This is a genomic window from Shewanella chilikensis, from assembly GCF_002836945.1.
Classification (GTDB): domain Bacteria; phylum Pseudomonadota; class Gammaproteobacteria; order Enterobacterales; family Shewanellaceae; genus Shewanella; species Shewanella chilikensis.
In genome coordinates this window covers 1-57,671 of record NZ_NIJM01000021.1, presented here as the reverse complement: position 1 = coordinate 57,671, position 57,671 = coordinate 1, and the positions used below count along the sequence as shown (strand labels likewise).

Below are 57,671 nucleotides of genomic sequence, written 5' to 3'. Positions count from 1 at the left end.
AGACAGCTGGCCATCGGCGGTATTCTCCATGATATCGGCAAGATTAAGGTGGATAACAAGATACTGCACAAGCCGGGCAAGCTGACGCCGGAAGAGTTTGAGCACATGAAGTTGCACCAGACCTATGCCATCGAGATCATGGAACAGGCCAAGGGCTTGCCTCAAGTGAGCAAGGATGTGTGTCTGATGCACCATGAAAAACTCGATGGCCGTGGTTACCCAAGGGGCCTGAAAGGGGATGAGTTGACGCTGCATGGGCGTATGAGCTGTATCGTAGATATTTATGATGCCCTTACTGCCACCCGCTGCTATAAAGAGGCGATGAGCCCGGCAGCCGCCTTTAAAATTCTGCTCAGTCTGACGCCCTTTCATCTGGATGAGAGCCTGGTGTACGAATTCATTCGCTGTATCGGTGTCTATCCGGTCGGTTCTTTGGTGCAACTGTCCGATGGCCGAGTGGGCATAGTCTGGGAATCCAAAGACAGAGATGTGTTGCACCCCATAGTCAAATGCTTCTATTCCTTGAAGTTTAAGCGATATACCGATGTAACCATGGTGGACTTGCTAAAGTCGGATCTCAATATAGACAGAGGTGTGTCGCCCAGCTCATTGGATGTCGACCCCAAGCCCTTCTATTGATCTGGAGGTAAACTGGGTAAACTGATGGGCCCGCCGAGTGGTGGGCCTTTTTGTTGAGTTTGTGGAGTGACCCCGATGCGTCGAATTTTACCTATCATGACCCTGTTATTGTCGCTGGCCTTGCTGATCCCCGGGGTGACTCAACCTATTTTGAGTGTCAGTGGCACAGTGGAAAAGGCCGAACTGACCGAAGCCGGGTTGGACATGATTGCCGAAGCCGTCAGTGATGACTCGGGGCGCGACAGTGCCAGGGGAATGCTGGCGATGATTAGCGGTATGCTGGGGCTGAACAACCTTCAAGGTGAAATGGAGGTGTTCAACAAGACCCGTAGTATCTGGGGCACAGTGACCGAGCTGCATCAACACGGCAATACCCTGGTGGCGGCGCTGGTGATGCTGTTTTCCGTGATAGTGCCGGCCTGCAAGCTGGGGCTGATGCTGCTGGCTCAGGCACCGCTGTCCAGTAAGGTGCGGCAGATCATCGACAGTATTACCGCGGCCATTGCCAAATGGTCCATGGCCGATGTATTTGTGGTGGCGCTTATCATCACCTATATGGCCGGCAACGCCTCGGCCGGCATGGGGGATTTGGTTCACACCCACGCCAGCCTGGAGTCGGGCTTCTGGTTTTTCCTCGGCTATTGCCTGTTGGCCATCGCCGGCCAGTATTGGCTTAAACCCCGTCAGTCCTGACCCAGCACGCCGTCTGTCGCTATCGGTACTATCCAATAGCGGCAGGGGTTGTGACGGCAGACCTCCGCCAGGGTTTGCAGTAGCGCCTGCTGTGACTCTTGCGGATGCATCACCTCGAACTTGTAGAATTCCCGATACCCTTCCACCTGCTCCTTGAGATTGAAGTGGCTGTGCTCGCGGCTGAAGCCACAGATATTGATCAGGCTGAAGCCGGAGAGGTAGTCCAGCGACATCAGGGTGTCGACCACATCGTCTTTTAGATTGTGCTGCACTATCAGCACCAAGAGTTGTTTCATTGGCGTTTCTCCAGGGTTTGATACAGCAGTGGCAACAGATAAAGGGTGGTGATAGTGGAGGTGATCAGCCCGCCTATGACCACGATTGCCAGCGGCCTTTGAATTTCGGCGCCGGGCCCGGTGGCAAAGGCCAGCGGGATCAGGCCGAACATGGCGGTGGTGGCCGTCATCAAAATCGGCCGCAGTCGGCGGGCGGCACCTTGTTCGACCCGCTCACTGAGGCTGGCAAACAGATGCCGCGACTGTTCATAGTAACTGACCATCACCACGCCGTTGAGCACGGCTACCCCCAGCAGGGCGATAAAGCCCACTGAGGCCGGCACCGACAGGTATTCGCCCGAGATAAACAGGCTGAAGATACCGCCCATCATGGCAAAGGGGACGTTGGCCAGGATCAGCAAGGCTTTGGAGATATTGCCGAAGGTGGTGAACAGGATCAGGTTGATCAGCATCAGCGCCACGGGCACCACCAACAGCAGGTTACGGGTCGCCCGTTGCTGGTTCTCGAATTCGCCGCCGAAATTCAGGCTGTAACCGCTGGGCAGAGACAGCTCAGCGGCCAGCTTGCCCTGTAGTTCTTCGACAAAGCCGACGATATCGCGGCCGCTGACATTGGTGGTGACCACGGCAAAACGGTTGCCCTGCTCGCGTTCAATCAGTATCGGCCCTTCGCGATAGCTTATTTGCGCCAGTTCACCAAGGGGCCTGAGGCTGGCATCCGGCATTACCAATAGCCTTTGCTCCAGTTGCGGCAGGCTGTTGATACCATCTGCTGCCTGGGCGATCAGCACGGGAGTTCGCTTCTTGCCCTGGATTATCTCGGTTATGGCCAGGCCTTCCAGTTGGCTCTTGAGATATCGGCCAAACTCATCGGCACTCATGTTGTAACTGCGGGCCAAACCCTCCTTGAGGCGGAGGTTGATAAAGGGGCTGCCTTCGGTCATGGCGGTTTTGACATCCTGGCTGCCGCGAGTGGCGCTGGTCAGGTGTGCCGTCTCGCTGGCCAATCTTGAAAGTGTCTCAAGATCTTCACCGAAAATTTTAATCGCCACATCGCCTATGCTGCCGGTAAGCATCTCGGAGACCCGCATCTGGATAGGTTGGGTGAAGTTGAAATTGATCCCCGGAAACTTGAGCACTTCGGTGCGTATGGCATCGATAAGCTCCTCTTTGCTGGCAAAGCGCCACTCCTCCACGGGTTTAAGTTCCATGAAGACATCGGTTTCATTCAGCCCCATGGGATCCAGCCCCAGTTCATCGGCGCCGGTGCGGGCCACCAACTGGCGTATCTCGGGGACAGTGGCCAGCAGGTGCTGCTCTATCTGAGTATCCAGTGCCAGCGAGGCCTGCAGCGAAATCGATGGGGACTTTTCCAACTGCAGAATAATGTCACCCTCATCCAGGGTCGGCATAAAGGTTTTTCCCACCTGAGTAAACAGCCCCAGGCTCAGTACCAGTGCCACCAGTGCCGTGGCGCAAAAAGCCTTACCGTGCTGTAACACCCACTGCAGACTGAGCAGGTAGCGCACCTTGAGCCAGCCAATGGCCTTGGGTTCGTTGGCCGCTTTTTCATTGACCAGATAGGAGGCCAGCACGGGGATCACTGTCAGCGACAGTGCCAGTGCCGACAGCATGGCAAACACTATGGTGATAGCCACTGGGGTGAACAGTTTGCCTTCGAGGCCGCTGAGAGTCAGTAGCGGTGAGAAGACTATGATCACTATCAGGGTGCCGGATACTACAGGCACGGCCACATCTTTGGTGGCGCGGTAGATGAGGTGCAGCCTGGGCAGGCGTTTGCCGCCGGCAATCTGGTTGACCATGTTCTCCACCACCACCACGGAGGAGTCCACCAACATGCCGATGGCGATCACCAAGCCGCCGAGGCTCATCAGGTTGGCCGACAGATTGAAGTAGCGCATCAGCATAAAGGTGGCCAGCGCCGCCAGCGGCAGCGACAGTGATACTACCAATGCCGCCCGCAAGTTGCCGAGAAACAGCGCCAGCAACAGAATAACCAACACCACGGCCTCAAACAGGGCATCTGAAATGGTGCCTATGGCAGTGTCTATCAGGTTGGCCCTGTCGTAGAACACATTCAGCTGGCTGCCGGGAGGCAGGGTCTTTTCTATTTGGGCCAGCTTTTCCCGTACCAGTTTAATGACCTGATCGGTATTGGCATCCTTGAGGCCGACGATCAAGGCCTCTGTGGTTTCTTCACCATTACGGGTCACGGCGCCGTAGCGGCTGAGATGACCTATTTCGACTTTTGCAAGGTCTTGCAGGCGATAGCTGCCGCCCTGATTGGTGGCAATCACCAGTTGTTGCAGGGCCTCCAGCGAGTCGATGCGCCCTTCGGTGCGAACCGTCAGGTTATCTGTCCCTAGCGTGATGCGTCCGGCACCCGTGTTGCTGTTGTTGCTCTCGATACGGGCTATCAGTTCTTCCTGGCTGATACCGGCCTGAGCCAGAGCGACGGGATCCGGGGTGATCTGCAGTGTCTTGGCAAAACCGCCGAGAATGTTGACATCGGCGACTCCGGGCACGGTACGCAGCAGCGGCCTGACTTCCCATTCCAGCAACTGACGGCGTTCCAGCAGCGACAGCGAGGGATTCTCCAGCGAGAACATAAAGATTTCACTGAGCGGGGTGCTCATGGGGGCAACGCCGCCTTCCAGATCGGCGGGCAGCTTGTCCCATACCGCCGCCAAGCGTTCACTCACCTGTTGTCTGGCCCAGTAAATATCTGTGCCTTCGTTGAAGTCCAGGGTGATGTCGGTAATTGCATACTTGCTGGTGGAACGCAGTATCGCCTGCTTGGGGATCCCCAGTAGCTCAGTCTCAACCGGTACTGTCACCTGGGCCTCTATCTCTTCGGCTGTCATGCCGGGAGCCTTGAGGATGATTTTCACCTGGGTCGGCGAGATATCCGGGAAGGCGTCCAGCGGTAGCCCCAGCCAGGAATAGGCGCCGGCACCACAGAGCAGCAGCGCTGTTATCAGGGTAAACAGTCTTTGAGTCAGGGAGAAACGGATAATGGCACTGAGCATGCTATTCGCCCCCCAAACCCAGGAGTATGCCTTTGACGGCCGCCACTGAGTCGCTCAACACCTCGGCACCGACCAGAGTCTCATTGGGTGCCAGGAAGTAGCTGTCGGCGCTGGCGCCTAGCACTTGTACGTCGATTGGCCGCAGCTTGTTTTGGCTGTGACTCAGCACCTGGCTGCCAGTGCCCCAGGAATAGAGACTCTGCTTGGGCACCACCAAGGCATTGATGGCCTGCAGCGGAATAACCTGCAACTGCTGCCCGGGTTGCAGGCCGCAGCTTGGGGGAACGGCCTGGCTCCAGGCATCGACAAAGCCCTGTTTGGCCAGCTGGTCCTTGCGGCTAATCTGCAGTTGGCACTCTCCGGCCATCACGGCATTGACACTGTCTTTCTGGGCCAGGGGTAAACGCAGCTTAAGCCTGAGTTCGTCGGCGGGCAGTATCCCCAGCAGTGGGGCGCCGCTCATCAGCGGTTCACTGCTATCGCCGTATTGCAGCAGTCCGGCCATGGGCGCGTGCAATATCAGAGTCTCGGGATTGTCCCCCGGTTTAAGCAATTCACTGAAATGCTGCAGGTGTTCATATTGCAACAAGGTGTCGAAATACTGCCGGCTTATCTGCGACCAGGTTTCGGCACCTATGGCACCGTTGGCTCGCAGCTTTTGGTTGCGATCATAGCGTTGCTTGGCGAGCTTGAATGCCGCTTCGGCGGCGGCAAATTGCAGCTGAAAGTGGGCAATTTCGGCGCCCTTAAGTTGTACCAGTGCTTGGCCTTCATCGACCCATTCTCCTTCGGCCACCAACCAGCGTCGCTGTTGGATGGTTTCCGGGGCCGTGAGATAGAAGCTGCTGCCGGGCTGAGCCGCCAATATTGCCGGTACAGGGGCGGCCTCTATCTGTTGCACTTGGTTCACTGAGGTGAAGCTGAGTGTCAGCTTACCTAGGTCAGCAACCGAAATTTCCTGCGCCCACAGCGGGGAGAAGAACAGTGTCGACACCAGTGTGCCAACCAGGGTTTTAGGGGTCATAGGGTAACTCCGAGCGCTTGCAGTTGTTGGGAATGCAGCTGGGCTTGTGCCAGATGGTTGAGCGACAGCCTGGCTTGGGTATCCAGGGCCTCAAGATGGCGCCGCAGCCAGGACTCATACTGGGCTGGGCCTTGTTCGGCCGTGGTCAGCAGGGTTTCGCTGAGCTGTTTGCTCAGCTGCACGGCTTGTTCCAGCCCTTGCTGTTCTTGTTGTAGCTGGGCTTGACGACGTTTGAGTTGTTGTAACTGCAGTTGGCTCTGCAGTAGCTGCTGTTGTTGCTGTTGCTCCAGTTGCAGCCTTTGTTGCTGCAGTTCGCCAAGCTGTTGTTGGCTCAGGCCGTTGCCAACAGGTAAGGGGATTTCCAGTGCCAGACCCAGAGACTGTTCATCCTGTCCCAGAGTTGCAGTGTTTTTGGCCGTGACAGACATCAGCCAAGGAGTGTCATCTCCTTCGAGTTGGGCGTTTGTGGTGAGCTGCTGACGTTGCTGCTGCAGCGCCAGCAATTGCCACATGGGATGCCCGGCACCGGCATCATCCGGCAGTGGGGTGTCACTTTCATCCAGTGACGGCAGCTGTTGCAGCCCGGTCAGGCGCTTGAGTGCCTCATTGGCTTCTTGTTGTTGTTGCTCCAGTGGGAGTTTAGTGAGCGACAACTCCAGCAATTCACGTTTTAACAGCAGTACCGAAGTTGCCGGCATTTCACCACTTTGGCTCAGGGCCTGTTGCCGTTGCAGCAGTTGCTGCAGTACCTGTTGCTTGTGGCGTAGTTGCGCCAGCTCCTGCTTGGCTTGTGCCTGTTGCCACCAATACTGACGCAACAGACCTGAGAGATAGAGGCGCTGCAGCTGGCTTTGCAAGGCCAGCATGCGTTCGTTAATGGGCTTGAGCTTGGCATTCTGGCGCTGCATGGCCGGCGACTGAAAAGGCAGGTTGAGCGAGAGCTCCTGCTCATAGCTGTTGTGGCTTTCCAGGCTGCCCAGGTGGCTCAAACTGATGCTTGGCAAGCCTGTCAGCCAGTCCGAGCTGTGATATATTGGAGTCAGTTGTGCCGAAGAGGTGTGCAGCCTGTTTTGACTCAGGGACAAAAGGGCATCTCTGTCTGTTTCCGGGGCCGCTCTCAGCTGAAACACCATTAACAGTAGGCTACAACCCAGGTAGAGGGGGCGGATTTTCATGGGAGTGTCTCTTGGGGAAATACCAGCCGCCAGCCTGGCATTGATTTGGTTGGTTGTCTTTGGCAACCTGTATCATATTTGGGCTTATGGGACATATGTACCATAAGTTAACTACATGTTTTTGAAGATTATTAATCGGGAGTTGCGTCAATGAAGGATCTGGTGATGATAGGGCTGCTCAGCGTGATCATGACGCTGAACTTGCTGGATGTGTTGTCAGATATGCAACTTGGCGTGCCGACTTATCACATAGTGCAGGAGAGTATTTTGGTGGCGCTTTCCGCCTGTGGCGCCCTGTATATCAGTTTTGATCTGCTCCGCCGCAGCCGCGAGATGCAGCTACTCAAGTCAAAGTTAGCCAATGCCGATGCCAGGATCTGCAATATCTCCAGCCGAATGCAAGCTGCTCGCCAGGAATACACCCAGGCGGTACAGCAACAATTTGAACTCTGGTCGCTGACCCGCAGTGAGCAGGAAGTGGCTTTATTACTGTTGAAAGGCTTGAGTTTCAAAGAGATTGCCAGTGTTCGCAGCACCAAGGAGAAGACGGTGCGGCAGCAGGCATCGGCAATTTACGCCAAGGCGGATGTTGATGGCCGCCATACCTTCTGTGCCTGGTTTATGGAAGACTTTATTCAACCCGTTGCTAGCGCCGATACTTCACAGGCGGCCTAAGACGCGGGTGGCATCTGTCGTTTTGAAAGCGACTTGACACGCGTTTCTTGAAGCCAATCCTGCGGCGGCTGAGTGGGTAGGATTAGGCATTTGCTCCGGCAATTTTCCTCCTTGCTACTAGGCTGTCGCCTTCATAGAGAGTGGTTTTCCTGCCAGTTAATGCATATAAAAAGGTATAAAAAATTTTTTCTTAGTGCTTTGGGTTCTTTATTATCGAGAATCGATATTGGCACCCAGGCTCCACAGACACCAATAATAGCGGCATTATTTAACTGTGGAGGTGGCGGTGAAGCCTGGCTATATCTTGCTGTTTCTCTTACTGGTGGTACTGGCATCGACCCAGACCCAAGGCTTGTTGCGGGCTTTGATTGAACTCAGCGCCTTCGTAGGCTTTTGTTACCTGTTTTCAACCCTGCCAGAGAATATAGCCAAGAGACGAGCTGCCGATAAACAGCCAGAGGATCACCCCGAGAAGTAAGGGCTTACTACCACTCTGTTTTAATTTCCTGAGGGTGATACCGCAGCCAATCAGGAACAAACACACCACCAGGGTACGCTTCGCCAGTTCAAATAGCTCCTGATAGATAAATTGACCCTGAGGCAACACACTGGTGATGGCGATAGCCAGGCAGTAAAACAGAATAAACCCGGGAATATTGAGTTTCCCCTTGCCACCAAACAACAAGGCGCTGATTGCCGCCAGAGGCACTATCCACAAGGCGCGTGCCAGTTTGATAGTGGTAGCTGTCTTAAGAGCTTCTTCACCGTAGGCAGACGCGGCGCCCACCACGGACGAGGTGTCATGAATGGCGATGGCGCTCCAAACCCCGAAGTCATGTTGGCTCAACTGCAGCAGATGACCTATCACGGGAAAAACAAACAGGGCAACCGAGTTGAGTACAAAGACGCAGGCCAGTGCAATGGCGGTTTGTTCGTTGCGGGCATTGATAGCCGGTGCCACCGCGGCGATGGCGCTGCCACCACAGATGGCCGTGCCACTGGCAATCAAGTGACCGACTCGTCTATCCAATCCCAAAACCCGAGTCAACGCCGTGCCCGCCAGCAGAGTCAGCAATATTGATCCCAGGATTAACGGTAAGTTGCCCACAGAGGCGTCGATCGCCTGTTGCAGCGGAATGCCAAAACCCAGACCGACAATGGAGATGGCCAGCAGTTTTTTGGTTAGTTTCCCAAGATCCCAGTCCGATGGCAGCCAGCCGAGATTAGCCAGCACAAATCCCACCAAAAGTGCCAGAGGTGAGGAGATGGCGGGGTGTAGGCAGGCGATGGCAAGCAGGCAAAACAGCCACTTTTTCTGCAGTTGGCTCATGGGCAAGAGATAGCAAGATTCCGGGGACGTTAGTATAAGTGAGGCAAAATGCTAGGAAAACTAAAATTAACTTAATGTTCAGCGTAAGTTTTGCTGAATCTCTGGCTAAGGCAACAGGATCAGGGAAGCCAGTTCCCCGATCCTGAGTCGATGTCACTTCTGGCAGAAGTTTGCTGTGTCTAATAAGGCCAAGTGTCTATGACGCTTTTGCGATTAGACTCGTGAAGACAACTGATATTCATGGCCATCTTTGGTGGTAAAGCGTTTGCAACTCTTGTTGCTGCGTGGCTGACCGCCATCATTGTGCAACAGGCTAATCCACTCACGCTTGAGTCTGTTGTCCTGGCAGCGACCATCGATGAGACAGCGTTCCAGCTGAATGTCTTCAATGGCGGCGCAGTCACGACTGCCGATACAGCCTTGGCGGTCAAAACTCAGCTCCAGGTGACAGTCGCGATCATCCTTGAGCAATATGGCTTCGGGCTCGCTGCGGTGGCCGCTCAGGGCGACAAACTGTTGTGGCTGTTTGAGGCCACATTGGCTGCCATCGGCAAAGCAGGCCAAGAGATGCTGATAGTAAACCACATAACAAACCACCTCGGCATGTGAGCCGTTTGCCAGTGGGAACAGCCGGTCAAGCAGTTGCTTGGCATTGGCCATCTTGTCGGCGATATGGCGTTCACCGAGTGCTTCCACGGCAAAGACGGCTTCGGCGATGAAAGGGTTGTGCTCTTGATTGATTTTTTGCTGCATAGTGGAGATGTTCATCGTCTCGCCCTCGTGTTTGCTTTCCTTGACCTGATGGCACTGTCGCCTCATGGCCGGACAATTCCTGTGAATTGCTTAATTTGTAGGCTAGCGTTTTTTTGATTACAATTTCACAATAAAAATTTTACAGTGTGAATTTTACAAAATGCGCCAAGACCAAAGCCTGATCCGTAAGTCACATTTTCTGGGAACTAAAATAAGAAACCTCAGAAAACGCAATCACTTAACTATGGAAGATTTGTCGGCACGCTGTGTCAGGGTCGATCCTGAGTCGGCACCGTCCGTGTCATACCTGTCGATGATCGAAAGGGGCAAGCGTGTTCCCAGCGCTGGTATGCTGGCGGTCATAGCCGCAGTTTTTCAGAAAGAAGTGAGTTGGTTTCTGGACGATGCGCCGGAGGAGCAGGCTATCACCCCGGACAAAGGACGACGCGGCGGGGTGAGTGGTATGCCGCTGGAGCCAGGTTTCCTGTTCTCCAATGATATTTTGCAGATAGCTATTCCCGAGATGCTGTCACAAACGGGGATCAGCGGCCGCCAGTTTGCCCACCTGTTGATCCGCGCCCATCAGGAACACCATCAAAACCATTTCCCCGATCTGGAACGGGCCGCCGAAGAGGTGGGTAAGAAGCGTCTGCCCTTGTCGGTAGAAGAGATGCTGGATCTCGCCGCGGCGCAGGGACTGAAGATCCAATGGTTCGCCCGGCCGGCAAAACAGCTGACGGATGCCCAGGGGTTATGTACCGGAGAGTTGGTGACTTCCTACATGGAGCCGCCGGGAACGCTATTTCTCAACGAGATCCTCAAGTCTCAACCAACCAGGCTCAAGTACGACCTGGCAGTGCATATAGGTCACTGTGTGCTGCATAACCGTGATGGGCTGAGTAATGTGTTGACCGTGGGCCGCAGTGGCTTCAGTGAAACCGATCCCCAGATCCAGAGTTCTTCTCTTAATGCCCAGGATATACTCCAGGCCTGGCGTGGCTTTGAGGCCAGTTTCTTTGCCGGAGCCTTGCTCTGCCCCAAGGTGGCATTCAGGCAGTTGCTGGACAGATACGGCTACGAGATAGATGCTCACCGATTGGCGGGGGTTTCTCCTTCGGTAGCGATGCGGCGTATGACCGGGGTTTCACCTTACCCTCACTGGCACTACTTCGACGCCTATGCTCCGGGCAAGCTAAAAGCTGTGTATCGCGGTAACGGTATACCTCTGCCTTGGGGCAATATGCGGGCGGTGGCCGATCCTTGTCAGCACTGGGCGGTATTTCGGATGATCACCGAACCCAAGGAAGGCAGTTCGGCGCAGATTTCCATCCTGGATGTGGAGCAACAACCCAGGATCTATTGCTGTGAATCGGTTAAGGTCAAAGACTTGGCCGGCAACCACCATGTGCTCTGTGCTGGAATAGATCTCAATCCTGCCATTGAGGCTCAAGGGGAAGATGCCTTGTCATTGGCGCAGGATCTTAAGCAGGCTTGTGTCGAGCAGGGCGGAGAAGGTGCCATTCCCAGAAAGATAAAACAGCAACTGCTGACAGTGGCACGGATACTCAATATCAATTGGGTCGAGCGCGGTATTGCCGGTGATGCCAGATTGATCTGCTCCAGAGGTGCGGTTTGCCCGAGACGGCCAACCTGTTATGGCGAGCAGCCTGAGGTGAGCTTTCCCTGGCCCAAACAATAACCTTGGAACGCTAGCACAACCTTGGGTTGGTAAATACAGACAATAGATAACTTATATTCACCTATTGTCTGTTTTGAGTGGCGCAGTTATTACTGGGTTTTAGTTCACTCCAATATGGCCATTACAAAGCCAATAGTGAGTAAAATAGCCATAATAAGCCTAAGGCTGCTTTGTTGTTTTTGATAACGAATAATCACAGGATCCTGGCTGTTGGCCAGAGTGCCAGATTCCAGCGATTGTTTGACTCTTATCGCTATGTTTGATGATTTTTTTTCATCTGTTTGAGCCAGTTCAGGATACTGAATCCGTATATATTTCAGTAGCTGCTGCCAACGCCAAAGCTGCAAAACAAAGAAGAGTCCTGCCAGAATAAACATCAGCCAGGCGATATGTGACAGCGCCCATTCTATCTGTGGTTCCATGAATACTCTTTTATTAGCCGAAAGATAGTTGCGGCTATGTTATACCAATCAGAAGTAAGATTCAGAAGTTGTATGTGTACTCAAGGCTTTGCGGGAATGAGGTTCAGTATTCCCAACGGCAGTGACAAGGCTGCCGTTGGGGAACCTGAGGTTAAACCTTGAAGCGGGCGACTAAGGTATCCAACCTGTGGGCCAGATTATTGAGTGCGTCACTGGCCGCCGCAGCCGCTTCGGCGGTCTCGGCAGTGCGCTGGGTTATCTCATTGATCTCACTGACGTTACGATTAATATCTTCCACGACTGTGGATTGCTCCTCAGTGGCTGCCGCCACTTGAATATTCATATCGCTTATCTGGGCAATTTGTCCCGAGATACCGCTGAGTGCCTGGCTGGCCTCATCGACGGCCTGAACGCCTTCATGGGAGCGATTGCGACTCAGCTCCATGGCACTGACGGCTCGGGCGGCTTCGGCCTGCAGCTTATCTATCATCACCTGCACTTCATCGGTTGAGGTGGCGGTGCGGGAAGCCAAGTTGCGAACTTCATCGGCCACAACCGCAAAGCCACGGCCGGCCTCACCGGCTCGAGCCGCCTCAATGGCGGCATTTAATGCCAGCAGGTTAGTTTGCTCCGAGATGGCACGGATCACATCCAGAATGCCGCCGATGGACTTGGTGTGGGTCGCCAGCGACTCGATCACCTCGCCGACCTGAGCCACATCCTGTGACAATTGGTTAATGGTATTGCGGGCACGGGTCACCACCTGTTGGCCAGTGGCCGATTCGCTGTCGGCATCTTTGGCTGTTACCGCCGCCTGGGCCGCATTGGCGGCAATTTCATTAACGGTTGCCCCCATTTCGTTGATGGCGGTTACCACCATCATGGTGCGGTCTTTCTGATCCTGGCTGTCGCTCATGGTCTGCTGGGCCTGCGCCGAGACTTCCTTGGCGGATAGCCCCAACTGTTCGCTGGTGGCGGCCACTTCGACCACAGAGTCTTGGATCTTGGAGATAAAGCTGTTGAAGCCCTTGGCCAGTTGGGCGATTTCATCTTCACCCTCGACCGGCAGACGTTGGCGCAAGTCGCCTTCGCCTTCGCCTATGTCGCGGAACATTTCCGCCACCTTGCTGATGGGACGGCTAACAGAGCCGGCCACTATCACAGCCAGGAAGATAAAAGCGGCGGCAATCAATACTGTCCATAATAGAATTTGATAGGCCGCCTCTTGCAACAGGGCAAAGATCTCCCCTTGAGGAACCTGGGCTACCAGATACCAATCCATTGACGGAATATAGCTGCTGGCAACCAGCATATCGATACCATCGACTTTGGTTTCAAGCAACTGGAAGTCGCTTTTATCAAGCAGCTTGCTAAGATTGCCTGGGTAGAGATCCTGCAGGCTGCGCTTGCCTGTCAGGTTCTTGTCCGGATGCAGTTGGATCTTGCCCTGATTGTCGGTGAGGAACACATAGCCGCTTTGCTCTATCTTGAAGGAGTTGAGCAGGCGCACCATATCGTCGAGTGACTTGGCCAGCCCCACCAGGCCGCGACCGTTGGGCTGTTGATAGTTAATGAAGAGTTTGACCTCGCCGTTGGCTTCGGTAAACACATTCAACATGCGTTCCTGGCGACTGTCTCTGTAGTTGAAAAACCAGCCATCCTGCTGTTGGTTGAGGATCCGCAGAAAGCCGTCCTGGGTGTAATAGGCCGCTGTTTCCCGATCGGCATAGGAGGCTTGTGCCAAGTGATACTGACGAGTCATATCCTTGAGCTGAGAAATGACCAAAGGGACTTCGGCTTCCGGGCGTCCCTGTTCCAACCAGTGTCTGAGCATTTGACTGTGGGCCAGTTGTTCGGCGCCATTCATCAGCGTGCTGATTTCCAGATCCAACTTATTGCGGATCTGCAGCATTAAGCTTGGCAGTTCGGAACCGAGCATACGTTGTTCAACGACCTCACGGGCACTGCGCTGACTGAGAACACCGACTAAAATCGTCGACATCAGTACCGCCAGCGTCACTGTCAGTAGAATCTTTTGTTTAATGGTGAGTTTGAGTTTCATAGCGACCGCCTATCCATATCCTTATAGTGTGGACAACAGCATTAACTGATTTAACGTTAATTACACTTGAGCATAGTAATTAACGCATTGGCAGGGACTTCCCCGTAAGTCTTTGTAGAGTATAGGCAGGCCAGCTGTTTTATGGGGCTGGATCTTATTGTAGAACCGCGATTATGACTAAAAAACTCTCGTGCATCAATAGGTGCTAATATTGCTTTTGCGTAAATAAAAAACGCGTCTTAAAAGACGCGTTTTTGTGGTTTACAGTCATCAATTACATATTGGGATAGTTAGGGCCACCACCACCTTCGGGTGTCACCCAGGTGATGTTCTGGCTGGGGTCCTTGATGTCACAGGTCTTGCAGTGAATGCAGTTCTGGCTGTTGATCACAAACTTGGGTTGTCCCTCGTCTTCAACAACCTCATAGACCCCCGCAGGGCAATAGCGTTGCGCCGGTTCATCGTATTTCACCAGGTTGACCGCAATAGGAATAGTGGCGTCTTTCAAACGCAGATGGCAGGGCTGGTCTTCTTCGTGGAAGGTATTGGATAGATACACGGAAGAGAGCTTATCAAAGCTAAGCTTGCCATCCGGCTTGGGGTAATCAATCTTGCTGTAGGCGCTGGCCTCACTCATCTGGGCATAGTCGGGATGCTCATCCCTCAGGGTCACAGGGAACTTGCCGCCAAACCAGTTTTGATCGATATAGTTAAAGGCCCCCCCCAGGAAGGTGCCGAATTTGTGCATGGCCGGGCCGAAGTTACGCGAGCGGTAAAGTTCATCAAAGAGCCAGCTCTGTTCCAGCCGCTCCTGGAAGCAGTCGAGATCTTTTCCGCCTTCAACCCCGGCGATAAGGCCTTCGGCCAGAGTCTCGGCCGCCAGCATACCGCTCTTGATGGCGGTGTGGGTGCCCTTGATCTTGGCAAAGTTGAGTGTCCCGGCATCACAACCTATTACCAGACCGCCGGGGAAGCTCATCTTGGGCAGAGAGTTTAGACCCCCCTTGGTAATGGCCCGGGCACCATAGCTCAAACGCTCGCCGCCGCTTAAGGTCTTGGCGATGACAGGGTGGGTTTTGTAACGCTGAAATTCATCGAAAGGGCTCAGATGCGGGTTCTTGTAGTTGAGGTCGATGATCAGTCCCACGGCAACCTGGTTGTCTTCCATATGGTAAAGGAAACCGCCACCGCTGGCGCCTTCCAACAGCGGCCAGCCGCCACTGTGAACCACTTTACCCTGTTGGTGTTGTTCGGCCGGGATCTTCCAAATCTCTTTGAAGCCTATGCCATAGTGTTGTGGTGTTTTACCGTTATCCAGGTGGAATTTTTCTATCAGCTGCTTGCCCAGATGGCCACGGCAGCCTTCGGCAAACACTGTATATTTGGCGTGTAGTTCCATGCCCGGCATATAGCTGTCTTTGGGCTGGCCATCGGCGCCTATGCCCATGTCGCCGATCAGTATTCCCTTGACGCTGCCATCTTCATGGAACAACAGCTCGCTGGCGGCGAAACCGGGGAATATCTCTACTCCCAGGCCTTCGGCTTGCTCGGCCATCCAGCGGCAGAGATTACCGACGCTGATAATATAGTTGCCATGGTTGTGCATGGTCTTGGGTACCAGGCTGTTGGGCAGATGTTTGCCATCTTCCGCCGACTTGAGCAGATAGATTTCATCTTCTGTAACCTGGGTATGCAGGGGCGCTCCCAGCTCTTTCCAGTCACCGAAGAGTTCTTCCAATACGCTGGGTTCAAAGACGGCGCCGGAGAGAATATGCGCGCCAACTTCAGAGCCTTTTTCGACCACACAGACACTGATCTCTTTGCCGCTGTCTTTGGAGATCTGCATCAAACGGCAAGCCGCAGCCAGTCCGGCTGGGCCTGCACCAACGATAACAACATCGAATTCCATTGATTCGCGTTCCATCATGTCACCTCTATCCTTCAAAGTCCCCCGATGTAAACGGGTGTTTTATTTTTATCCAGCTCCAACCTTACCTGAAAATCTATTCAGGGCACAGTATTTGATCGGAAAGCCGCGGTTAGTTTTGATGAAATTTCTGAGTGAAGCTTGTCACAAAAAGTCCACGCAGATTTGAACCAGATCGGGAAATACATTTTTAGGGGTATGGTTCACCCCCCTTTTCGTCCTATAATTGGCGCAGACGGTTCTCCGAGCTTTTGGTCCTACGTCAGTGAAGATATGGTCCTTTAGCCGTGGCAATTTTGCCACCGGGGTGAGCAAAGAAATGCCCTCACCTCCCTGACTTGGAAAGGTGATCATGTCCCAGTTACAAGACAATTTTGGTCGAAGATTTCACTATTTGCGGATGTCAGTTACTGACGTCTGTAACTTCAAATGCAGTTACTGCCTGCCGGATGGTTATCGCCCGGAGGGCAAGCCCTCTTTTCTGACGCTCAGCGAGATTGAGAATCTGGTTGCCGCCTTCGCCAAAGTAGGTACCCGCAAGGTACGGATCACAGGTGGCGAGCCTACGCTGCGCAAAGATTTTACCGATATCATCCGCGCAGTTGCCGACAACAGCGAAATTCACACTATCGCCACTACCACCAATGGTTATAGGCTCGAGAAGCACGCCAAAGAGTGGTATGACGCCGGGCTGAGGCGGATCAACGTGTCTGTGGACAGCCTGGACCCCAGGATGTTTTATCAGATCACCGGCGAGAACAAGTTCGATGAGGTCATGCGCGGTATAGATGCGGCGCTGGAAGCCGGCTTTGAGCGGGTCAAGATCAACGCTGTGCTGCTCAAGGATCTCAACGATAAGGACCTGCCGCGTTTCCTGCATTGGATCAAACATACCCCCATAGATCTGCGTTTCATCGAGCTGATGGAAACCGGTTTGGGTCACGACTACTTCAAGGCGCATCACCTGGCCGGAGCCGATATCAAGGCCAGACTCGAGGCCGAAGGTTGGCAGTATGATCAGCCCGCGGCCGAAGATGGTCCGGCGCAAAACTTCAGCCATCCTGATTATCGTGGCCGTATCGGGCTCATCATGCCTTATGCCAAAAACTTCTGCGCCAGCTGTAATAGGTTGCGGGTTTCTGCCAAGGGTAAGTTGCACCTGTGTCTGTTCACCGAACATGGTGTCGATCTTCGGGATCTGCTTCAGAGTCCTGAACAGCAGGATGAGTTGATTGCCCGTTTGCATCAGCAGTTGCAGCAGAAGAAAGAGACTCACTATCTGCATCAAGGCATTACCGGTGTGACCCAACACCTGGCCTCTATCGGCGGTTGAGGGTGGCGCTCGTCTGGGCGCCAGATACTTATCATCGCCATCTCGGTAGCATTCAGCAGCAGGAACTGACATGGGACATTGCATTCATACCCATTTTGAGCCCTTGAATATCGCCATTCTTACCCTTTCAGACAGTCGGGATCTGCAGACAGATACCTCAGGGCGTTTTCTGGTACAGGCACTGCAGGAGGCTGGGCATAACCTGGTCGAGCGTAAGCTCTGCCCGGATGATAAATACCAGATGCGCGCCATCGTCAGTCAATGGATAGCCGCGGCCAATGTTCAGGTGATTATCACCACAGGCGGCACCGGCTTTAGCGGCAGAGACAACACCCCTGAGGCGCTGCGGCCGCTGTTTGACGCTGAAATAGAAGGCTTTGGTGAACTCTTTCGCCACATCACTTACACTGAGCTGGGCACTTCTACCGTGCAGTCGCGGGCACTGGCCGGTATCGCCAATCAAACGGCGCTGTTTTGTCTGCCCGGTTCCACCGGCGCATGTCGTACGGCCTGGAACAAGATCCTCAAAGAGCAGCTGGATGCCCGGCACCGGCCTTGTAACTTCGTATCCCATTTGAAAAAGGTTGCTATAGATGACTAATGCCTTTACCCATATCAATGCCGACGGCAACGCCCATATGGTGGATGTGACCGAAAAGTCGATCACCGAGCGCGAAGCCCGTGCCGAGGCCTATATTGAGATGTCTGCCGAGACGCTGCAGATGATCATGAGTGGCAGCCACCACAAGGGCGATGTGTTCGCCACCGCCAGAATCGCCGGCATTATGGCCGCGAAGAAAACTTCAGAGCTGATCCCTCTTTGTCACCCCTTGATGCTGACCAAGGTCGAGGTGGATCTGCAGGCTGAGCCGGAGCAAAACCGGGTCAGGATCACCAGCCTGTGTAAGCTGGCTGGTAAAACCGGGGTTGAAATGGAAGCCCTGACGGCGGCCTCGGTTGCGGCGCTGACTATTTACGATATGTGTAAAGCGGTGCAGAAAGATATGGTGATTACCCAGGTAAGACTGCTGGAGAAACGCGGCGGTAAATCCGGTCATTTTAAGGTGTAACGATATGATTAAAGTGCTGTTTTTTGCTCAAGTGCGCGAATTATTGGGAACGGCTGCCATTGAAGTCGAGAGCCAGCCGGGTTTGACGGCCGAGGCGCTGCGTGCCCAATTGGCGTCCACAGACGACAAGTGGGCCAGAGTGATGGCGTCCGACAAGCTGTTGGTGGCCATCAACCAAACCCTCAGCCCTTGGCATACAGAGATCAAAGCGGGTGACGAGGTGGCCTTCTTCCCACCGGTAACCGGAGGTTGAGATGCAAAGCGATCGTATTTTGGTACAAACCGCCGACTTCGATGTCCCGGCCGAATATGCCCGCATCGCCGCCGACAACAGCGACGGCGCCGTGGTAACCTTTGTCGGCAAGGTGCGTGACTTCAACGATGGCAGCGCGGTTACCGACCTGACGCTGGAACACTATCCCGGGATGACAGAAGCCGTTTTAGGGCAAATTGCCACTCAAGCCCGTGAGCGTTGGCCGCTGAATCAGCTGACCATAATTCACCGGGTTGGTACTATGCATTTGGGCGAACAGATAGTGTTTATCGGTGTCAGCAGTGCCCACCGCAAGGCGGCGTTTGCGGCTTGTGAGTTTCTCATCGATTTCCTCAAGACCAAGGCGCCATTCTGGAAACTGGAAGCCGGTGAAAGTGGTCAACACTGGGTTGAGGCTCGCGATGCCGACGAGCAGGCCGCCAAGGCCTGGGAAAAGTAACCGGAGCGTGTGATGGTGCTATTGGAGCGATTGCTGAATTCGACGACCAGGGCCGTGCTGACCGCGCTGGCGCTGCTCAGTCTGTGTCTGCCGGCTTCGGCGGCGCAAAGCGTTCATGTGGCTGCGGCGGCCAATATCAAGTTTGCCCTGGATGATATTGCCGAGCGTTATCAGCAACAGACAGGACGCCAACTCAAGATCTCCTACGGTTCTTCCGGTAACTTTGTGGCGCAGATAAAACATGGTGCGCCGTTTGAGCTGTTTCTCTCGGCCGATGAGCGTTATGTCGAGGCGCTGGCTGACGCAGGCATCACTCGCGACAAGGGGTTGGTCTACGCCTATGGACGCTTGGCTCTGGTGGCTCCAAAAAATTCGCCGCTGAAACTGGATCAAGAGCTACAGGGGCTGCAACAAGCACTGGCCGCCGGGCAGATCAAGCGCTTTGCTATCGCCAACCCGGATCATGCTCCCTATGGCGAGCGCGCCCGCGCACTGCTCAAGCAAAAAGGTTTGTGGCAGGAGTTGCAGGCCAACCTCATCTATGGTGAAAACGTTTCCCAGGCGGCGCAGTTTGCCTTGAGTGGTTCGACTCAGGGCGGCATAGTTGCCCTGTCGCTGGCGGTGGCGCCACAGTTTCAGGCGAGAGGTCGTTATCTGGCGTTGCCGGTAGACTCCCATGCCCCGCTGACCCAGCGCATGGTACTGCTTGATAAAGCCGGTGACGATGCCAAAGCTTTTTATGATTATCTGCAAGGGCAGGAAGCGCGACAGGTGTTCAGCGCCTATGGCTTTGCCTTGCCCGAGGGAAGTTGAATGGATTGGCAGTCGCTGTGGCTCTCGGTCAAACTGGCTGCCATCAGTGTCTTGGTACTCTTGCCGCTTGCCATCTTGCTGAGCCGCTTGCTGGCCTATCGAGAGTTTCGCGGTAAGTCATGGATAGAGGCGCTGATCATGGTGCCTCTGGTGTTGCCGCCCACGGTGATAGGTTATTACCTTTTGGTAGGGCTTGGCAGTGAAAGCTGGCTGGGCCAATGGCTGCAGCAAACCTTGGGCGTGCAGCTGGTATTTCATTTCTCCGGCCTGGTGGTCGCCTCGGTACTGGTCAATATTCCCTTTGCAGTGCAGCCTATTCAAAGAGCCTTTGAAGCCATTCCTCAGGATGTGCGCGATGCCTGCGCCTGTTGCGGCATGAGTCGCACCAAACAGCTATTTAAGGTGGAGTTGCCCTTGGTGTGGCCGGGGATTTTGACGGCCCTGGTGCTGTGTTTCTCCCATGTGCTCGGCGAGTTTGGTGTCGTCCTGATGATGGGGGGCTCCATCGCGGGAGAGACCAAGACGATTTCCATCGCCATCTACGACAGTGTCCAGGCGTTTGACTTCGCCTCGGCCGGTACTATGTCGCTGGTACTCTTGTTGTTTGCCATCACCACATTGGCATTGACCACAGGGTTGTCGCGGCGGCTCGGGAGATTGAGATGACTCCGACAGATCTGCATGTCAGCGTTCATCAAACCAAGGGGATCCCACTGCAGGCCGACTTTGTTTGCCGTGCCGGTGAAGTCCTGGCCGTGGTAGGGCCCTCCGGTGGTGGCAAGACTACGCTGCTGAGGATGATTGCCGGTCTCAATAAGCCGCAATCCGGCAGCATCCGCTATGGTGATAAACCCTGGTTTTCCGAGACAGTGAACCTGAGCCCGCAGCAACGCCATCTGGGGTTTGTGCCGCAACATTTTGGCCTGTTTCCCAATCTGAGTGCGGTCGACAATGTTATCGCCGGGCTGGATCATCTGCCTAAGGGCGAACGCCGTGCCAGAGCGCTTGATTGGCTGGAGCGGGTCAATCTCCACGGTTTGCCGGATCGTTTGCCTGAGCAGTTGTCCGGCGGCCAGAGACAGCGAGTGGCGCTGGCCAGAGCGTTGGCGCGTGAGCCTTCGGTATTGCTGCTGGATGAACCTTTTTCTGCCGTCGATCGCGAGACCCGTGAGCGCCTGTATCTGGAGCTGGCACGGCTCAAGTCACAGCTGCATATTCCGGTGATCATGGTGACCCATGATCTCAACGAAGCCTTATTGCTGGCCGACCGCATGGTGCTTATCAGCCAAGGGCAGTTACTGCAACAGGGTGTGCCCCATGACGTATTGGCCAAACCCCGCAATGAGGCGGTTGCCCGGCAGATGGGCCTGAGAAACCTGTTTGACTCTGAAGTGGTGGCCCTGGAGCAGGAGCGACAACTCACCTGGCTTAAGTTTGGCGAGCAACTGATTGCCTGTGACTATGATGCGCGCCTGAATCCGGGAGATAAGGTGCGCTGGGTGGTGCCCAATCAAGGCGTCAGATTCAACTCCATCAGCCGTGGCCGCCTGTGCCGCAGCTTCAATAAACTCAATGTCAGGCTCGAATCCCTACTGGTGATGGGCGAGTCTGTGCGCCTGCTGGCGGCAATCGAAGGCGTGGATCAGACCCTTAGCGCCGAAGTGCCGTTACATCTGGCTCGCAAGCTGGAGTTGGTTGCCGGTATGCAGACAGAAGTTGCTCTCAAATCTGAACAAATTCATATTCTCGAACACTGATAAGACAGTCTTTATGCCGGTTGTCGATTAGATGATCAAAACTTAATTTAGCTTCCATCCTGAGTTCAAGCGCTGAAATCTATACTGCAGCCATTGAAACAACCTCAGGAGAGAAACAAGATGCAAAAGTTGGCATATTTACTGGTATTATCCTCATTCTGCAGTGCCGCTGCTCTTGCAGCCTATACCGGGCCAGGAGTCGAAAATCGGGTCATTACAGCGTCTCAGGTCGAGCAGGCCAGTGACGATACTCAAGTTGAGCTGACAGGTTACCTGGTGAAGAGCCTGGGCGACGAAACTTACCTGTTCCGTGATGATTCCGGCGAGGTTAAAGTCGAAATCGATCATAAGCTGTGGCGCAATATCAATGCCGATGTGAAAGAAAGCACTCTGGTGAAACTGACCGGCGAGGTTGACAAAGAGTGGAACGGCAATGAAGTTGAAATTGAAAGTATCACCTTGATTGGTGACACTGCGAAATGAATCTTGGCTTGTATGAGTAGTTGGCCTTTGATGCCAGCGCTCGGATGGAGGCAAAATGAGACGTTTATTGGCGGGGCTGGTGCTGTTTTCTTCGGTAGCAGTCGCGGCTCCCTCGCTGCTGGAATTGTTGAATGATAGTGACCGTATTCAACCGATAGAGCTGATGCAGCGTATTGAGTCCCAGTTTCCCGGGGTGATCGTCGAGTTTGAAACCGATGTGGATAATGGGGTTTTGGTCTATGAAATTGACTTAATAAACCCGGATGATCACACTACCACTGAGCTGGATATACTTGCCGGCAGCGGTGAGATCCTCAAACGCAAAGTCGATCGTTTGGAGGCTGACGATATGGCTGAGTTGGCTGCGGTCAAACTCTTGGTGCAGAAAAAGCTCAGTTTTTCCCAACTGGTGGAAATGGCGATGCAAAACAGTAAGGCTCATCTGCTGGAAGCTCAGTTGGACAAAGATCTGGGGATTGCCTACCTGGAGCTGAAAGTAATGGATGAACGAGGCAAGCATAAGCTGGCGTTTGATATCGAAAAACAGCGGCCATTGCCTCTACTGAAATGGGACTGACAATGAAGATATTACTGGTCGAAGATGACGTAACCACTCAGGATTATATCGTCAAGGGCTTCCTGGAGCAGGGACATAACATTGAAACTGCGGCCGATGGTCATCAGGGTTTGCTGTTGGCGACCAGTAGTCAATACGACTTGGTAATACTGGATCGCATGTTACCCGGGCTCGATGGCCTCAAGGTTTTGGCGGCGCTTCGGGCCACCGGCAATCAAACCCCGGTGTTGATCCTCTCGGCACTCAGTCACGTCGACGAGAGGGTCAAGGGGCTGCGCGCCGGTGGTGATGACTATATGACCAAGCCGTTTGCCTTCTCCGAACTGCTGGTGCGGGCTGAGAAACTGATGTTGCGTGGCCAGTCACTGCCGGCCAAGACAGATCTCAAGGTGGGTTTATTGGAGATGGAGTTACTGACCCGTAAAGTGACTCTGGACGGTACTGAACTGATGTTGCAACCCAAGGAATTCCAACTGCTCAAGTACCTGATGGAACACGCCAATCAGGTGATCAGTCGCACCCTGCTGTTTGAAGCCGTATGGGACTACCACTTTGACCCCAGAACCAATGTTATCGATGTGCATATCGCCAAGCTGAGACGTAAGTTCGAAGAGTTGGGGCATGGCGAGCTGATTGAAACCATAAGAGGGGCTGGTTATCGTCTCCGCCAAAGCCATTAAGCCGTATCAGAGCAGCGTATGGCGTATTACCATCTTCTTCTCTGTGCTGGTGACTCTGATCATCGGCGCGTTACTGTTTGCACTCTATCAACAGCTGGTGACAGAGCAGCAGTCTCAGGTTGAGAAACACTTAGCCTCGGAGGCGCAGCGTTACCAGCAACTAGCCCTGAGCGTAGATAAGCGCAGCTTTGCGGCGCAAATCCATGCTGCTGATCCGCAAACTGCACTGATTGCCTGGCAGGGTAGCCCGGATATGGTCGGGGCGTTGACCTTTATGCCCGACAATATGCCACTGCTGCCGAAAACCCGTGATTTCCCCATCCTTACCGGCGGCCCGGATAAACTGCATATTCTCACCGGCGGCGTGGTAATGACCCGCTATGGCCCTGTGCTGATCGCCACCCGTACCGACCACTTGGCGACCTTGATCGAAAAGTTTCTCAGCGCGGCGGCCACCGCTGTGATGCTGACAGTGGTATTGACGCTGGCCATGGGGTATCTGTTTTCCAAGGCGCTGCTCCGGCGTTTGGTGCAATATAACCGCCTGAGTGAACGCATAGAGCGAGGTTACTACAACACCCGCTTGCCTGTGAGTCGCAACAGTGATGAATTCGATATGTTGGCGCGCCAGTTCAATCGGGTGCTGGATACCCTGGAACGCAACCTTGCCGCCGTGCGCGGGGTGACTGACAATATCGCCCATGACCTGCGCACGCCTTTGTCGCACCTGAGGATCGGATTGGAGCAGCTGCCGCAGTATCCAGCGGAAGAGCTACCCGAGCGCAGCGCGATTCTTATTGAAAAGCTGGATCACTGCCTGGCGACCTTCAACGCCATGTTGTCGCTGACCCGCATTGAAGAGGGGCAACAACAACTGGAGCTGGAGAGCTTCAGCTTACAGCAGATGTGTCATGATCTGCTGGATATGGCCGATGTATTGGCCGAGGCACAAGAGCAACAACTCAAGCTGGAAACCAGTGAGGATTGCCATATCACAGGCGATAAACATCTCTTGTTCCAGGCGCTGTTCAATCTGGTCGACAACGCCATTCGCTATGCAGGCGAGGGAGCTTGTATCACCATTTCGCAGCAAGCCAACCAGGTCATCATCAGCGACAATGGCCCCGGGATCCCGGAAGCGGAGCGTGAGCGGGTCTTCGAACGCCTGGTGCGGCTGGATCCCAGCCGTCATAAGCAAGGCACCGGCTTGGGGCTTTCTATGGTCAAGGCGATTCTTTCGCGGCACAACGCCAGTATTTCACTGCAGGATAACCACCCCGGCCTTAGGGTCATAGTCACATTTCAGGTTTAACCCATGTATTCAGTGATAGCTACAGAACCCGACTTTATCCTGCTGGACAAGCGGCCCGGAGTTCACTTCCACAGTCAACACGGTGAGGCCGGGCTGGTGGCCAGTGCCGAGCGAGAATTGGGTTATAAGCTCTATCCCGTACATAGGCTGGATACCTTGACCTCCGGCCTGTTGCTTCTGGCCCGTTCATCCGAGGCGGCGGCCGAATTTACCCGTATGTTCAGTGAACACAAGGTGCAGAAATATTATTTGGCGTTGGCCAAGGGTAAACCGGGTAAGAAACAGGGTTGGATCATAGGTGATATGGCCAAGTCCCGCCGTAGCCAGTATAAGCTGCTGCGTTCCACCGATAACCCGGCGGTTACCCAGTTCTTTTCCTGGTCGGTCGCCGAAGGGTTGCGCCTGTATCTGCTCAAGCCTCACAGCGGCAAGACCCATCAGCTGAGGGTGGCGCTTTCCAGCCTGGGAGTGCCGATTCTGGGGGACACTCTCTATGGCGGCAGTGCTGTTGATGCCGACCGTGGCTACCTGCACGCCTATGCTTTGGAGTTTGAATGGCGCGGGCAAGCGCTTAGATACCTGAGCTTGCCATCGCAAGGCGAAGTTTTTATGCAGTCGGGAGTTCTCGATCAGTTGCAAACGCTTAAGCAACCCTGGGAGTTGGACTGGCCCAAGCGCAAATAAATACTGGTAGCTGACATTTCGATTTACTCAGGGAAAGGGAAAAGGTTGCAAGCCGGGCATCATGCTGCCAAGTTAAATGGGTTGTCCCTTTAATTCCTTGCCAGGAGTCATACCATGGATACCAATAAACTCTTGCTCGTCATCATCGCCATTTTGTTGCCACCGGTGGCGGTATTTCTCAAAGCCGGTGCCGGTAAAGACCTGCTGATCAATATCATTCTCTGTCTGTTCTTTTGGTTTCCGGGGTTGCTGCATGCGCTCTGGGTGGTGACCAAGAACTGAGCACAAGCGCTGAGACAGTGGCATTGGCCGGTCTTTGTTAGCGGCCAATCTGGGCTTTGGTTTCTCAAACGCAGTGGTTTGATTGCTAAATTTTTTGGGCCAGTTCCCTCAGTGAGGCGCTGGCCGCTTCGATGGAAACCCGATGGCGCTCGTCGGCAAACTCCTGAAATTCACTGCGCACCTCATAAAACTGTTCTACCCCAAGATAGTGGCTCAGGGTCTTGATATGGGGACCCAGGTGATTCATTCCGGCGCGAATGCCCTCGTCGCCAAAGCCAAACTCGCCGCAGGAGTAAACCAACACCAGTTTCTTGCCGCTGAATATCGGTCGCAGCGGAAAATCGCCGCGCTTTAAGTCGAAGCTGAATGTGCGATTGATGCGTATGACCTGATCAAACCAGGCCTTGAGTGCCGCCGGCATGCCATAGTTGTACATGGGCGTTGAGATCAGAATGATATCGGCCCGCTGCAACTCGTCGATAAGGCAGTCCGACAGTGCCAGCAGCCGTTGCTGCTCTGTACTTTGGAGTTCCTCCGGGGTGAATACAGCGGCAATCCAATCTTGGGTGATGGCCGGTGGTGCTTGGTCACCCAGATCACGATAGATGAATTTTGATAGGTTATTTTGGGTTTGCCAGTGATCGCAGAATAGCTGCGCCAACGACTTGGAAATCGAATTGTAGCTGGACTTGTCATTGTCGGTTCTTCTCGCACTGGCATCTATTCTTAAAAGGGTTTTCATCACTTTCTCCGTTTGTTTGCTCAGGGCATAACTATCTGGAATACCGCTCGAGTTGACAAAGGGTCATTTCTCACTTATAGATGAGCAAAATTCACTTATTTGATCGCAATGTTTGCCCATTTACCCACACTGAATAACTTGAGAGTGTTCGAAGCCGCCGCCAGGCATCTGAGCTTCAAGCTGGCTGCGGAGGAGTTGAGCCTGACTCCGACCGCGGTTTCCCATCAGATAAGAAATCTTGAGACTCAGCTGGACACCCGCCTGTTTATCCGCCAGACCCGGGCGGTATCACTGACACCGGCTGGAGCCGAGTTGGCAGAATCCTGTCGCCAGGCCTTGCTCGGCATAGCCCAGGGGATTGAACGTTTGGGAGTGACACCAAACCAGCTGAGAGTTTCCACCACCCATGGTTTTGCCGCCCTATGGCTGGCGCAGCGATTGCCGGACTTTCAGCAGCGTTTCCCCGATATTCGGGTGTCGGTCAGCAGCGATGAGGGGCTGCAGCCTAGCGACCCTCTGGGTGAGACAGATCTCTGCATACGCTACGGCAAAGCGGCAGAAGGCGAAGAGGTGCTGTTCAGTGAGACGTTCGGCATTTACGCCAGTCCCGGTTATCTCAAGAGCAAACAACCTCAGGTGACGCTGTTGCAGACCCGCTGGCAGAACCCGGCTCTCGACGGACTCGATTGGCAGCAATGGCAACAGACCTATCACGAGTTCAAAGGTGCCAGATTGCTGGAGTTTACCCAGGAGGATCACCTGGTGCAGGCCGCTCTGGCCGGTGAAGGCCTGGCACTTGCCAGTTCTGTGCTGGTGGCCTCTTTGGTGGAGCGGGGTTGGTTGAAACCTTGCTTGCCGGGCAAGGTGTTGCCTGGACTCAGTTATCGGCTGCTGCCGGCTCCCGGCCGCGAGCAGAGCCACAGAGTCAGGGTGTTTCTCGAATGGCTCAGGCAGCAGGCACTCAGCGGGGCGCCAGATAGGTCACAGGATTGAGATAAAACGCCTTCTTGTATCCCTGGGGCGCATCATCCATCAACCAAGGCATGGGCATGAGGCTGACTATGCTGTAGTGCAGATGGGGCGGCTTGCCTTTGGCATTGCCCGAGTCGCCGACCGTGCCCAGTTTGCTGCCCTGAGGTAGATAAAAACCGTTCGGCTCCAGGCTGTCCAGATGGGCGAAATAATGCAACTTCCAGCCTGGCCCCAAGGCCAGCACCACCTTGCCGCCGAGACGCCACTCCCCTTGATAGAGGCGCAGCATGGGCGTCGGGGCCTGCACTTGAGTGCCGCGGGCGGCGAAGATGTCTATGCCCTTGTGTACCCCGGAGGTGCCCCAGGGGTAATACCAGAAACTGTCTTTATGCCAGTCTTTGGCGCTGGCCTGGTGAACCGGCACCTGTGGGTTTTCCGGGATCAGGGCACCGGCAAAGATCAGCAGTAGCAGCAGGATAAAGCCATAACGTTTCTTCATTGCCGACACCTTCCTTAGCTTCAAAATTAACAGCAGATCGCTATTCGCGTTATCGGGTCTTGTTTTATCCCGAGCCTATCAAGATAGTACTTGGATGCCAAACCTATCCTGGTTCTGGGGTTTTGCTCTTGGCTTGCGTCCTGGAGTGCTATCACAGCTCAGTGCCAGAAAGATTTTCCGATGACACCCGCAGTGACATAAAGGTATTGAGACCTCGGGATATTCAGCAGCATTTCTGTAATCGAACATCCCATAATGCTTCAGTGGATTGGGACAAACAGTTCGTCTGTGATGGTCAGTTTATCTTGCTGCAAGCGGTAGACAGAGTCGAGCATAAAAGCCGCACTGCCTTGCCAGCAGAATCCGCCACTTCCCGAAATGCGTAATTGCTTATTGTGGCCCAGAGTCAGAGTAGAGAAGCCGCAAAAATCGCCACTGCCAAGCTTGCCGTCGGCAAAGGCCAGTTTGTGGTGTTCAGTGGCGGTTATCAGTTCGATATGGGGCGGGATCTGATCGCCTGCGTCAAACTCGGTTTCTGCTTGCCCCGGAAACAGTCGCAAGCAGGCCTGGCCCATCTGCCAGCTTGAGGGAATAGCCAGCGCATCCGCAGCACCTGCGATTGGACAAGTTGGTTGACTGAAACTGCCGAGCTTTTGCTCTCTGTTGCTCTTGCAGTTGGCGGCGTTGTATTGCAGGGCCGCCAGCACGGATTCACCCCCGAGGCGATAAAAGTGGCTACCCCAATTGAGCTCTTCATACTCGGCCAGGGCTATGCATTCGTTGAGCTGTCCACTGCGGGACAGGCCCAACAAGAGATCGCTTATCAGCCAGTAATAGCGGCGAACATCTTTGATGGCCGGCTCGGTCGCACCTTTGATTTTGGGGAACAACTCATAGCCACATTCTTGATGAAAGGCGGCGAGCGCCGCCGTTGCCTGTTGATACTCGCCTTTGGCATAACCTTGTTGGAAATCTCTCCTGGCCTTGGCCAGAGCCTGAGTGCTGCACTCGGCAGCGCTCAGAGAGGAAAAAGCCATGGGGAGCAGCAACAGCAAGAGTAAACGCAAGGCGTTAATTCCTTCTTCCCAGAATGCTCAAAATGCGTAGGAATAGGTTGATGATATCCATATAAAGCGCGGCGGCGCTGTCGATGGCGTTGTCGACTGTCTTTTCCTTGGCATTGGCTCGGCCCCAGTCATAGCCAATGTAGCCACAGAAGATCAATACCACTATCCAGTCGGTAATGCCGTGATGGGTCTTGAAGATAAATAGCTCTACCAGTTCGACAATGATCACCAACAGTAGGGCTATTGTCAGGGCGCCGGCTATGCGGGCAAAGAAGGCGGGAAATAGGGTGCCCAATATCATCATTGCCAGAGTCACGATAGTCGTTATCCGCAGTGCCTCCAACACCAGAGTCGGGTCATAGCTGCTGACCACCAGGTTAATTATCAGACCGAAGGGAACAACGACCAGGTTGTAGCCGAGAAAGCTTATCGCGGGCTGGGCTGAGCTTTCAAATAGATAGATGCCCGCCATACAGCAGACGAAGTAGCCGATAAAGAACAGCCAGATTGGAATGGTGATGATGATTTCAGGATCGATATTCAACACCATCAGATAGTTGACCACAAACCCCCAGATCAGGGTCAGACCAACGACCAGGTTATATTTGCCGGCACTGATCTGGCCCTTATTTGTGCCATAGTTGCGTCGCAGGCTATTGTCCATAGTGGGAAATTTCCTTGTTTGTGGAAGTCAGGCGAGATGAAAGCGCCACACAATATAGAAAAATATCAGGCTCAACAAGGCGCTATCACCCAAAATCCTGTAGGACATCTTCCAACCCTCAAGCGCTTGCTGCAACAGTGACTTTTGTTGCTAGTATGTACATTTTGATGCTTTGTTGTAACTTAATGATTTTGAAATAAAAGTATTTATTTTGCTTCATCTGTCCTTGTTTAAATTCAGACTTTCTTACTAGCCTGAACTGGAGAGATTTAATGCGACACTCAATTGGAGCACTGGTTCTGGGCGCCGTGCTTGGCCTGACCGGGTGTAACTCAGATAGCGACAGTGGCACTCAAGCCGCAGCCGAGAGTTACACTCTGGTGGTCATGCCCGATACCCAGAAGTACTCCCGTTATAATCCCGAGCGCTACAATGCTCAAACTCAATGGATTGCCGATAACTACCAGCAACAAAATATCGTTTTTACGGCGCATCTGGGGGATGTGGTTGACCTGCCTGACTCAGAGCAGGAATGGCTCAATGCCCGTGCGGCCATGAGCATTCTGGAGGCCAATCCAGCCACCCCATACAGCATATTGGCGGGTAACCATGATGTGCTGGCTTACCGTCAGTCCGGGGTTGATATCAACAGCAACCTCGACAGCGACAGAACCCTGGCGGCAGAGCCTTTCCTCAAGCATTTCCCGGCGTCTTTGCAGCAAAATAACTTTGCCAGTTTCCAGGGGGCAGATGCCACCGGCTTCAACAGTTATCACCTCTTCAAGGGCGGTGAGCGCGAGTATCTGTTGCTGGCGCTCGACTGGCGTACCTCGGCGGCCAGCATAGCCTGGGCACAGTCAGTATTGGATGCTCACCCGGAAACACCAACCATACTTACTACCCATCAGTTATTAAATGTGGCCGATGATGGCAACAGCGCCATATTTACCGACAATGGCGCCATGCTGTGGGACAAGTTGATCAAAGACAATGACCAGATTTTTCTCACCTTCAACGGCCATCACCATGGTGAGGCCAAGATGGTGGCCAAGAACCGCTATGGTCGCGATGTGGTCATGATCTTGGTGGACTACCAATCGGGATTCTGGGGTGGCAACGCTATGTTGCAACTGGTGAGTTTCGATGAAGCCAACAAGCGGTTGCAGTTCCGTTCATTTTCACCTTGGGTAGCGGCCATCCCTGAGGCAGAGAGGCAGCCTCAGGATGTGCTGCAACGCTGGGAGTTTGAACAGCCACTGGACTTTGAAAAACGTTTTGCCAAGCTGAATCAGGAAGTGGAAACCGAAGGCCCGGGTAAGCTTGAAGGAACACTTGCCTACTGGATATTCGATGCCGAGCATAAGTTAACCAGCACAGATCCAACCAAGGTGCAGTTTATGGATCTTTCCGGGCGCGGCAATACCTTGAGCCTCAAGGCCAAGGCAGGCAGCAGTGGCACTCAGGAGCAATTGTTTGAACTGCTCGGTGAAGCTCCTGGCTTCGGCCACGCCACTGGGGCGGCTCGTTTCAAGGGCGGCAACACCCAGGGCGGCTATTACCTCTCCAGCCAGGCACCGACGCTGGTTTCTGCCGATGGCCAGGCGGGTGTTCTGCCGCAGTACACCATAGAGATGATAGTGCGTCTGGCACCAGAGTGGCAGGCATCGGAAAATGCCTGGGGCGCCGTCTTTGCCCATAAACCCAGCCAGAGCCAGGTGTGTGAACACCATAAGCTGGATTGTGGCGGCGGCGATCCTTCGCTGGCGTTGACCGCCTCCAGTCTCAAGGAGTTCCAGTGGATCTCCACCTCCAGCAATGGCGTGGGGCCCAGCAACTGGTCTTGGGAAGTGGACAGGGATTATTGGTATCACGTGGCCATAGTCAACGACGGCCAATACGCCACCATGTATGTGGACAACTCCAGGGTAATGCGTACCGCCGAAGCCGAGCAGCATGGGCTGGTGAGTATTCCCGGCGGCGAATGGATGGTAGGCGCCTCCAGTTGGGACGGTGAGGTGGCCGATCTGTTCCGTGGTGATATTGCCGAGATCCGGATTGTCGACAGGGTATTGCCTGAGTCTGACTGGCTTAACGCCAAGTAAAAAAATGCTGAAAATCAAAGAGGCTGCCCAGGCAGCCTCTTGTTATTGCAGACTCAACCGCAGACGGGGCAGTTGGGGATCTGCGGCAGCTTCATCTCGCGAAACTCCATGGTCATGGCATCGAACATCAGCAAACGACCGTAGAGCGGCTTACCGATACCACTGATCACCTTGATGGCTTCCACTGCTTGCAGGCAGCCCATCATACCGACGACCGGCGCCAGAATACCCGACTCGACACAGCTGAGTTGCTGCTCGCCGAACAGACTGCTGAAACAGTGATAGCAAGGCATCTGTTGCTGATAACCGAAGACGGAGATCACCCCTTCCATACGGATAGCGGCAGCGGACACCAAGGGCACCTTATGCCGAAAACAGCTGCGATTGAGCTGTTCGCGCACCGCAACATTGTCGGTGCAGTCCAGCACCAGATGGTGTTCGGCAACCAGTTGATCCAATTCGGGATCATCCAACACTCCATTGATGGTTTCTATCTGAAAATGGGGATTGAGCGCACTCAGGCTCTCTTTGGCCGATTCCACCTTGGGCTGGCCTATATTGCCATCCTGGTGCAGTACCTGGCGCTGCAGGTTGGACAGTTCGACAGTGTCGAAGTCCACCAGGGTCAACTTGCCGACCCCGGCAACCGTCAGATACTGACCGGCAGCGCAGCCTAGGCCACCGGCACCTATCATCAGCACCTTGGCCTGTTTGAGCTTCTCCTGGCCTTCAATGTCCATCGCCTTGATGGAGATCTGCCGGCTGTAGCGCAGCATCTCGGCATCTGTGAGTATCTCGTCGCTCATATCGGCCTCAGCACAGCACGCTGTTAAAGGGTTCTACCGTGACTCTGGTGCCCGCCGGGGTGTCGCCCTGCATCTGTTCCAGAATAATAAAACAGTTGGCCAGGCTCATGGAGGTCAGCATGCCCGAACCCTGTGAGCCGGTTACCGCCACTTCCAGTTCCCCGTCCTGGTTGCGGCTCAGAATACCGCGCTGGTATTCCACCCGTCCTGGCTGTTTACGTATGGGGGCGGTCAATTTGGCATCCAGTAGTAGTGGGGTTGGTTGTGGCAGCCCCTGCAGTTTATGCAGCAAAGGCCACACCAGCTTGTAGAAGGTCACCATGGATGAAACCGGGTTGCCCGGCAGACCACAGAACACCGCCTTGCCTATATGGCCGAGGGCAAAGGGTTTGCCCGGCTTGATCGCCAGTTTCCAGAAGCTTATTTTGCCTTCCTCATCGAGGATCTGCTTGGTGAAGTCGGCCTCACCGACCGAGACCCCCCCTGAGGTGATCACCATATCGGCACTGGCCGAGGCGTTGCGAAACGCTTGGCGGATAGCCTCAGGATCATCCGCAATAACGCCGAGATCCTGCCACTCGACACCGGCGCGGCTGAGCAGGCCCTGAATCGAGTAGCGATTGGAGTCATAGATCTGACCGGGCGCCAACTCTGAACCCACGGGGCGCAATTCATCACCTGTGGAGAAGAAAGCGATTTTAACCTTACGGATCACTCTAAGGCTGCTGATGCCTATGGTGGCCATCACCCCCATTTCGGCGGCACCTATCAGAGTGCCGGCCCTGAGGACCTTGGTGCCGGCCAGCAGCTCTTCGCCGCGGCCACGCACATTGTCTCCGGCCTGCTTGCAAGGTTCTATGGTGATCTGCTCGCCATTGGCTTCGGTTTTCTCCTGCATCTGCACTGTATCGAAACCCGCAGGCACAGGAGCGCCAGTCATGATGCGAACACAGCCGCCTGGCTGATATTGGCCTTCAAAAGGGTGGCCGGCAAAGGAGCTACCCAGTAATTTCAGGCTGGCCTTCTCGGGCAGGTCGGCATAACGATAGGCGTAGCCGTCCATCGCCGAGTTATCGAACGGCGGCAAGTCTATGCTGCTGGCCAAGTCTTCTGCCAATACTCGTCCCAGAGAATCCGACAGTTGCACGGTTTCGGTATCTTCCAACGGGGTGACCTGCTCGAGTAGCAGGGGCAGAGCGAGATCCGGATGCATCAGCCCTGGATGGGCACAGACGTCTTGCGGCTTGGACATAGAGCAACCTTATTTGAGCTATTACTGAACCTGGTTGGCTATTATGCCACGCTGAAAGTGGATGACTATGATCTGCATGCCAGTTTTCGTGCACTGGGTGCAGGCTTTTCCTTTTACAGTCAGCGGATTGCGCCAAATAGCAAATGAGAATTCAAGTTAAATGAAAAGTGTTTTCATTATAAATCATTGCGTTAGGTAAAGATTCTTGCATTTGTTGTGTCCCTTGATAACAATAGCGCCCATGAAACAGATACCCGAAATGAGAGGCAAGGATATGTTGGCACAAGCCATGATTGATAAGTTGAACGAGCAGATCAATATGGAGTTTTTCTCCTCTAACCTGTATCTGCAGATGAGCGCCTGGTGTGAAGACAAAGGCTTTGAAGGCGCGGCCAAGTTCCTGCGGGATCACGCCGATGAAGAGATGCAGCATATGCGCCGTCTGTTCACCTATGTGAGTGAAACCGGTGGCATGCCTCTGCTGGGCGCCATTGAAGCTCCAAAGGCCAATTTTGAATCCCTGCTGTCCCTGTTCGAGTACACTTACGAGCACGAGCAGCTGATCACCAGCAAGATCAATGCTTTGGCTCATACCGCCTTCACGACTCAAGATTATTCTACCTTCAACTTCCTGCAGTGGTATGTGGCCGAGCAGCATGAAGAAGAGAAGCTATTCAAGTCGATTGTCGACAAGATCCGCCTGGTGGGCGAGGATGGCAAGGCGCTGTTCCTGGTGGACAAGGACCTGATGCAACTGGCGAGCGAAGGTGGCGAGACAGTGATGAATGCACAGATGGCTTAAGGCTATCCGCTGATGACAAGAGCAGCCTTAAGGCTGCTTTTTTATGCCAGAAGCTGACGAATGAAAGTTTCACCCTGAGCGAGGATCGGAGTCAGGCTCTTGGCCGGCAGCGGTCTTGAAAGCAGATAGCCCTGGCCAAAATCACAGCCCATGGACTTGAGCAAGATCCATTGCGCGCGGGTCTCTATGCCTTCTGCCACCAGTTGTAAGTCCAGGCTCTTGCCCATCATGACTATTGCCCGCACCAGGCTGGCATCGGCCTCATTCACCAAGGCATTATCGACAAAACTTTTGTCGATTTTGATCACTGAGATAGGGAACTTACGCAGATAGCTCAAGGAGGAGAAGCCGGTTCCAAAATCATCCATATGAATCGTCACCCCGAGTTGGCGAATGCTGTTGAGCACCTCCAAACAATGGGGACTGTCGTCCAGCAACATGGATTCGGTGATTTCTATGTGCAGTCTCTCGGCGGCTATGCCGTGACGTTTGATGGCGTCGGCCAGCAAGGTGTCGAAGCGTACCCCACTGACATTGATACACTGGCGGCTGGAGACGTTGATCGCCATATCCAGCTTTATTCCCTTGGCATGCCAATGGCTTAGGTCTTTCAGTGCTTGTTCCAGTACCCATTCGCCTATCGGCTCTATTAGGCCGTTGTTCTCTGCGATAGGAATGAATTTCTCCGGCGAAACCCAGCCATATTCGGGGTCATTCCAGCGTATCAACGCCTCGACAGAGGTGATTTGGCCGGTTTCCATAGAAACTATGGGTTGATAATGCAAGCAAAACTCTTGATGCAACACGGCGCTTCTTAGATGTTGCTCCAACTGCAAGCGCTCCAGCATGCTGGCGTTCATGCTGGGAGTGAAATACTGGTAGTTGTCGCGGCCGTTGTCTTTGGCGCTGTACATGGCGGTTTCTGTGTTGCGGGTCAGGGCATCTATGTCATCGCCGTCCTCGGGATAGACACCTATACCAAAGCTGACCGAGATCAGGGTGTCCTGACCATCGATATCGAAGCTATTGCCGAACAGGGCTTTTACTCTGTCGGCTACTGCTGTCAGGGCGGCATCATTCTTATAGTGTGGCAAGATCACGGCAAATTCATCGCCCCCTATGCGGGCGACAAACTTCTGTTCATCCGGGAGTGACTCCAATCTTCTCGCCACCTGTTGTAACAGTAGATCACCGCGTTTGTGGCCCAGTACATCATTGATATATTTGAACCTGTCGAGATCGATCAACAGAATTGCCAGTTTGTGACCATGAATACGGGCCTGTAACAGCTCGTGGTGCAGCCGCTCGTTGAACATCTTGCGGTTAGGCAGCTTGGTCAGAATATCGAAATGAGCCTGATACCAGATGTCCTGCTCGTATTTTTTACGGTGGCTGATATCGACAAACAAACCTATGTGTTTGAGTATATTGTTGTTATCGTCTCTAACCAGGGTGATGGCCAAGTACTCAGGATAAATTTCACCGTCTTTGCGCTTATTCCAGATCTCGCCTTCCCATTTGTTATTGGTCAGCAGGCTATCCCACATATTACTGAAGAAGGCATCATCGTGGCGATAGGAGTTGAGTATTGAAGGATTCTTGCCCTTGACCTCTTCCAGCTTGTAACCGGTAATGCGGCTGAATGCCGGGTTGACCAGTTCAATACGGTTATTGGCATCTGTGATGACAATCCCCTCGCCTGAGTAGTCGAATACCGCAGCGGCCTGTTTCAACTGTTGATAGGATTTTTGCCTTTCATTAAGCATTTGTCCCAGAGCCTTGGCCATGTCGGCCAATTCATCCTTACCCTCGACCTTGATATCCAGATCCAGATTAGGATCCTTGGTCATCAAGCGCATGTTGTTGGCTATAGCATAGATACGCCTGAGCAGATTGTGACTCAGGGCCCGGCCAAGAAACAACAGCAGGCCGATAGTGACGGCGGCTGAAAGGAGATAGAGGGCAATAAGGCGCAGCGATTGGGCGCGCTGAGCGTTGGAAAGATTGAGAATATCATCGGAAATACTGTCGGCTATGGCATCCATTTGGCGGATCCTTTCACTGGCCAACTGCCACCAGACTTCGGGAGTCACAGGTGGCTTGGGTTGGGTCAGGGCCTTCAGAGCATCGAGCATCTGCTCGTCGGAAATCTGCACCAGGGAGTCTATCTCTTTCACCTTGGCCCCCCAGCTTTGCATGGATGCTATCAGCTGCATCTTGTGGCGATATTCGTTGAGTTTGTCCTCGATTTGGGCGATCGCCTGTTGTTGTGTATTAGAGAGCACCCGGTTTGAGCTTAGTTTGTTGAGGATCTGCTCCAGTGATTCCAGTTTGCTATAGAAGCCTTGTTGGTACCTGCTTTCTCCCCGAAGAAGAAAGTTTTTAAACTCATGCAATAGGCCGCCATAACCCAGCTGGGAGCTGAACTTGTGTGCCTGGCGCGTGATGGCATCTTGTTGGCGCAGTTGTTCCCTGACGTTATTCAATGCCCGACTCTTATTATCCTGCAGCATGGTTTGCAAGCGTTGTTTGTGTTCTGCTATAGCACTGGCCCGGAACAGATCTATGCTCTGATCTTGCTCTGTTATTAATGCCAACAGCTGTTCATAACTGTCGGTATCAAACTGACGTTTCAGCAGCATGCCGTTGATCAGGCCGCGCTCGCGCACCGCCAATTCCTGAATCCGCAATAGTGCAGCCAGGTCGGCATAGGCTCTGGCCTGTTGTACATTGCTTGACAGGGATTGCAGATTAGCTATACCCAGCAGGAGTTCGTAGTTAAAGTCGGAATAGAAATTCAGTGCGTCGCTTTCGTCGCGGCTCAATAGTTCGCGCCGGTTGTTTTCCAGAGCCTGCTTGCCGAGCCGCAGAGCTTCCAGTTTGGTTTGTAGCAGATGCTGGGCCGTAGGAGACAGTTGTTCAGGGAGTTGCAATAAGTGGGGAGAGTTTTGCAGGGCGGTTATCTGTGCCGATACCCGCTGCTGCTGCACCTGCAGACTATCGGCAAAGCACTTACCATCGCAGGCGATATAGGCGGCGCTGAGACCACGTTCCTGCTGCAATTCGTAGATGAGATCGGCCAGGCGACGCCCTACCTCGACGGCATGATAACTTTGGTTGGCCAAACGATAGTTATGCAGCAGTTCAAATAAACGCACACAACCCAGTAGGCTGAGAACCAAAACAGGCACTAAGGCAAACAAGAGTAATTTGCGCTTTAGGCTCAGTTGGCTTAACACCTATGGCTCTCCTCGAAATCCTAACTGATAAAGACCTGCCTGTAAGCTATTGGGATACAGGCAATAACTCTCGATAAGTAACATATTGCCTATCAGGGGGCGACCCGTTATTCAAGGATTTCTAATCTAGGTCACGAAAATAAACCTTAAAAAGAAAAGGGTTAATGTAAGCCTTGTTGTAACCTAGTTTGCTGGTTTGTTTAAAACAAAAGCGGCTATGTAGCCGCTTTTGATTAAATAGTTAGAGAGTGCTGGTTTATTAGCCTGCGTTGGCCAGCAGAGATTCGCGATAGCTGACAATATCCTCGATGGAAAGAACCGGCAGGTCGTGTTTGTCACCAAAGGCAATGATTTGTGGCAGTCTGGCCATGGTGCCATCCGGATTGGTCACCTCGCACAGCACTCCGGCGGGTTTTAGGCCTGCCAGTTGCATCAAGTCCACAGTGCCCTCTGTGTGACCGCGGCGGGTCATCACACCACCGGGCTGAGCCCGCAGCGGATAGACGTGTCCTGGGCGGGCCAGGTCTTCCGGTTTGGCGTTGTCGGCAATGGCGGTCTTGATAGTCGTCACCCGGTCGGCAGCGGAAACCCCTGTCGTGACTCCGACTTTGGCCTCAATGCTTACGGTAAAGGCGGTGCCGAACTGGCTGGAGTTGTTTTCCACCATGGGCGGCAACTGCAGGGCCTTGATTTTCTCGTCGGTAAGGCAAAGACAGACAATGCCGCTGCATTCGCGGATCAGCATCGCCATCTGGGCGTTGGTCAGACTCTCGGCGGCGAAGATAAGATCGCCTTCGTTTTCTCTGTCTTCATCGTCGACCACCAAAACACCGCGGCCTTGACGCAGTGCTTCCAGGGCGGTTTCGACTCTTTCAATCGGGGTGCCAAAAGGCGCTAATAATGACTGATTCATGGTAAAAATCCTTAAATTACGGCTTGGGTTTTCCAGAATCAGGGCAAAGAAAGGAATAGTGGGCCTCTCTGCCGCTGGCAGAGACGTGTCACTAAGCGGATCGCCTCGCGGCAATCTGATTCTCTTTCATCCGGACTGAGCCATCTAAATGGCAACACCGTCGGCTCTGGAATAGTCACGCTAGGTCGTGATGACACCAGATCTGCTGACCCCGCCAGAATCTGGCGGGCGCTCGCGGGCTTTCATGTCGCTGACATGATTTACCGCCGGTGGGGAATTTCACCCCGCCCTGAGAATTGACCTGTCACTTGTATGTGGCAGGCGGCACCAGCATGCGCCTGTTACATACAAATGACAAGCGGACAGGGTCACATTTTCTGCGGGTGAAGGGGAGCCTTAGAGATCCGGACTCGGGCGGCAGGGCTTGCCGTTGGCGCCGGTCGGCGTCACTATATGCAGGCGGCCTGTAGTCGAGGGAGTAGGCCGCTGATATTAATGCTTCTCAGGCTAAGGAAGGTGCGAACAAGTCCCATGTGTGCTCTGCGTCGGCTTACGGGCCTGGATGCAAGGCGTGGTTCGCAGCAAATGGCCCTAGTCCTTTGCAAGAATTCCCTAAGGAAGAGTGATGAGTCGAGCAGGATCCCTGATGTTGGTTTTAGGCACAGCCTTGTGGCTGTGCGGATGCAGTGGAATGAATTCAGAAAATAAGCTGGTGGCACCGGTTGCCGAAAAACGTCCCCACACCATGAGTCTTCACGGTGTGACCAGGACAGACGACTATTATTGGCTGCGTGACGATGAACGTAAGGCCCCGGACGTTATCGACTATCTGGAGCGGGAAAACGCCTATACCGCCGCGCGCCTTAAACCTTGGGAACCGCTGAAACAGAAACTGTTTAAAGAGCTGACCTCCAGGCTGGAGCAGGATGAGAGCAGCGTGCCATATCGCTGGCATAACCATTGGTATTATCGTCGTTTCGAGGCCGGGCTGGAGTATCCGGTGATCGCCAGAAGCCGTGAGTTCAATGGTGAAGAGCAGTTGTTGCTTGATGTTAACCGGCGCGCCGAGGGGCAGGAGTTTTACGCCCTTGGCGGAGTGTCTGTCAGCCCGGATGAGCAGATACTGGCCTTCGCCGAGGATACCCTCAGCCGCCGTATTTACAGCGTCTATTTTAAAGATCTTGCCACAGGTGAACAGCTTGCCGACAAGCTGACGGGCGTCGATGGCCGGGTGGTCTGGAGCAATGACAACCGTTATGTGTTCTATATCGCCAAAGACCCACAGACCCTGCTGGGATACCAGGTTTTCCGGCACAAGCTGGGAAGCCCTCAGAGCGAGGATCTGCTGGTTTATGAAGAGCAGGACGATACCTTCTATATCTCCCTCGGCAAGAGTCTGGATGAATCCCTGATTGTATTGCACCACGAGAGCACCACGACCAGTGAAGTTTCCCTGCTCGATGCCAACGCCCCGCTCGGCGAATTCCGGGCGTTTCTGCCGCGGGAAGAGGGCCACGAATACAGCATCGCCAAACGAGGAGATGAATTTTTCATCCTTAGCAACTGGCAGGCGACCAATTTCAGGCTGATGAAAACCACGGCTGCCGATGCCGGCGACAAGCGCAAGTGGCAACAGGTGCTGGCCCATGATCCCGAGGTGCGCCTCGAAGACCTGTTATTGCTGGACGATTATCTGATAGTACAGAGCCGCAGCCAGGGGCTGAGCCATATCAAGGTCTATCCCCATACCGATCTCAGCCGGGGCTATGAATTGACCTTTGATGACCCGGCCTATGTGGTTGGTCTGGATATCAATCCCAGCCAGCACAGTCGCGAACTGAGGTTATATTACTCGAGCCCGACTACCCCCGAGAGTATTTACAGCTATCAACTGGATAAGCCGGGCGAGCGCAAACTGCTCAAGCAGGAAAAAGTCTTGGGGGACTTCGAGCCCGGCAACTATCAGGCCGAGCGCTTGCTGATCCCGGCCCGTGATGGTGCCCAGGTGCCCGTGACTCTGGTGTATCGCAAGGACAAGTTCCGTAAAGACGGCAGCAACCCACTGTATCAGTACGGTTATGGTGCCTACGGCCATATCATAGAGCCGGATTTCGATGCCTCTATTCTCAGCCTACTTGATCGTGGCGTGGTCTATGCCATTGCCCATGTCCGGGGCGGAGAGATGCTCGGCAGGCCTTGGTATGATGATGGCAGGCTGTTTAATAAACGAAACAGTTTCAATGACTTTGAAGACACTACCCGGGCACTTTTGGATCTGGGTTATGCCGCACCCGGGAAAGTGGTTGCCGCCGGTGGCAGTGCCGGTGGTTTATTGATGGGCGCCGTGGTCAATCAGGCTCCGGATCTTTACCTGGCGGTGGCCGCCCATGTGCCCTTTGTGGATATAGTAACCACCATGCTTGATGAGTCGATTCCGCTGACGACCAATGAATATGATGAGTGGGGCAACCCCAATGACAAGTCCTACTTTGACTATATGTTGAGTTACTCGCCCTATGACAACATTCGCCATCAGGCCTACCCGCATCTGTTGGTGACCACAGGGCTGCACGACTCTCAGGTGCAGTATTTTGAGCCAGCCAAGTGGGTGGCCAAACTCAGGGACTACAAGACGGACGACAATCTGCTGTTGTTACAGACGGATATGGAGGCCGGCCATGGCGGCAAGAGCGGACGTTTCCGGCAATTTGAAGATACCGCGCTGGAATATGCCTTCTTCCTCGGCCTGTTGGGACTGGAATGAGTGGTGATAACTGGCAGCTGTATATCCTGCGCTGCGCCTGGGGCGAACTGTATACAGGGATCACCAAGGATGTGACCCGGCGCCTGCAGGAGCATCAGAGTGGCGGCCCCAAAGCCGCCAAATATCTGCGTGGTCGCGGGCCTTTGCAACTCGTTTATCGTGAAGAGATTGGCAGCCACGGTGATGCCCTGCGGCGGGAAATGGCGGTAAAAAAGCTGAGCAAGCGCGCCAAACTGAGTTTGATTGCCAAGTCCGCAGCTATGCCGGGGTGAGTGACCTTAAAAAAGGAGCAGGAGCGCCAATGGCCGGGCCATTACAGCGGGCGCTTCCTGCGGTCGGGAAGAGGGTCCCCAAGGAGGGGGTGATGGCTCATCAGCGATGGCCCATCAGCAAGATAGTGACAAAGAGCCGCGGCCGGCGAGTTCCACAACGCCAGTCGATGGCTGTTTCTCTTATCAGCTAAAGCAGAAAACATGCCAAAGCAATAACACATTGTTTATATTTGTTATTCTTGCGGCCATCTTGAAGTAAGTGTCCGCACTAGTGTCCTCTTTCCTTAAAAAGTGACCGATTTGGCTATTCGGGTGTCCGCCGGACACTCAAACCGGATCGTAAAGTGGTCCATTTAAAGGTTGGCTAGTGAGGCGAGCAGGAAACCAGTTGCATGCTTGATGTTACACTCTCGAACAGATAGAAAACTCGGTAGCTTATTGTTTCCGAGCGGACGAATTGATTTTCGAGCCTTTTTGGGAAAAGTATTGGTCCTGGATTTGGTTCTTGGCATCAAGGCGCTTAACTGTGTTTTTTGTTAACTGACACAAAGAGTCCGGCTTTCTCTTGGTTTCGCCCCGTGTATCCTTGATAACAAAGTTGATTAAGAATACAATCTATGGCCGATTTTTGTGCCCTGAGCCGGAGAATTCTCGTCAGGGGCGAGTTCGAAAGCGGGCTGGCGCTGAATTAAGCCTTAAACTTACTCAGCTGTCCCTAGGCTCAGGTCGTAATGAGTAACGGAATTAACCGATGACAACAAATACTGAAAACCAGGGCAACTCTCTGGATATCGTAAAGTGGGTAGTAGCTATACTACTGGTGGCTGCAGCGATTGTTGGCAACCAGATGTACAACGACAGTGAAATCTTCACTCTGCCAATCCGCGCAGCGGGTGTGGTTGTCGTATTTGCTATTGCAGGTTTTATAGCCCTGCAAACGATTAAGGGTAAGCAAGCATTGGCCTTTGCCCGTGAGTCACAAATCGAAGTGCGCAAAGTTGTATGGCCTACTCGCCAAGAGGCGTTGAATACCACCTTTATCGTACTGGCTGCGACAGGTATCCTGGCCTTGATCCTTTGGGGATTGGATGCGGTATTGCTGCGCATTGTCAACTTTATTACTGGCGTATAGGCACTAGAATGACTGAAGCTAAAGAAGCTAAGAAAAGATGGTATGTGGTTCAGGCTTTTTCCGGTTATGAAGGCCGTGTATGTAAGTCTTTGCTTGAACACATCAAAATGCATGGTATGGAAGAGTTCTTCGGCGAAGTACTGGTTCCTACCGAAGAAGTCGTGGAAATGCGTGCCGGCCAACGCCGCAAGAGTGAGCGTAAGTTCTTCCCCGGTTATGTGCTGGTACAGATGGAAATGAACGATCAAAGCTGGCACTTGGTGAAGAGTATTCCTCGAGTGATGGGCTTTATTGGTGGTACTTCAGATCGCCCAGCACCTATTTCTGATAAGGAAGCCGAGGCTATCCTGCGTCGCTTGCAGGAGACGACTGATTCTCCGACTCATCGCGTTATGTTTGAACCCGGCGAAGTGGTTCGGGTTACCGATGGTCCTTTTGCCGACTTCAACGGTACTGTTGAAGAAGTGGATTATGACAAGAACCGCGTTAAGGTGTCTGTGATGATCTTCGGCCGCTCAACTCCGGTTGAGTTGGACTTCAATCAGGTCGAAAAATCCTGATTAAATAAAATACAAAATCCGTTTGGCAACGGGTGCGGATTTCTATATAATCCGCACCCGTTGTTTTCGGGGAGCTCAAGGCATGTTGCCTGAGCGTTTGAACCCAAACTGAGGAAATGTCAGATGGCAAAGAAAATTGAAGCTTACATCAAGCTGCAAGTAGCAGCCGGTGCTGCAAACCCGTCTCCACCAGTTGGTCCAGCTCTGGGTCAGAAAGGTGTGAACATCATGGAATTCTGTAAAGCATTCAACGCTCGTACTGAAAAGTTCGAAAAAGGTATGCCAATTCCAGTAGTGATCACTGTTTACAATGATCGCTCATTCACTTTCGAAACCAAGACTCCACCTGCTGCCTTCTTGCTGAAGAAAGCCGCTGGCCTGAAGTCAGGTTCTGCCCGCCCTAACACTCAGAAAGTGGGTACTATCAAGCGTAGCCAGGTTCAGGAAATTGCTGAAACCAAGGCAACCGATATGACTGGTGCTGACATTGAAGCGATGACTCGCTCAATCGAAGGTACTGCGCGTTCCATGGGTTTGGTAGTAGAGGACTAATATAATGGCAAAGCTGACTAAGCGCATGCGCACCATCCGCGAGAAAGTGGACGTAACCAAAGCATACGACATCAACGAAGCTGTAGCTCTGCTGAAAGAACTGGCTACTGCCAAGTTCGTTGAGAGCGTAGACGTTGCCGTTAACCTGGGTGTTGATCCTCGTAAATCTGACCAAAACGTTCGTGGTGCTACTGTGCTGCCACACGGTACCGGTCGTGAAGTACGTGTTGCTGTATTCACTCAAGGTGCCAATGCCGAAGCTGCGAAAGAAGCTGGTGCTGAACTGGTAGGTATGGAAGATCTGGCTGAGCAGGTGAAAGCCGGCGAAATGAACTTCGACGTAGTTATCGCATCTCCTGATGCAATGCGCGTTGTTGGTATGCTGGGTCAAATTCTGGGCCCACGCGGCCTGATGCCTAACCCTAAAACCGGTACTGTAACTCCTAACGTTGCCGAAGCTGTTAAGAACGCCAAGGCAGGTCAGGTTCGTTACCGTAACGACAAGAACGGTATCATCCACACTACTATCGGTAAAGTGGACTTCGAAACTGTTCAACTGAAAGAAAACCTGGAAGCACTGCTGTCTGCACTGAGAAAGGCTAAGCCTGCTGCAGCCAAAGGTCAGTATGTGAAGAAGGTAAGCATCTCCACCACTATGGGTGCAGGTGTAGCTGTCGACCAGAACACTCTGGACGCTGCTAGCTAATTTTACAAAATGCGCGTGTTAGCCTATAATGCGCGCACTTTTGTGGGTTGGAACCTATGACGGGTGTTTTCACTCTGATGGGTTTCCGTCCAAGACCGCAGGTGTTGACCGTCTGGAATACTTAATTTCCTGCGTAGACGGTGTCAGGCCCCAGATAGATTTATTTCTGCTGGATTATCTGCACCGTAAGTAACTGAGTACGTTTGTATTCAGTATGGTAAACACTGGGGGAACCCCCAGGTAGAATCCAGGAGTAAAGCCAATGGCATTAAGACTCGAAGACAAAAAAGCGATTGTTGCTGAAGTCAACGAAGCTGCCAAAGGTGCGCTTTCTGCAGTTGTCGCCGATTCACGCGGTGTAACTGTAGGTGCTATGACAGTTCTGCGTAAGACTGCTCGCGCAAACGGTGTGTATGTACGTGTAGTACGTAACACTCTGGCTCGCCGCGCAGTAGAAGGCACTGCTTTTGAGTGTCTGACAGAGGTGTTCTCTGGCCCAACTTTGATTGCTTTCTCTAACGAGCACCCAGGTGCTGCAGCTCGTCTGTTAAAAGACTTTGCTAAAGAGCAAGCCGCTTTCGAAGTTAAAGGTGCAGCTTTTGAAGGGGAATTCATCCCTGCAGCTGACATTGATCGTTTGGCAAAACTGCCAACTTACGAAGAAGCACTGGCACAGCTGATGATGACTATGAAAGAAGCATCTGCTGGCAAGTTCGTTCGTACTCTGGCCGCTCTGCGCGATCAAAAACAAGAAGCCGCTTAATCTCAAGCTGGCTGCTTAACAGAATTGAATTCAGAACAATAGGAAACATTTGTTATGTCTATCACTAAAGACCAAATCCTTGAAGCCTTTGCAGCTATGTCTGTAATGGAAGTTGTTGAACTGATCGAAGCTATGGAAGAGAAGTTCGGCGTATCTGCTGCTGCTGCAGTAGTTGCTGGCGGCGCTGGTGAAGCTGCTGCTGCTGAAGAGAAAACCGAGTTCGACGTAGTTATGACTTCTCACGGTGACAACAAAGTTGCTGTGATCAAGGCTGTACGTGGTGCCACAGGTCTGGGTCTGAAAGAAGCCAAAGCTATGGCTGAATCTGCTCCAGTAGCTGTTAAAGAAGGCGTCTCTAAAGAAGAAGCTGAAGCTCTGAAGAAAGATCTTGAAGAAGCTGGTGCTCAAGTAGAGATCAAGTAAGTCATACTGACTTACAATCACCCAAGCCAATTGGGTGGAGGCTGGCGGTTTTTTGACCGTCGGCCTTTTTTGCGCTGTAAGCGTTGGCGATTTTTTTCACCGTTTGTCGCCAGATTTTGCAGTCCCTAGCAGTGATTATTGGTTAGGTTCTTGCCATCAACGGTGATGGGCAAACGTGCTGGATTAACTGTGTTGATTCAGTCTTGGTCACATCTCGCAAGCAGAGGAAACCCATGGTTTACTCCTATTCTGAAAAGAAGCGTATTCGCAAAGACTTCGGTAAGCGTCCACAGGTATTGGACATCCCTTACCTGTTGTCTATTCAGTTAGACTCTTTTAAGAAGTTCACCGATCAAGATCCTACCGGTGAGCGTGGCCTAGAGGCCGCCTTCCGTAGCGTTTTTCCCATCAAGAGCTTTTCTGGTAATTCAGAACTGCAGTACGTCAGCTATAAGCTGGGCGAGCCTGTTTTTGATGTGAAAGAGTGTCAAATCCGCGGTGTGACATACTCCGCTCCACTGCGCGTTAAGCTGCGCATGGTGCTGTATGATCGTGAAGCTGCCGCCGGCACTGTAAAAGATATTAAAGAACAAGAAGTCTATATGGGGGATATCCCTCTGATGACTGAAAACGGTACCTTTGTTATCAATGGTACTGAGCGTGTTATCGTATCTCAGTTGCACCGTAGCCCAGGTGTGTTCTTCGACCACGACCGTGGTAAGACACACTCCTCAGGTAAAGTGCTGTATAACGCGCGTATTATTCCTTACCGCGGTTCATGGCTCGACTTCGAGTTCGACCCTAAAGATGCGTTGTTTGTACGTATCGACCGTCGCCGTAAGTTGCCTGCCAGCATCATTCTGCGTGCCCTGGAATATTCTACTCAGGATATCCTCGACATCTTCTTCGAGCGTATTGACTTCAAGATCAAGAAAGATTCTCTGGTCATGACACTGGTTCCTGAGCGTCTGCGTGGCGAAACTGCCAGCTATGACATCAAGGACTCAGAAGGCACTGTGCTGGTAGAGAAGGGCCGTCGTATCACTGCCCGTCATATTCGCCAACTGGAAAAAACCAACACCACTGAACTGGAAGTCCCGGTTGAGTATATTGTTGGTAAAGTCGCGGCTCAGGACTATATCGATCCTGACACAGGTGAAGTACTGGTTACTGCCAACAACGAGATCAGCCTGGAAGACCTGGCCAATCTGTCACTGGCCGGTATCAAAGAGATCAGCACTCTGTACATCAATGAGCTGGATCACGGTGCTTATATCTCTGACACCCTGCGTATTGACTCAACCACCAACCGTTTGGAAGCGCTGGTTGAAATCTATCGCATGATGCGTCCTGGCGAGCCACCAACCAAGGATGCAGCCGAAGCTCTGTTCCAGAATCTGTTCTTCAGCGAAGAGCGCTATGACCTGTCTAAAGTGGGCCGGATGAAGTTCAACCGTCGTCTCGAAATCGACGAGAACGAAGGTACCGGTGTACTGACCAAAGAAGACATAGTTGCCGTAATGAAGAAGATCATCGAAATCCGTAACGGTTTTGATGAAGTCGATGATATCGACCACCTGGGTAACCGTCGTATCCGTAGCGTTGGCGAAATGGCCGAGAACCAGTTCCGTGTCGGTCTGGTACGTGTTGAGCGCGCAGTACGTGAACGTCTGTCTCTGGGCGATCTGAACGAGCTGATGCCTCAGGATCTGATCAACGCCAAGCCAATTTCTGCCGCAGTGAAGGAGTTCTTCGGTTCTTCTCAGCTGTCGCAGTTTATGGATCAGAACAACCCGCTGTCAGAAGTGACTCACAAGCGCCGTATTTCGGCTCTTGGTCCTGGCGGTTTGACCCGTGAGCGTGCCGGCTTCGAAGTTCGAGACGTGCACCCAACTCACTATGGTCGTCTGTGTCCAATTGAGACTCCTGAAGGTCCAAACATTGGTTTGATCAACTCACTGTCTACCTTTGCCCGTACCAACTCATACGGCTTCCTGGAAACACCTTATCGCAAGGTGATCGACAGTGTGGTTACCGATGAAGTGGAATATCTGTCAGCCATCGAAGAAGGTCGCTATGTGATTGCACAGGCCAACATCGAGCTCGACAACGAAGGCCGCATTGTGGAAGAGCAGGTTGCCTGTCGCCACAAGGGTGAATCTACCTTTATGCGCGCTTCCGATATCCAGTATATGGACGTATCTCCGCAGCAGATCATCTCTGTGGCGGCATCTTTGATCCCATTCCTTGAGCACGACGACGCTAACCGTGCATTGATGGGTGCAAACATGCAACGTCAGGCAGTACCAACACTCAAGTCAGAGAAGCCTCTGGTGGGTACAGGTATTGAACGTACACTGGCTGTTGACTCAGGCGTGGTTGTGGCTGCCAAACGTGGCGGCGTGATCGACTATGTTGATGCCAGCCGCATCGTGGTTAAGGTTAACGAAGATGAGCTGCGCCCAGGCGAAGCCGGTATCGATATCTACAACCTGACCAAGTACACTCGCTCCAACCAGAACACCTGCATCAACCAGCGTCCATGCTGTAGCGTAGGTGAGCCTGTGGTGCGTGGTGACGTGCTGGCCGATGGTCCGTCAACCGACTTGGGCGACCTGGCTCTGGGTCAGAACATGCGCGTGGCCTTCATGCCATGGAACGGTTACAACTTTGAGGATTCCATCCTCATCTCCGAGCGCGTAGCGCAGGAAGACCGTTTCACCACTATCCACATTCAGGAACTGTCCTGTATTGCCCGTGACACCAAGCTGGGTAGCGAAGAGATCACTGCCGACATCCCTAACGTAGGTGAGTCTGCACTGAGCAAGCTGGATGAATCCGGTATCGTTTACATCGGCGCCGAAGTTAAAGGCGGTGACATTCTGGTTGGTAAGGTAACGCCTAAGGGTGAAACTCAGCTGACTCCGGAAGAGAAACTGCTGCGGGCTATTTTCGGTGAGAAAGCGTCTGACGTTAAAGACAGCTCTCTGCGTGTACCTAACTCAGTGAAGGGTACAGTTATCGACGTGCAAGTCTTCACCCGTGACGGTGTTGAAAAAGACAAGCGCGCCATCGAAATCGAAGAGATGCACATTGCTCAAGCCCGTAAGGACTTGACTGAAGAGTTCAAGATCCTTGAAGAAGGTGTACTGAGCCGTGCCCGTAACCTGCTGCTGAGCGCCGGTTTCAGTGAAGCCAAATTGGCCGAACTGCCACGCAAAGACGTATTGGTTCAGGTTATCGACGATGAAGCCAAGCAAACCGAACTGGAACAGCTGGCTGAACAGCACGAAGAGCTGAAAGCCGACTTTGACAAGAAGTTTGAAATCAAGCGTCGCAAGATCACCCAAGGTGATGATCTGGCTCCAGGCGTACTGAAGATCGTTAAGGTTTACCTGGCGGTTAAGCGTACCATCCAGCCTGGTGATAAGATGGCCGGTCGTCACGGTAACAAGGGTGTGATCTCCAAGATCTGTCCTATCGAAGATATGCCATACGACGAGCAGGGTAACCCTGTCGACATCGTACTGAACCCTCTGGGTGTACCTTCGCGGATGAACATAGGTCAGGTACTGGAAGTTCACTTGGGTGCTGCGGCTAAAGGTATTGGTAATCGCATCAATGCCATGCTGGAAGAACAGCGTGAGCTGGCCGAACTGCGTGGCTACATCAAACAGGTCTATGAACTGGGCGATGAAGTGAAGCAGCGCGTGGATATCGATTCATTTACCGATGATGAAGTTCTGCGTCTGGCCAAACACCTGAAGGATGGTCTGCCAACGGCAACCCCAGCCTTCGACGGTGCCAAAGAAAAAGAGATCAAGCAGATGCTTGAGCTCGCAGGTCTGCCGACTTCCGGTCAGCTGAATCTGTTTGATGGTCGTACCGGTAACCAGTTCGAGCGTCCTGTGACCGTAGGTTACATGTACATGCTCAAACTGAACCACTTGGTTGATGACAAGATGCACGCCCGTTCTACCGGTTCGTACAGCTTGGTTACTCAGCAGCCTCTGGGCGGTAAAGCTCAGTTCGGTGGTCAGCGTTTCGGTGAGATGGAAGTGTGGGCCCTGGAGGCATACGGTGCTGCGTATACTCTGCAGGAAATGCTCACAGTGAAATCGGATGACGTTAACGGTCGTACTCAGATGTACAAGAACATCGTTGACGGTAACCATCAGATGCAGCCAGGAATGCCAGAGTCCTTCAACGTATTGCTGAAGGAGATCCGTTCTCTCGGTATCAACATCGAGTTGGATCAAGAGTAAGACGCGGTTTAAAGCCTGCGTTTGGCAACGAATTGGTGCTCCGCGAGAGCGGGGCACCGGGTTTAACTCCTTCAGGAGAGAAACGTGAAAGACTTATTAAAGTTTCTGAAACAGCAAAGCAAGACTGAAGAATTTGAAGGCATCAAGATCGGCCTGGCGTCGCCTGATCTGATCCGTTCTTGGTCATTTGGTGAAGTTAAGAAGCCTGAAACCATCAACTACCGTACATTCAAGCCTGAGCGTGAAGGCCTGTTCTGTGCCCGTATCTTTGGCCCGGTCAAAGATTACGAGTGTCTGTGCGGTAAGTACAAGCGTCTCAAGCACCGCGGTGTGATCTGTGAGAAGTGTGGCGTTGAAGTGACCCAGACCAAAGTACGTCGTGAGCGTATGGGCCACATCGAACTGGCCAGCCCAGTTGCCCACATCTGGTTCCTCAAGTCACTGCCATCCCGTATCGGTCTGATGCTGGACATGACTCTGCGTGATATTGAGCGAGTACTCTACTTCGAATCTTACGTGGTTATCGAGCCAGGCATGACCAGCCTGGAGCGCGGTCAAATGCTGACCGAAGAAACCTACCTGGATGCGCTGGAAGAGTATGGTGACGAGTTTGAAGCCAAGATGGGTGCCGAAGCGGTTCTGGAACTGCTGCGCGCTATCGATCTGGAGAAAGAAGTTGAGCAGATGCGCGAAGAGCTGCCATCTATCAACTCTGAGACCCGTCGCAAGAAAGTCACCAAGCGTTTGAAGCTGGTTGAGGCCTTCTACCATTCAGGCAACAAGCCAGAGTGGATGATCCTCAAGGTGTTGCCGGTTCTGCCACCTGATCTGCGTCCTCTGGTTCCACTGGACGGTGGCCGTTTCGCGACTTCAGATCTGAACGATCTGTATCGCCGCGTGATCAACCGTAACAACCGTTTGAAGCGTCTGCTGGATCTGGCTGCTCCGGATATCATAGTTCGCAACGAAAAGCGTATGTTGCAGGAATCTGTTGATGCCCTGCTGGATAACGGTCGTCGCGGTCGTGCCATTACCGGTTCCAACAAGCGTCCTCTGAAGTCCTTGGCCGACATGATCAAGGGTAAGCAAGGTCGTTTCCGTCAGAACCTGCTGGGTAAGCGTGTTGACTACTCAGGCCGTTCGGTAATTACCGTGGGCCCAACTCTGCGTCTGCACCAGTGTGGTCTGCCGAAGAAAATGGCGCTGGAACTGTTCAAACCATTCATCTACGGCAAGCTGGAAGGTCGTGGCCTGGCCACTACCATCAAAGCTGCCAAGAAGATGGTTGAGCGTGAAGTTGCCGAGGTTTGGGACGTACTGGATGAAGTGATCCGCGAACACCCCGTGATGCTGAACCGTGCACCAACACTGCACCGTTTGGGTATCCAGGCGTTCGAACCTGTACTGATCGAAGGTAAAGCGATTCAACTGCACCCATTGGTGTGTGCGGCTTATAACGCCGACTTCGATGGTGACCAAATGGCGGTACACGTGCCTCTGACGCTGGAAGCCCAGCTGGAAGCCCGTGCGTTGATGATGTCAACCAACAACATTCTGTCGCCTGCCAACGGTGAGCCGGTTATCACGCCTTCTCAGGACGTGGTACTGGGTCTGTACTACATGAGCCGTGAGCGCGTAAATGGCCGCGGTGAAGGTATGGCCTTTGAGTCTGTTGCCGAAGCCGAGAAAGCCTATCGCACAGGTGCCGCTGAGCTGCACGCCCGGGTTAAAGTTCGTATCACCGAAACTCATATCGATGAGAATGGTGAGCGCACCCAGCAGCGCCGCATTGTCGACACCACAGTAGGTCGTGCTCTGTTGTCACTGATCCTGCCAGCCGGTATGTCTTTTGATCTGGTTAACCAGAACATGGGCAAGAAGCAGATCTCCCGTTTGCTGAACACCTGCTACCGTCAGCTGGGTCTGAAAGATACTGTTATCTTTGCTGACCAACTGATGTACACAGGTTTCCAATACGCCACTATCTCTGGTGCCTCTGTCGGTATCAACGATATGGAAATTCCGGAAGCCAAGTACAAGCTGGTTGCCGACGCAGAAGCCGAAGTTCTGGAAATCCAGGAACAGTTCCAGTCTGGTCTGGTAACTGCCGGTGAGCGTTACAACAAGGTTATCGATATCTGGGCCAGCGCCAACGAGAAAGTCTCCAAGGCGATGATGGAAAACCTGTCTTCCGAAGTGGTTATCAACCGCGATGGTGAAGAAGAGAAACAGGCTTCCTTCAACAGCATCTACATGATGGCCGACTCAGGCGCTCGTGGTAGTGCCGCTCAGATCCGTCAGTTGGCGGGTATGCGTGGTCTGATGGCCAAGCCAGACGGCTCTATCATTGAAACGCCCATCGTGGCGAACTTCCGTGAAGGTCTGAACGTACTGCAGTACTTTATTTCAACCCACGGTGCTCGTAAGGGTCTGGCGGATACCGCACTTAAGACAGCGAACTCAGGTTACCTGACTCGTCGTCTGGTGGATGTTGCCCAGGATCTGGTCGTTATCGAAGATGACTGTGGTACTCACGAAGGTCTGATCATGAAGCCGCTGATTGAAGGTGGTGACGTGGTTGAGCCGCTGCGTGAGCGGGTACTGGGTCGTGTTGTTGCCGAGGATGTTTACTATCCTGGTTCCGACGAAGTCCTGGCGCCACGTAACACTTTGCTGGATGAAGCATGGTGTGACAAGCTGGAAGAGTACAGTGTTGACGAAGTTAAAGTTCGCTCTGTGATCTCCTGTGATACCGACTTCGGTGTTTGCGCCAAGTGTTACGGTCGTGACCTGGCCCGTGGTCACTTGATCAACCAAGGTGAAGCAATCGGTGTTGTTGCTGCTCAGTCAATCGGTGAGCCTGGTACACAGCTGACGATGCGTACCTTCCACATCGGTGGTGCGGCATCCAGGGCTTCTGCAGAAAACAACGTTCAGGTGAAGAACGCCGGTAACCTGAAGCTGCATAACGCCAAGTTCGTTAAGAACAGCGATGGCAAGCTGGTTATCGTATCGCGCTCGTCCGAGCTGGCGATTATTGATGAACTGGGCCGTGAGAAAGAGCGCTATAAAGTGCCTTACGGTACTGTGCTCGAAACGCTGGAAGGTGCCGAAGTTAACGCTGGCCAGACTATCGCTAACTGGGATCCGCATACTCACCCAATCATCACTGAAGTGGCGGGTTATGTGAAGTTTGAGCAGATGATTGACGGTGTCACCATCTCGCGTCAAACCGACGAGCTGACCGGTCTGTCTTCCATCGTGGTATTGGATGTGGCCCAGCGCCCAAGCGCCGGCAAAGAAATGCGTCCAATGATCCGTTTGGTTGACGAAAACGGTAATGACCTGACCATTCCCGGTACCGACGTACCTGCGCAGTACTTCCTGCCCAGCAATGCGATCGTAAACCTGGAAGATAATGCTCAGATCAGCGTTGGTGATGCACTGGCTCGTATTCCTCAGGAATCGTCCAAGACTCGCGATATTACCGGTGGTCTGCCAAGGGTTGCTGACCTGTTCGAAGCCCGTAAGCCAAAAGAGCCGGCGATTCTGGCTGAGATCAGCGGTACCATCTCCTTCGGTAAAGAGACCAAAGGTAAGCGTCGTCTGGTCATTACCCCTGCTGAAGGCGGTAACCCATACGAAGAGATGATCCCTAAGTGGCGTAACCTGAACGTGTTCGAAGGTGAAAAAGTCGAACGCGGTGAAGTGATCGCCGATGGTCCAGAGTCTGCTCACGATATTCTGCGTCTGCGCGGTATTCACAACGTAGCCAACTACATTGTGAATGAAGTACAGGACGTATATCGTCTGCAGGGTGTGAAGATTAACGACAAGCACATTGAGGTGATCATTCGCCAGATGCTGCGTAAGTGTCTGATCACTGAAGCCGGTGATTCTGAGTTCCTCGAAGGGGAGCAGGTTGAGGTGTCCCGCGTCAAGATCGCTAACCGCGAACTGGAAGAGCAGGGCAAGATTCCGGCCAAGTTCGAACGCGAACTGCTGGGTATCACCAAAGCCTCTCTGGCGACCGAGTCCTTCATCTCCGCGGCCTCGTTCCAGGAAACCACTCGCGTACTGACCGAAGCGGCAGTAGGTGGTAAGAGTGACAACCTGCGCGGTCTGAAAGAGAACGTGATCGTAGGTCGTCTGATCCCGGCCGGTACCGGTTATGCTTACCACAACAACCGTAACCAGGCTCGCGGTGAAGTAGCGACTGAAGCACCTAGCATCAGCGCCAGCGAAGCCGAACAGAACCTGGCCGATCTGTTGAACCTGGCTGGCAGTCAGGAATAAGTAGCATAGATGTTACAAAAGGCGCCGAATGGCGCCTTTTTCATTGGAATACGCTGCAAAAGTTGGCTATTTCTTGACAGCCAAGCCTTACCTTTCTAAAATTCCGCGTCCCACTATTGTGGGATTAGATTTTTCACACCTTATTGTTGAGTTGAAATCAACTGATTCGGAGCTATACATGGCAACTGTAAACCAGTTGGTACGTAAGCCTCGCGCACCTAAAGTCGAAAAGACTAACGTGCCTGCGTTGAACGCGTGCCCACAAAAGCGTGGTGTTTGTACTCGTGTGTACACCACTACTCCAAAAAAACCTAACTCTGCACTACGTAAAGTAGCTCGTGTGCGTCTGACCAACGGTTTCGAAGTAACTTCGTACATCGGCGGTGAAGGCCACAACCTGCAGGAACACAGTGTAATCCTGATCCGTGGTGGTCGTGTTAAAGACTTACCTGGTGTGCGTTATCACACTGTTCGTGGCGCCCTGGACTGTGCTGGTGTGACTTCACGTCGCCAAGCTCGTTCTAAGTACGGTGCTAAGCGTCCTAAGTCTTAATGGTTTTCCGTTAAGTAAGGCCAAGCTAAATATAAATTCCAGTTTTGGAAATACCTGAAGCATACGGAGAATAGTTATGCCAAGACGTCGCGTAGTAGGACAACGTAAAATCCTACCTGATCCAAAGTTTCAAAGTGAGTTGCTGGCTAAGTTCATCAACGTCATTATGCAGGACGGCAAAAAGTCGACTGCTGAAAAAATTATCTACAAAGCACTGGATGTTGTAGCCGATAAGAAAGGCGAAGAGCATCTGGTTATCCTTGAAGCAGCCCTGGAAAACGTTCGCCCAGCGGTAGAGGTTAAGTCTCGCCGTGTTGGTGGTTCTACTTACCAGGTTCCATGTGAAGTTCGTCCAGTTCGTCGTAACGCACTGGCGATGCGCTGGTTGGTTGAAGCTGCTCGTAAGCGTGGTGAAAAATCTATGGCTCTGCGCCTGGCAGGTGAACTGCTGGACGCTTCCGAAAACAAAGGTACTGCCGTTAAGAAGCGCGAAGACGTGCATCGTATGGCAGAAGCCAACAAAGCGTTTGCTCATTACCGTTGGTAATATCGGGCGCGGGCTTGCCCGCGCTTTCTCTGACATTGCTAAGATTTTTATCTTAGTCAAGAGGGTATAATCGTGGCTCGTACAACTCCAATTGAGCGTTATCGCAACATAGGTATTTGTGCTCACGTTGACGCAGGTAAAACTACTACCACAGAGCGAGTCCTGTTCTATACAGGGGTAAACCACAAGATGGGTGAAACCCATGACGGTGCGTCTACCACTGACTGGATGGTTCAGGAGCAGGAGCGGGGTATTACTATTACCTCTGCGGCTGTTACTACGTTCTGGCGCGGTATGGATGCCCAGTTTACTGAGCATCGTATCAATATCATCGATACCCCAGGTCACGTCGATTTTACTATTGAGGTAGAGCGTTCTCTGCGCGTACTTGACGGTGCTGTAGTGGTCTTTTGTGGTTCTTCTGGTGTGGAACCTCAGTCTGAGACCGTATGGCGTCAGGCCGACAAGTATCATGTCCCCCGTCTGGTGTTCGTCAATAAGATGGACCGTGCCGGTGCCGACTTTGATCGCGTAGTAGGACAGATCCGTAACCGTCTCGGTGCAACTTGTGTGCCTATTCAATTGAATATTGGTACAGAAGAAAACTTTAGCGGGGTTATCGATCTCATCAAGATGAAAGCCATCAACTGGAATGAAGAAGACCAGGGCCTGACTTTCACTCACGAAGAGATCCCAGAGCATTTGCTTGCCAAGGCAACCGAAATGCGCGAATACCTGGTAGAGAGTGCCGCAGAGGCTTCTGATGAGCTGATGGACAAATACCTTGAAGAAGGTGAGCTCACAGAAGAAGAGATCAAAAAAGCGCTTCGTCAACGTACTATCAACAACGAAATTGTGCTGGCTACCTGTGGTAGTGCCTTTAAAAATAAAGGCGTACAGGCAGTTCTCGATGCCGTTGTTGAATACCTTCCTGCTCCGGTTGATGTTCCTGCGATTAAGGGCATCGATGATAGAGAACAGGAAGTTGAGCGTGTTTCTGATGACAATGCACCTTTCTCTGCGTTGGCATTCAAAATCGCAACAGACCCATTTGTGGGTACTTTGACCTTTATCCGGGTTTACTCAGGTGTCCTGGAGTCGGGTTCAGCCGTTTACAACTCTGTAAAAGAGAAGCGTGAGCGTATCGGCCGTATCGTGCAGATGCACGCCAACGACCGTAAAGAACTGAAAGAAGTGCGCGCAGGTGATATAGCTGCTGCTATCGGCCTGAAAGATGTGACAACCGGTGACACCTTGTGTGACCCAGACCATAAGGTAATTCTGGAGCGGATGGAATTCCCCGAGCCGGTAATTACCATTGCTGTGGAACCTCGTTCCAAAGCCGACCAGGAAAAGATGGGCATTGCGCTGCAGAAGCTGGCAATGGAAGATCCTTCTTTCCGGGTTGAGACTGATGAGGAGTCGGGTCAGACTCTGATTTCAGGTATGGGTGAGCTACACTTGGACATTATCATCGACCGTATGCGCCGTGAGTTCAGCGTTGAATGTAACGTTGGTAAACCTCAGGTGGCTTATCGTGAAACTATCCGCAGTGCTGTGGAAGTGGAAGGTAAGTTTGTGCGTCAGTCTGGTGGTCGTGGTCAATTCGGTCATGTCTGGCTGAAACTGGAGCCTCGTGAAGAGGGTGCCGGTTATGAGTTTGTCAACGAAATCGTTGGTGGTGTTGTTCCTAGGGAATACATCCCTGCGGTTGACAAAGGGATCCAAGAACAGATGAAGAACGGTGTAGTCGCCGGCTTCCCTGTATTGGACGTGAAGGTCACTCTGTTCGATGGTTCATATCATGATGTGGACTCGAACGAAATGGCGTTCAAAGTTGCAGGTTCTATGGGCTTCAAGAAGGGGGCGCTGCAAGCTAACCCTGTGTTGCTCGAGCCTTGCATGAAGGTTGAAGTGACAACCCCAGAAGACTACATGGGTGACGTAGTAGGTGATCTGAACCGTCGTCGTGGTCTTATCGAAGGTATGGATGACGGCGTCGCCGGTATCAAGATTATTCGAGCTGTGGTACCTTTGGCTGAAATGTTTGGTTATGCAACAGATTTGCGCTCAGCGACTCAGGGTCGGGCTTCATACTCCATGGAGTTTTTGAAGTACTCTGAAGCGCCGCAAAACGTTGCTAAAGCAGTTATCGAAGCTCGTACCTGATTTAGGTAACGGCATTAACTGTTATTTTGATTGATGGTGTCCGGCAGCGCCGGACTCTTCTGAAAAGAAAGGAATATATCGTGTCTAAAGCTAAATTTGAACGTTCCAAGCCCCACGTTAACGTGGGCACCATTGGTCACGTTGACCATGGTAAAACCACTC

General features: G+C 53.0%; 51 protein-coding genes and 2 riboswitches (1 of these 53 running past the window's edge). Of the genes, 34 read left to right on the top strand and 17 right to left on the bottom strand.

From position 1 onward, the window contains the following. Positions 1–639, top strand: partial view of an HD-GYP domain-containing protein gene (locus tag CX651_RS10030; protein WP_101055880.1) — the 3' portion only. It extends 543 nt beyond the left edge of the window; only the last 639 of its 1,182 coding nucleotides appear in the window; the start codon falls outside the window, past its left edge; it ends in the stop codon at positions 637–639. Positions 640–714: 75 nt separating this feature from the next. Continuing rightward, complete coding sequence (locus CX651_RS10025) at positions 715–1,332, top strand: paraquat-inducible protein A (RefSeq protein WP_101055879.1); 618 nt, start codon at positions 715–717, stop codon at positions 1,330–1,332. On the opposite strand, the gene CX651_RS10020 is transcribed toward CX651_RS10025, so the two are convergent. Genes CX651_RS10020 through CX651_RS10005 form a run of 4 tightly spaced genes read right to left on the bottom strand, consistent with a single transcriptional unit; the run spans position 1,323 to position 6,877 of the window. Further along, the gene (locus CX651_RS10020; protein ID WP_025009174.1) at positions 1,323–1,628 is read right to left on the bottom strand and encodes a DUF3240 family protein; all 306 of its coding nucleotides are present in this window, start codon (positions 1,626–1,628) and stop codon (positions 1,323–1,325) included. The genes CX651_RS10025 and CX651_RS10020 overlap by 10 nt on opposite strands. Then, on the bottom strand, positions 1,625–4,678 hold the full coding sequence (locus tag CX651_RS10015; protein ID WP_101055878.1) for an efflux RND transporter permease subunit: 3,054 nt from the start codon (positions 4,676–4,678) through the stop codon (positions 1,625–1,627). Before CX651_RS10015 ends, CX651_RS10020 begins: the two co-directional genes overlap by 4 nt. A gap of 1 nt (position 4,679) precedes the next feature. Next, positions 4,680–5,702 carry an efflux RND transporter periplasmic adaptor subunit gene (locus CX651_RS10010; RefSeq protein WP_101055877.1) on the bottom strand — a complete coding sequence of 341 codons (1,023 nt, stop codon included), beginning with the start codon at positions 5,700–5,702 and terminating at the stop codon, positions 4,680–4,682. Next, positions 5,699–6,877: a TolC family protein gene (locus CX651_RS10005; protein ID WP_101055876.1), complete on the bottom strand. Its 1,179-nt coding sequence runs from the start codon at positions 6,875–6,877 to the stop codon at positions 5,699–5,701. The genes CX651_RS10010 and CX651_RS10005 overlap by 4 nt, the downstream gene beginning before the upstream one ends. 150 nt (positions 6,878–7,027) lie before the next feature. Between CX651_RS10005 and CX651_RS10000 the strand changes: the two genes are divergently transcribed. After that, positions 7,028–7,552 (top strand): helix-turn-helix transcriptional regulator, encoded by a 525-nt coding sequence (locus CX651_RS10000; protein WP_101055875.1) that lies wholly within the window; start codon positions 7,028–7,030, stop codon positions 7,550–7,552. Positions 7,553–7,958: 406 nt separating this feature from the next. On the opposite strand, the gene CX651_RS09990 is transcribed toward CX651_RS10000, so the two are convergent. Next, on the bottom strand, positions 7,959–8,882 hold the full coding sequence (locus tag CX651_RS09990; protein WP_101055873.1) for a YeiH family protein: 924 nt from the start codon (positions 8,880–8,882) through the stop codon (positions 7,959–7,961). A 213-nt stretch (positions 8,883–9,095) separates the two neighbouring features. Next, on the bottom strand, positions 9,096–9,701 hold the full coding sequence (locus CX651_RS09985) for an aldolase/citrate lyase/malate synthase family protein (protein ID WP_224867743.1): 606 nt from the start codon (positions 9,699–9,701) through the stop codon (positions 9,096–9,098). Between the two features lie 94 nt (positions 9,702–9,795). On the opposite strand from CX651_RS09985, the gene CX651_RS09980 reads away from it, so the two are divergent. After that, positions 9,796–11,334 carry a DUF3612 domain-containing protein gene (locus CX651_RS09980; protein WP_101055871.1) on the top strand — a complete coding sequence of 513 codons (1,539 nt, stop codon included), beginning with the start codon at positions 9,796–9,798 and terminating at the stop codon, positions 11,332–11,334. Between the two features lie 104 nt (positions 11,335–11,438). On the opposite strand, the gene CX651_RS09975 is transcribed toward CX651_RS09980, so the two are convergent. From CX651_RS09975 to CX651_RS09965, 3 genes are all read right to left on the bottom strand, one after another. Further along, positions 11,439–11,756 (bottom strand): hypothetical protein, encoded by a 318-nt coding sequence (locus CX651_RS09975; RefSeq protein WP_101055870.1) that lies wholly within the window; start codon positions 11,754–11,756, stop codon positions 11,439–11,441. 151 nt (positions 11,757–11,907) lie between these two features. Further along, complete coding sequence (locus CX651_RS09970; protein WP_101055869.1) at positions 11,908–13,818, bottom strand: methyl-accepting chemotaxis protein; 1,911 nt, start codon at positions 13,816–13,818, stop codon at positions 11,908–11,910. Between the two features lie 274 nt (positions 13,819–14,092). Further along, the gene (locus tag CX651_RS09965) at positions 14,093–15,742 is read right to left on the bottom strand and encodes an electron transfer flavoprotein-ubiquinone oxidoreductase (protein WP_101055894.1); all 1,650 of its coding nucleotides are present in this window, start codon (positions 15,740–15,742) and stop codon (positions 14,093–14,095) included. Positions 15,743–15,974: 232 nt separating this feature from the next. Continuing rightward, a riboswitch (molybdenum cofactor riboswitch) is annotated at positions 15,975–16,110 on the top strand. On the opposite strand from CX651_RS09965, the gene moaA reads away from it, so the two are divergent. The 14 genes from moaA to CX651_RS09895 all read left to right on the top strand — a co-directional run bounded on the left by moaA (position 16,098) and on the right by CX651_RS09895 (position 25,449). Next, complete coding sequence (gene moaA / locus CX651_RS09960; RefSeq protein ID WP_028780719.1) at positions 16,098–17,078, top strand: GTP 3',8-cyclase MoaA; 981 nt, start codon at positions 16,098–16,100, stop codon at positions 17,076–17,078. (Overlaps the previous riboswitch by 13 nt.) A gap of 70 nt (positions 17,079–17,148) precedes the next feature. After that, on the top strand, positions 17,149–17,679 hold the full coding sequence (moaB, locus tag CX651_RS09955; RefSeq protein ID WP_100143302.1) for a molybdenum cofactor biosynthesis protein B: 531 nt from the start codon (positions 17,149–17,151) through the stop codon (positions 17,677–17,679). After that, positions 17,672–18,148, top strand: a complete 477-nt coding sequence (gene moaC, locus CX651_RS09950; protein WP_025889198.1) for a cyclic pyranopterin monophosphate synthase MoaC — start codon at positions 17,672–17,674, stop codon at positions 18,146–18,148. Before moaB ends, moaC begins: the two co-directional genes overlap by 8 nt. A 4-nt stretch (positions 18,149–18,152) precedes the next feature. Further along, on the top strand, positions 18,153–18,401 hold the full coding sequence (moaD, locus tag CX651_RS09945) for a molybdopterin synthase sulfur carrier subunit (protein ID WP_101055868.1): 249 nt from the start codon (positions 18,153–18,155) through the stop codon (positions 18,399–18,401). Between the two features lies 1 nt (position 18,402). Further along, a complete protein-coding gene (moaE, locus tag CX651_RS09940) occupies positions 18,403–18,861 on the top strand; it encodes a molybdopterin synthase catalytic subunit MoaE (protein ID WP_025889201.1) in 459 nt (152 codons plus the stop codon). Positions 18,862–18,873: 12 nt separating this feature from the next. After that, positions 18,874–19,674 (top strand): molybdate ABC transporter substrate-binding protein, encoded by an 801-nt coding sequence (modA, locus tag CX651_RS09935; RefSeq protein WP_101055867.1) that lies wholly within the window; start codon positions 18,874–18,876, stop codon positions 19,672–19,674. Then, a complete protein-coding gene (gene modB, locus CX651_RS09930) occupies positions 19,675–20,340 on the top strand; it encodes a molybdate ABC transporter permease subunit (protein WP_101055866.1) in 666 nt (221 codons plus the stop codon). Continuing rightward, positions 20,337–21,431, top strand: a complete 1,095-nt coding sequence (locus tag CX651_RS09925) for an ABC transporter ATP-binding protein (RefSeq protein ID WP_101055865.1) — start codon at positions 20,337–20,339, stop codon at positions 21,429–21,431. The genes modB and CX651_RS09925 overlap by 4 nt, the downstream gene beginning before the upstream one ends. 120 nt (positions 21,432–21,551) lie before the next feature. Continuing rightward, positions 21,552–21,914: a YgiW/YdeI family stress tolerance OB fold protein gene (locus CX651_RS09920; RefSeq protein WP_101055864.1), complete on the top strand. Its 363-nt coding sequence runs from the start codon at positions 21,552–21,554 to the stop codon at positions 21,912–21,914. A gap of 55 nt (positions 21,915–21,969) precedes the next feature. Then, positions 21,970–22,491 carry a PepSY domain-containing protein gene (locus tag CX651_RS09915; protein ID WP_101055863.1) on the top strand — a complete coding sequence of 174 codons (522 nt, stop codon included), beginning with the start codon at positions 21,970–21,972 and terminating at the stop codon, positions 22,489–22,491. 2 nt (positions 22,492–22,493) lie between these two features. Beyond that, positions 22,494–23,171: a response regulator transcription factor gene (locus CX651_RS09910; protein WP_101055862.1), complete on the top strand. Its 678-nt coding sequence runs from the start codon at positions 22,494–22,496 to the stop codon at positions 23,169–23,171. A gap of 49 nt (positions 23,172–23,220) precedes the next feature. Further along, positions 23,221–24,483 (top strand): sensor histidine kinase, encoded by a 1,263-nt coding sequence (locus CX651_RS09905; protein WP_101055893.1) that lies wholly within the window; start codon positions 23,221–23,223, stop codon positions 24,481–24,483. A 3-nt stretch (positions 24,484–24,486) separates the two neighbouring features. After that, complete coding sequence (locus CX651_RS09900) at positions 24,487–25,167, top strand: TIGR01621 family pseudouridine synthase (RefSeq protein WP_101055861.1); 681 nt, start codon at positions 24,487–24,489, stop codon at positions 25,165–25,167. Between the two features lie 114 nt (positions 25,168–25,281). Beyond that, complete coding sequence (locus tag CX651_RS09895; protein WP_025009192.1) at positions 25,282–25,449, top strand: YqaE/Pmp3 family membrane protein; 168 nt, start codon at positions 25,282–25,284, stop codon at positions 25,447–25,449. An 85-nt stretch (positions 25,450–25,534) separates the two neighbouring features. Here CX651_RS09895 and CX651_RS09890 read toward each other — a convergent pair whose 3' ends face one another. Next, positions 25,535–26,191, bottom strand: a complete 657-nt coding sequence (locus CX651_RS09890; RefSeq protein WP_101055860.1) for an FMN-dependent NADH-azoreductase — start codon at positions 26,189–26,191, stop codon at positions 25,535–25,537. 108 nt (positions 26,192–26,299) lie between these two features. Between CX651_RS09890 and CX651_RS09885 the strand changes: the two genes are divergently transcribed. Next, positions 26,300–27,184 carry a LysR substrate-binding domain-containing protein gene (locus CX651_RS09885; RefSeq protein ID WP_071476339.1) on the top strand — a complete coding sequence of 295 codons (885 nt, stop codon included), beginning with the start codon at positions 26,300–26,302 and terminating at the stop codon, positions 27,182–27,184. On the opposite strand, the gene CX651_RS09880 is transcribed toward CX651_RS09885, so the two are convergent. The 3 genes from CX651_RS09880 to CX651_RS09870 form a co-directional block, all read right to left on the bottom strand. Beyond that, positions 27,153–27,662, bottom strand: coding sequence for a M23 family metallopeptidase (locus CX651_RS09880; protein WP_045283325.1), 510 nt, complete (start codon positions 27,660–27,662; stop codon positions 27,153–27,155). The two genes, CX651_RS09885 and CX651_RS09880, sit on opposite strands and share 32 nt — an antisense overlap. A gap of 260 nt (positions 27,663–27,922) precedes the next feature. After that, positions 27,923–28,729 (bottom strand): hypothetical protein, encoded by an 807-nt coding sequence (locus CX651_RS09875; RefSeq protein ID WP_101055859.1) that lies wholly within the window; start codon positions 28,727–28,729, stop codon positions 27,923–27,925. A gap of 4 nt (positions 28,730–28,733) precedes the next feature. Continuing rightward, the gene (locus tag CX651_RS09870) at positions 28,734–29,393 is read right to left on the bottom strand and encodes a Bax inhibitor-1 family protein (protein WP_101055858.1); all 660 of its coding nucleotides are present in this window, start codon (positions 29,391–29,393) and stop codon (positions 28,734–28,736) included. A 272-nt stretch (positions 29,394–29,665) separates the two neighbouring features. Between CX651_RS09870 and CX651_RS09865 the strand changes: the two genes are divergently transcribed. Beyond that, a complete protein-coding gene (locus CX651_RS09865; RefSeq protein ID WP_101055857.1) occupies positions 29,666–31,495 on the top strand; it encodes a LamG-like jellyroll fold domain-containing protein in 1,830 nt (609 codons plus the stop codon). Positions 31,496–31,548: 53 nt separating this feature from the next. Here CX651_RS09865 and moeB read toward each other — a convergent pair whose 3' ends face one another. Next, positions 31,549–32,301: a molybdopterin-synthase adenylyltransferase MoeB gene (gene moeB / locus CX651_RS09860; protein WP_101055856.1), complete on the bottom strand. Its 753-nt coding sequence runs from the start codon at positions 32,299–32,301 to the stop codon at positions 31,549–31,551. Between the two features lie 7 nt (positions 32,302–32,308). After that, on the bottom strand, positions 32,309–33,553 hold the full coding sequence (gene moeA, locus CX651_RS09855) for a molybdopterin molybdotransferase MoeA (RefSeq protein ID WP_039034625.1): 1,245 nt from the start codon (positions 33,551–33,553) through the stop codon (positions 32,309–32,311). A 274-nt stretch (positions 33,554–33,827) separates the two neighbouring features. Here moeA and ftnA point away from each other — a divergent pair, with 274 nt between their 5' ends. After that, positions 33,828–34,355, top strand: a complete 528-nt coding sequence (ftnA, locus tag CX651_RS09850) for a non-heme ferritin (protein ID WP_028780740.1) — start codon at positions 33,828–33,830, stop codon at positions 34,353–34,355. A 41-nt stretch (positions 34,356–34,396) separates the two neighbouring features. Here the strand turns inward: ftnA and CX651_RS09845 are convergent, their stop codons facing one another. Next, entirely contained in the window at positions 34,397–37,594 is a 3,198-nt protein-coding gene (locus CX651_RS09845; RefSeq protein ID WP_101055855.1) for an EAL domain-containing protein, read from the bottom strand. A gap of 259 nt (positions 37,595–37,853) precedes the next feature. After that, complete coding sequence (gene ribB, locus CX651_RS09840; RefSeq protein ID WP_025009206.1) at positions 37,854–38,507, bottom strand: 3,4-dihydroxy-2-butanone-4-phosphate synthase; 654 nt, start codon at positions 38,505–38,507, stop codon at positions 37,854–37,856. 114 nt (positions 38,508–38,621) lie between these two features. Continuing rightward, positions 38,622–38,808: riboswitch (FMN riboswitch) on the bottom strand. Positions 38,809–39,132: 324 nt separating this feature from the next. Between ribB and CX651_RS09835 the strand changes: the two genes are divergently transcribed. From CX651_RS09835 to fusA, 13 genes are all read left to right on the top strand, one after another. After that, on the top strand, positions 39,133–41,271 hold the full coding sequence (locus tag CX651_RS09835) for a S9 family peptidase (protein ID WP_373296839.1): 2,139 nt from the start codon (positions 39,133–39,135) through the stop codon (positions 41,269–41,271). Next, positions 41,268–41,543 (top strand): GIY-YIG nuclease family protein, encoded by a 276-nt coding sequence (locus CX651_RS09830; RefSeq protein WP_101055853.1) that lies wholly within the window; start codon positions 41,268–41,270, stop codon positions 41,541–41,543. Before CX651_RS09835 ends, CX651_RS09830 begins: the two co-directional genes overlap by 4 nt. A 751-nt stretch (positions 41,544–42,294) precedes the next feature. Next, positions 42,295–42,675 carry a preprotein translocase subunit SecE gene (gene secE / locus CX651_RS09825; RefSeq protein WP_039034630.1) on the top strand — a complete coding sequence of 127 codons (381 nt, stop codon included), beginning with the start codon at positions 42,295–42,297 and terminating at the stop codon, positions 42,673–42,675. A gap of 8 nt (positions 42,676–42,683) precedes the next feature. Beyond that, positions 42,684–43,235: a transcription termination/antitermination protein NusG gene (nusG, locus tag CX651_RS09820; RefSeq protein ID WP_025012047.1), complete on the top strand. Its 552-nt coding sequence runs from the start codon at positions 42,684–42,686 to the stop codon at positions 43,233–43,235. A gap of 123 nt (positions 43,236–43,358) precedes the next feature. Next, positions 43,359–43,787 carry a 50S ribosomal protein L11 gene (gene rplK / locus CX651_RS09815; RefSeq protein ID WP_025012046.1) on the top strand — a complete coding sequence of 143 codons (429 nt, stop codon included), beginning with the start codon at positions 43,359–43,361 and terminating at the stop codon, positions 43,785–43,787. A 4-nt stretch (positions 43,788–43,791) separates the two neighbouring features. Beyond that, on the top strand, positions 43,792–44,493 hold the full coding sequence (gene rplA / locus CX651_RS09810) for a 50S ribosomal protein L1 (RefSeq protein ID WP_039034632.1): 702 nt from the start codon (positions 43,792–43,794) through the stop codon (positions 44,491–44,493). Positions 44,494–44,755: 262 nt separating this feature from the next. Then, positions 44,756–45,256, top strand: coding sequence for a 50S ribosomal protein L10 (gene rplJ / locus CX651_RS09805; RefSeq protein WP_039034633.1), 501 nt, complete (start codon positions 44,756–44,758; stop codon positions 45,254–45,256). 54 nt (positions 45,257–45,310) lie between these two features. Continuing rightward, positions 45,311–45,679, top strand: a complete 369-nt coding sequence (rplL, locus tag CX651_RS09800; RefSeq protein ID WP_039034634.1) for a 50S ribosomal protein L7/L12 — start codon at positions 45,311–45,313, stop codon at positions 45,677–45,679. A 233-nt stretch (positions 45,680–45,912) separates the two neighbouring features. Continuing rightward, positions 45,913–49,944, top strand: coding sequence for a DNA-directed RNA polymerase subunit beta (gene rpoB, locus CX651_RS09795; protein WP_101055852.1), 4,032 nt, complete (start codon positions 45,913–45,915; stop codon positions 49,942–49,944). A gap of 84 nt (positions 49,945–50,028) precedes the next feature. Beyond that, on the top strand, positions 50,029–54,240 hold the full coding sequence (rpoC, locus tag CX651_RS09790) for a DNA-directed RNA polymerase subunit beta' (RefSeq protein ID WP_039034636.1): 4,212 nt from the start codon (positions 50,029–50,031) through the stop codon (positions 54,238–54,240). 178 nt (positions 54,241–54,418) lie between these two features. Beyond that, entirely contained in the window at positions 54,419–54,793 is a 375-nt protein-coding gene (gene rpsL / locus CX651_RS09785) for a 30S ribosomal protein S12 (RefSeq protein WP_025012042.1), read from the top strand. A gap of 76 nt (positions 54,794–54,869) precedes the next feature. After that, complete coding sequence (rpsG, locus tag CX651_RS09780; protein WP_025012041.1) at positions 54,870–55,340, top strand: 30S ribosomal protein S7; 471 nt, start codon at positions 54,870–54,872, stop codon at positions 55,338–55,340. A 72-nt stretch (positions 55,341–55,412) separates the two neighbouring features. Further along, positions 55,413–57,509: an elongation factor G gene (gene fusA, locus CX651_RS09775; RefSeq protein WP_025012040.1), complete on the top strand. Its 2,097-nt coding sequence runs from the start codon at positions 55,413–55,415 to the stop codon at positions 57,507–57,509. The last annotated feature ends 162 nt before the right edge of the window (positions 57,510–57,671 follow it).

Coding starts and splice junctions, on each gene's coding strand:
- CX651_RS10025 (WP_101055879.1), top strand. CDS start 715: ATGCGTCGAATTTTACCTATCATGACCCTGTTATTGTCGCTGGCCTTG.
- CX651_RS10020 (WP_025009174.1), bottom strand. CDS start 1,628: ATGAAACAACTCTTGGTGCTGATAGTGCAGCACAATCTAAAAGACGAT.
- CX651_RS10015 (WP_101055878.1), bottom strand. CDS start 4,678: ATGCTCAGTGCCATTATCCGTTTCTCCCTGACTCAAAGACTGTTTACC.
- CX651_RS10010 (WP_101055877.1), bottom strand. CDS start 5,702: ATGACCCCTAAAACCCTGGTTGGCACACTGGTGTCGACACTGTTCTTC.
- CX651_RS10005 (WP_101055876.1), bottom strand. CDS start 6,877: ATGAAAATCCGCCCCCTCTACCTGGGTTGTAGCCTACTGTTAATGGTG.
- CX651_RS10000 (WP_101055875.1), top strand. CDS start 7,028: ATGAAGGATCTGGTGATGATAGGGCTGCTCAGCGTGATCATGACGCTG.
- CX651_RS09990 (WP_101055873.1), bottom strand. CDS start 8,882: ATGAGCCAACTGCAGAAAAAGTGGCTGTTTTGCCTGCTTGCCATCGCC.
- CX651_RS09985 (WP_224867743.1), bottom strand. CDS start 9,701: ATGAGGCGACAGTGCCATCAGGTCAAGGAAAGCAAACACGAGGGCGAG.
- CX651_RS09980 (WP_101055871.1), top strand. CDS start 9,796: ATGCGCCAAGACCAAAGCCTGATCCGTAAGTCACATTTTCTGGGAACT.
- CX651_RS09975 (WP_101055870.1), bottom strand. CDS start 11,756: ATGGAACCACAGATAGAATGGGCGCTGTCACATATCGCCTGGCTGATG.
- CX651_RS09970 (WP_101055869.1), bottom strand. CDS start 13,818: ATGAAACTCAAACTCACCATTAAACAAAAGATTCTACTGACAGTGACG.
- CX651_RS09965 (WP_101055894.1), bottom strand. CDS start 15,742: ATGGAACGCGAATCAATGGAATTCGATGTTGTTATCGTTGGTGCAGGC.
- moaA (WP_028780719.1), top strand. CDS start 16,098: ATGTCCCAGTTACAAGACAATTTTGGTCGAAGATTTCACTATTTGCGG.
- moaB (WP_100143302.1), top strand. CDS start 17,149: ATGGGACATTGCATTCATACCCATTTTGAGCCCTTGAATATCGCCATT.
- moaC (WP_025889198.1), top strand. CDS start 17,672: ATGACTAATGCCTTTACCCATATCAATGCCGACGGCAACGCCCATATG.
- moaD (WP_101055868.1), top strand. CDS start 18,153: ATGATTAAAGTGCTGTTTTTTGCTCAAGTGCGCGAATTATTGGGAACG.
- moaE (WP_025889201.1), top strand. CDS start 18,403: ATGCAAAGCGATCGTATTTTGGTACAAACCGCCGACTTCGATGTCCCG.
- modA (WP_101055867.1), top strand. CDS start 18,874: ATGGTGCTATTGGAGCGATTGCTGAATTCGACGACCAGGGCCGTGCTG.
- modB (WP_101055866.1), top strand. CDS start 19,675: ATGGATTGGCAGTCGCTGTGGCTCTCGGTCAAACTGGCTGCCATCAGT.
- CX651_RS09925 (WP_101055865.1), top strand. CDS start 20,337: ATGACTCCGACAGATCTGCATGTCAGCGTTCATCAAACCAAGGGGATC.
- CX651_RS09920 (WP_101055864.1), top strand. CDS start 21,552: ATGCAAAAGTTGGCATATTTACTGGTATTATCCTCATTCTGCAGTGCC.
- CX651_RS09915 (WP_101055863.1), top strand. CDS start 21,970: ATGAGACGTTTATTGGCGGGGCTGGTGCTGTTTTCTTCGGTAGCAGTC.
- CX651_RS09910 (WP_101055862.1), top strand. CDS start 22,494: ATGAAGATATTACTGGTCGAAGATGACGTAACCACTCAGGATTATATC.
- CX651_RS09900 (WP_101055861.1), top strand. CDS start 24,487: ATGTATTCAGTGATAGCTACAGAACCCGACTTTATCCTGCTGGACAAG.
- CX651_RS09895 (WP_025009192.1), top strand. CDS start 25,282: ATGGATACCAATAAACTCTTGCTCGTCATCATCGCCATTTTGTTGCCA.
- CX651_RS09890 (WP_101055860.1), bottom strand. CDS start 26,191: ATGAAAACCCTTTTAAGAATAGATGCCAGTGCGAGAAGAACCGACAAT.
- CX651_RS09885 (WP_071476339.1), top strand. CDS start 26,300: ATGTTTGCCCATTTACCCACACTGAATAACTTGAGAGTGTTCGAAGCC.
- CX651_RS09880 (WP_045283325.1), bottom strand. CDS start 27,662: ATGAAGAAACGTTATGGCTTTATCCTGCTGCTACTGCTGATCTTTGCC.
- CX651_RS09870 (WP_101055858.1), bottom strand. CDS start 29,393: ATGGACAATAGCCTGCGACGCAACTATGGCACAAATAAGGGCCAGATC.
- CX651_RS09865 (WP_101055857.1), top strand. CDS start 29,666: ATGCGACACTCAATTGGAGCACTGGTTCTGGGCGCCGTGCTTGGCCTG.
- moeB (WP_101055856.1), bottom strand. CDS start 32,301: ATGAGCGACGAGATACTCACAGATGCCGAGATGCTGCGCTACAGCCGG.
- moeA (WP_039034625.1), bottom strand. CDS start 33,553: ATGTCCAAGCCGCAAGACGTCTGTGCCCATCCAGGGCTGATGCATCCG.
- ftnA (WP_028780740.1), top strand. CDS start 33,828: ATGTTGGCACAAGCCATGATTGATAAGTTGAACGAGCAGATCAATATG.
- ribB (WP_025009206.1), bottom strand. CDS start 38,507: ATGAATCAGTCATTATTAGCGCCTTTTGGCACCCCGATTGAAAGAGTC.
- CX651_RS09835 (WP_373296839.1), top strand. CDS start 39,133: ATGAGTCGAGCAGGATCCCTGATGTTGGTTTTAGGCACAGCCTTGTGG.
- CX651_RS09830 (WP_101055853.1), top strand. CDS start 41,268: ATGAGTGGTGATAACTGGCAGCTGTATATCCTGCGCTGCGCCTGGGGC.
- secE (WP_039034630.1), top strand. CDS start 42,295: ATGACAACAAATACTGAAAACCAGGGCAACTCTCTGGATATCGTAAAG.
- nusG (WP_025012047.1), top strand. CDS start 42,684: ATGACTGAAGCTAAAGAAGCTAAGAAAAGATGGTATGTGGTTCAGGCT.
- rplK (WP_025012046.1), top strand. CDS start 43,359: ATGGCAAAGAAAATTGAAGCTTACATCAAGCTGCAAGTAGCAGCCGGT.
- rplA (WP_039034632.1), top strand. CDS start 43,792: ATGGCAAAGCTGACTAAGCGCATGCGCACCATCCGCGAGAAAGTGGAC.
- rplJ (WP_039034633.1), top strand. CDS start 44,756: ATGGCATTAAGACTCGAAGACAAAAAAGCGATTGTTGCTGAAGTCAAC.
- rplL (WP_039034634.1), top strand. CDS start 45,311: ATGTCTATCACTAAAGACCAAATCCTTGAAGCCTTTGCAGCTATGTCT.
- rpoB (WP_101055852.1), top strand. CDS start 45,913: ATGGTTTACTCCTATTCTGAAAAGAAGCGTATTCGCAAAGACTTCGGT.
- rpsL (WP_025012042.1), top strand. CDS start 54,419: ATGGCAACTGTAAACCAGTTGGTACGTAAGCCTCGCGCACCTAAAGTC.
- rpsG (WP_025012041.1), top strand. CDS start 54,870: ATGCCAAGACGTCGCGTAGTAGGACAACGTAAAATCCTACCTGATCCA.